This is a genomic window from Streptomyces sp. NPDC031225 (assembly GCF_055570355.1).
Genome location: NZ_JBVIHJ010000030.1, coordinates 56330 through 112696 on the forward strand (window position 1 = coordinate 56330; position 56367 = coordinate 112696).

53 protein-coding genes and 2 pseudogenes (1 of these 55 running past the window's edge) are annotated in these 56367 nt (G+C 70.8%); 32 read left to right on the forward strand and 23 right to left on the reverse strand.

The features are described from left to right. The 3 genes and pseudogenes from ACZ48Z_RS38005 to ACZ48Z_RS38015 form a co-directional block, all read left to right on the forward strand. Positions 1–36: the 3' portion of a PadR family transcriptional regulator gene (locus ACZ48Z_RS38005; protein WP_468740468.1), read on the forward strand. It extends 606 nt beyond the left edge of the window; 36 of the gene's 642 nt are visible here — the last part of the coding sequence; the start codon falls outside the window, past its left edge; it ends in the stop codon at positions 34–36. A gap of 82 nt (positions 37–118) precedes the next feature. Next, a pseudogene (locus ACZ48Z_RS38010) lies at positions 119–244 on the forward strand (daunorubicin/doxorubicin resistance ABC transporter ATP-binding protein DrrA); the annotation flags it as partial. Beyond that, a pseudogene (locus ACZ48Z_RS38015) lies at positions 241–861 on the forward strand (ABC transporter permease); the annotation flags it as partial. The pseudogenes ACZ48Z_RS38010 and ACZ48Z_RS38015, both read left to right, overlap by 4 nt. Positions 862–950: 89 nt before the next feature. Here ACZ48Z_RS38015 and ACZ48Z_RS38020 read toward each other — a convergent pair. Further along, a complete protein-coding gene (locus ACZ48Z_RS38020) occupies positions 951–2357 on the reverse strand; it encodes a glutamate decarboxylase (protein WP_468740469.1) in 1407 nt (468 codons plus the stop codon). A 331-nt stretch (positions 2358–2688) separates the two neighbouring features. Between ACZ48Z_RS38020 and ACZ48Z_RS38025 the strand changes: the two genes are divergently transcribed. Further along, complete coding sequence (locus tag ACZ48Z_RS38025; protein WP_468740470.1) at positions 2689–3450, forward strand: MerR family transcriptional regulator; 762 nt, start codon at positions 2689–2691, stop codon at positions 3448–3450. A gap of 18 nt (positions 3451–3468) precedes the next feature. On the opposite strand, the gene ACZ48Z_RS38030 is transcribed toward ACZ48Z_RS38025, so the two are convergent. Next, positions 3469–3834, reverse strand: coding sequence for a YbjQ family protein (locus tag ACZ48Z_RS38030; protein WP_468740471.1), 366 nt, complete (start codon positions 3832–3834; stop codon positions 3469–3471). Positions 3835–3964: 130 nt separating this feature from the next. On the opposite strand from ACZ48Z_RS38030, the gene ACZ48Z_RS38035 reads away from it, so the two are divergent. Then, on the forward strand, positions 3965–4921 hold the full coding sequence (locus ACZ48Z_RS38035) for a DedA family protein (protein WP_468740472.1): 957 nt from the start codon (positions 3965–3967) through the stop codon (positions 4919–4921). Between the two features lie 28 nt (positions 4922–4949). Here ACZ48Z_RS38035 and ACZ48Z_RS38040 read toward each other — a convergent pair whose 3' ends face one another. Then, complete coding sequence (locus tag ACZ48Z_RS38040; RefSeq protein ID WP_468740473.1) at positions 4950–6617, reverse strand: threonine/serine exporter family protein; 1668 nt, start codon at positions 6615–6617, stop codon at positions 4950–4952. A gap of 101 nt (positions 6618–6718) precedes the next feature. Then, positions 6719–7210, reverse strand: coding sequence for an inorganic diphosphatase (locus ACZ48Z_RS38045; RefSeq protein WP_389102919.1), 492 nt, complete (start codon positions 7208–7210; stop codon positions 6719–6721). A 79-nt stretch (positions 7211–7289) separates the two neighbouring features. Between ACZ48Z_RS38045 and dacB the strand changes: the two genes are divergently transcribed. From dacB to folE, 6 genes are all read left to right on the forward strand, one after another. Then, positions 7290–8927: a D-alanyl-D-alanine carboxypeptidase/D-alanyl-D-alanine endopeptidase gene (dacB, locus tag ACZ48Z_RS38050; protein ID WP_468740474.1), complete on the forward strand. Its 1638-nt coding sequence runs from the start codon at positions 7290–7292 to the stop codon at positions 8925–8927. Between the two features lie 86 nt (positions 8928–9013). Next, complete coding sequence (locus tag ACZ48Z_RS38055) at positions 9014–10138, forward strand: zinc-dependent metalloprotease (protein WP_468740475.1); 1125 nt, start codon at positions 9014–9016, stop codon at positions 10136–10138. A 193-nt stretch (positions 10139–10331) separates the two neighbouring features. Beyond that, a complete protein-coding gene (tilS, locus tag ACZ48Z_RS38060) occupies positions 10332–11426 on the forward strand; it encodes a tRNA lysidine(34) synthetase TilS (RefSeq protein ID WP_468740476.1) in 1095 nt (364 codons plus the stop codon). A gap of 53 nt (positions 11427–11479) precedes the next feature. After that, the gene (gene hpt, locus ACZ48Z_RS38065) at positions 11480–12040 is read left to right on the forward strand and encodes a hypoxanthine phosphoribosyltransferase (RefSeq protein ID WP_328753349.1); all 561 of its coding nucleotides are present in this window, start codon (positions 11480–11482) and stop codon (positions 12038–12040) included. Positions 12041–12246: 206 nt separating this feature from the next. Then, positions 12247–14280 carry an ATP-dependent zinc metalloprotease FtsH gene (gene ftsH / locus ACZ48Z_RS38070; protein WP_468740477.1) on the forward strand — a complete coding sequence of 678 codons (2034 nt, stop codon included), beginning with the start codon at positions 12247–12249 and terminating at the stop codon, positions 14278–14280. A 122-nt stretch (positions 14281–14402) separates the two neighbouring features. Then, the gene (gene folE, locus ACZ48Z_RS38075; protein ID WP_468740478.1) at positions 14403–15008 is read left to right on the forward strand and encodes a GTP cyclohydrolase I FolE; all 606 of its coding nucleotides are present in this window, start codon (positions 14403–14405) and stop codon (positions 15006–15008) included. A 43-nt stretch (positions 15009–15051) separates the two neighbouring features. Here folE and ACZ48Z_RS38080 read toward each other — a convergent pair whose 3' ends face one another. The 6 genes from ACZ48Z_RS38080 to ACZ48Z_RS38105 form a co-directional block, all read right to left on the reverse strand. Further along, complete coding sequence (locus tag ACZ48Z_RS38080; RefSeq protein WP_468740479.1) at positions 15052–15537, reverse strand: DUF3180 domain-containing protein; 486 nt, start codon at positions 15535–15537, stop codon at positions 15052–15054. Positions 15538–15594: 57 nt separating this feature from the next. Then, positions 15595–16206: a 2-amino-4-hydroxy-6-hydroxymethyldihydropteridine diphosphokinase gene (gene folK / locus ACZ48Z_RS38085; protein WP_468740480.1), complete on the reverse strand. Its 612-nt coding sequence runs from the start codon at positions 16204–16206 to the stop codon at positions 15595–15597. Then, the gene (gene folB / locus ACZ48Z_RS38090; protein ID WP_328749232.1) at positions 16203–16562 is read right to left on the reverse strand and encodes a dihydroneopterin aldolase; all 360 of its coding nucleotides are present in this window, start codon (positions 16560–16562) and stop codon (positions 16203–16205) included. Before folB ends, folK begins: the two co-directional genes overlap by 4 nt. A 237-nt stretch (positions 16563–16799) precedes the next feature. Beyond that, positions 16800–17306 (reverse strand): nuclear transport factor 2 family protein, encoded by a 507-nt coding sequence (locus ACZ48Z_RS38095; protein ID WP_468740481.1) that lies wholly within the window; start codon positions 17304–17306, stop codon positions 16800–16802. Beyond that, entirely contained in the window at positions 17303–18163 is an 861-nt protein-coding gene (gene folP / locus ACZ48Z_RS38100) for a dihydropteroate synthase (protein WP_468740482.1), read from the reverse strand. The genes ACZ48Z_RS38095 and folP overlap by 4 nt, the downstream gene beginning before the upstream one ends. Before the next feature lie 50 nt (positions 18164–18213). Continuing rightward, on the reverse strand, positions 18214–20025 hold the full coding sequence (locus ACZ48Z_RS38105) for a phosphatidylglycerol lysyltransferase domain-containing protein (protein WP_468740483.1): 1812 nt from the start codon (positions 20023–20025) through the stop codon (positions 18214–18216). A 174-nt stretch (positions 20026–20199) separates the two neighbouring features. Between ACZ48Z_RS38105 and ACZ48Z_RS38110 the strand changes: the two genes are divergently transcribed. Together ACZ48Z_RS38110 and ACZ48Z_RS38115 are read left to right on the forward strand one after the other, a co-directional pair. Continuing rightward, complete coding sequence (locus ACZ48Z_RS38110; protein ID WP_468740484.1) at positions 20200–21327, forward strand: alpha/beta hydrolase; 1128 nt, start codon at positions 20200–20202, stop codon at positions 21325–21327. A gap of 122 nt (positions 21328–21449) precedes the next feature. Continuing rightward, entirely contained in the window at positions 21450–22832 is a 1383-nt protein-coding gene (locus ACZ48Z_RS38115; RefSeq protein ID WP_468740485.1) for a hypothetical protein, read from the forward strand. Positions 22833–22870: 38 nt separating this feature from the next. Here ACZ48Z_RS38115 and ACZ48Z_RS38120 read toward each other — a convergent pair whose 3' ends face one another. Both ACZ48Z_RS38120 and ACZ48Z_RS38125 read right to left on the reverse strand, forming a co-directional pair. Further along, entirely contained in the window at positions 22871–24211 is a 1341-nt protein-coding gene (locus tag ACZ48Z_RS38120) for a PH domain-containing protein (RefSeq protein ID WP_468740486.1), read from the reverse strand. Further along, positions 24208–24711 carry a PH domain-containing protein gene (locus tag ACZ48Z_RS38125; RefSeq protein WP_468740487.1) on the reverse strand — a complete coding sequence of 168 codons (504 nt, stop codon included), beginning with the start codon at positions 24709–24711 and terminating at the stop codon, positions 24208–24210. Before ACZ48Z_RS38125 ends, ACZ48Z_RS38120 begins: the two co-directional genes overlap by 4 nt. Positions 24712–24742: 31 nt before the next feature. Between ACZ48Z_RS38125 and ACZ48Z_RS38130 the strand changes: the two genes are divergently transcribed. Beyond that, entirely contained in the window at positions 24743–25894 is a 1152-nt protein-coding gene (locus ACZ48Z_RS38130; protein WP_468740488.1) for an NADH-quinone oxidoreductase subunit D, read from the forward strand. Here ACZ48Z_RS38130 and ACZ48Z_RS38135 read toward each other — a convergent pair. Next, on the reverse strand, positions 25859–26923 hold the full coding sequence (locus ACZ48Z_RS38135; RefSeq protein ID WP_468740489.1) for an SAM-dependent methyltransferase: 1065 nt from the start codon (positions 26921–26923) through the stop codon (positions 25859–25861). The genes ACZ48Z_RS38130 and ACZ48Z_RS38135 overlap by 36 nt on opposite strands. Positions 26924–27041: 118 nt before the next feature. Here ACZ48Z_RS38135 and ACZ48Z_RS38140 point away from each other — a divergent pair, with 118 nt between their 5' ends. Continuing rightward, positions 27042–28244, forward strand: coding sequence for a sensor histidine kinase (locus tag ACZ48Z_RS38140; RefSeq protein WP_468740490.1), 1203 nt, complete (start codon positions 27042–27044; stop codon positions 28242–28244). Between the two features lie 92 nt (positions 28245–28336). Continuing rightward, complete coding sequence (locus ACZ48Z_RS38145) at positions 28337–29008, forward strand: response regulator transcription factor (RefSeq protein WP_468740491.1); 672 nt, start codon at positions 28337–28339, stop codon at positions 29006–29008. A gap of 219 nt (positions 29009–29227) precedes the next feature. Here the strand turns inward: ACZ48Z_RS38145 and ACZ48Z_RS38150 are convergent, their stop codons facing one another. Further along, positions 29228–30454, reverse strand: a complete 1227-nt coding sequence (locus ACZ48Z_RS38150; protein WP_468740492.1) for a threonine aldolase family protein — start codon at positions 30452–30454, stop codon at positions 29228–29230. 149 nt (positions 30455–30603) lie between these two features. Between ACZ48Z_RS38150 and ACZ48Z_RS38155 the strand changes: the two genes are divergently transcribed. The 10 genes from ACZ48Z_RS38155 to ACZ48Z_RS38200 all read left to right on the forward strand — a co-directional run bounded on the left by ACZ48Z_RS38155 (position 30604) and on the right by ACZ48Z_RS38200 (position 38825). After that, positions 30604–31551: a Rossmann-like and DUF2520 domain-containing protein gene (locus ACZ48Z_RS38155; protein ID WP_468740493.1), complete on the forward strand. Its 948-nt coding sequence runs from the start codon at positions 30604–30606 to the stop codon at positions 31549–31551. Further along, positions 31548–32540: a pantoate--beta-alanine ligase gene (panC, locus tag ACZ48Z_RS38160; RefSeq protein ID WP_468740494.1), complete on the forward strand. Its 993-nt coding sequence runs from the start codon at positions 31548–31550 to the stop codon at positions 32538–32540. Before ACZ48Z_RS38155 ends, panC begins: the two co-directional genes overlap by 4 nt. After that, complete coding sequence (locus ACZ48Z_RS38165; protein WP_468740495.1) at positions 32537–34315, forward strand: L-aspartate oxidase; 1779 nt, start codon at positions 32537–32539, stop codon at positions 34313–34315. The genes panC and ACZ48Z_RS38165 overlap by 4 nt, the downstream gene beginning before the upstream one ends. A 5-nt stretch (positions 34316–34320) precedes the next feature. Next, complete coding sequence (nadC, locus tag ACZ48Z_RS38170) at positions 34321–35298, forward strand: carboxylating nicotinate-nucleotide diphosphorylase (RefSeq protein ID WP_468740496.1); 978 nt, start codon at positions 34321–34323, stop codon at positions 35296–35298. Positions 35299–35303: 5 nt separating this feature from the next. Beyond that, the gene (locus tag ACZ48Z_RS38175) at positions 35304–36101 is read left to right on the forward strand and encodes a type III pantothenate kinase (protein ID WP_069764657.1); all 798 of its coding nucleotides are present in this window, start codon (positions 35304–35306) and stop codon (positions 36099–36101) included. A 174-nt stretch (positions 36102–36275) separates the two neighbouring features. Continuing rightward, positions 36276–36944 (forward strand): hypothetical protein, encoded by a 669-nt coding sequence (locus ACZ48Z_RS38180; RefSeq protein WP_468740533.1) that lies wholly within the window; start codon positions 36276–36278, stop codon positions 36942–36944. 58 nt (positions 36945–37002) lie between these two features. Beyond that, positions 37003–37179: a hypothetical protein gene (locus ACZ48Z_RS38185; RefSeq protein WP_468740497.1), complete on the forward strand. Its 177-nt coding sequence runs from the start codon at positions 37003–37005 to the stop codon at positions 37177–37179. Positions 37180–37317: 138 nt separating this feature from the next. Then, positions 37318–37710 (forward strand): BlaI/MecI/CopY family transcriptional regulator, encoded by a 393-nt coding sequence (locus tag ACZ48Z_RS38190; protein WP_468740498.1) that lies wholly within the window; start codon positions 37318–37320, stop codon positions 37708–37710. Positions 37711–37719: 9 nt separating this feature from the next. Next, positions 37720–38268, forward strand: coding sequence for an amino-acid N-acetyltransferase (locus ACZ48Z_RS38195; protein WP_468740499.1), 549 nt, complete (start codon positions 37720–37722; stop codon positions 38266–38268). 221 nt (positions 38269–38489) lie between these two features. Beyond that, positions 38490–38825, forward strand: coding sequence for a histone-like nucleoid-structuring protein Lsr2 (locus tag ACZ48Z_RS38200; protein ID WP_468740500.1), 336 nt, complete (start codon positions 38490–38492; stop codon positions 38823–38825). Positions 38826–38860: 35 nt separating this feature from the next. Here ACZ48Z_RS38200 and ACZ48Z_RS38205 read toward each other — a convergent pair whose 3' ends face one another. After that, a complete protein-coding gene (locus ACZ48Z_RS38205) occupies positions 38861–39547 on the reverse strand; it encodes an SCO3374 family protein (protein ID WP_468740501.1) in 687 nt (228 codons plus the stop codon). 430 nt (positions 39548–39977) lie between these two features. Between ACZ48Z_RS38205 and ACZ48Z_RS38210 the strand changes: the two genes are divergently transcribed. Next, positions 39978–42506 carry an ATP-dependent Clp protease ATP-binding subunit gene (locus ACZ48Z_RS38210; RefSeq protein WP_468740502.1) on the forward strand — a complete coding sequence of 843 codons (2529 nt, stop codon included), beginning with the start codon at positions 39978–39980 and terminating at the stop codon, positions 42504–42506. 63 nt (positions 42507–42569) lie between these two features. Here ACZ48Z_RS38210 and ACZ48Z_RS38215 read toward each other — a convergent pair whose 3' ends face one another. Next, complete coding sequence (locus ACZ48Z_RS38215; RefSeq protein WP_468740503.1) at positions 42570–45611, reverse strand: NACHT domain-containing protein; 3042 nt, start codon at positions 45609–45611, stop codon at positions 42570–42572. A gap of 46 nt (positions 45612–45657) precedes the next feature. Beyond that, on the reverse strand, positions 45658–46290 hold the full coding sequence (locus tag ACZ48Z_RS38220; RefSeq protein WP_468740504.1) for an HAD family acid phosphatase: 633 nt from the start codon (positions 46288–46290) through the stop codon (positions 45658–45660). A 365-nt stretch (positions 46291–46655) separates the two neighbouring features. On the opposite strand from ACZ48Z_RS38220, the gene ACZ48Z_RS38225 reads away from it, so the two are divergent. Then, positions 46656–47204, forward strand: a complete 549-nt coding sequence (locus tag ACZ48Z_RS38225) for a M23 family metallopeptidase (protein WP_468740505.1) — start codon at positions 46656–46658, stop codon at positions 47202–47204. Between the two features lie 169 nt (positions 47205–47373). On the opposite strand, the gene ACZ48Z_RS38230 is transcribed toward ACZ48Z_RS38225, so the two are convergent. After that, positions 47374–47970 carry a TetR/AcrR family transcriptional regulator gene (locus ACZ48Z_RS38230; RefSeq protein ID WP_468740506.1) on the reverse strand — a complete coding sequence of 199 codons (597 nt, stop codon included), beginning with the start codon at positions 47968–47970 and terminating at the stop codon, positions 47374–47376. Positions 47971–48113: 143 nt separating this feature from the next. Between ACZ48Z_RS38230 and ACZ48Z_RS38235 the strand changes: the two genes are divergently transcribed. The 4 genes from ACZ48Z_RS38235 to ACZ48Z_RS38250 all read left to right on the forward strand — a co-directional run bounded on the left by ACZ48Z_RS38235 (position 48114) and on the right by ACZ48Z_RS38250 (position 51585). Then, positions 48114–49679, forward strand: a complete 1566-nt coding sequence (locus tag ACZ48Z_RS38235; protein WP_468740507.1) for an MDR family MFS transporter — start codon at positions 48114–48116, stop codon at positions 49677–49679. Between the two features lie 141 nt (positions 49680–49820). After that, positions 49821–50312 (forward strand): helix-turn-helix transcriptional regulator, encoded by a 492-nt coding sequence (locus ACZ48Z_RS38240; RefSeq protein ID WP_468740508.1) that lies wholly within the window; start codon positions 49821–49823, stop codon positions 50310–50312. Next, on the forward strand, positions 50309–50743 hold the full coding sequence (locus ACZ48Z_RS38245) for a VOC family protein (RefSeq protein ID WP_468740509.1): 435 nt from the start codon (positions 50309–50311) through the stop codon (positions 50741–50743). Before ACZ48Z_RS38240 ends, ACZ48Z_RS38245 begins: the two co-directional genes overlap by 4 nt. Beyond that, positions 50734–51585: a class I SAM-dependent methyltransferase gene (locus tag ACZ48Z_RS38250; RefSeq protein WP_468740534.1), complete on the forward strand. Its 852-nt coding sequence runs from the start codon at positions 50734–50736 to the stop codon at positions 51583–51585. The genes ACZ48Z_RS38245 and ACZ48Z_RS38250 overlap by 10 nt, the downstream gene beginning before the upstream one ends. Positions 51586–51833: 248 nt before the next feature. Here the strand turns inward: ACZ48Z_RS38250 and cseC are convergent, their stop codons facing one another. The 5 genes from cseC to ACZ48Z_RS38275 form a co-directional block, all read right to left on the reverse strand. Next, positions 51834–53168, reverse strand: coding sequence for a two-component system sensor histidine kinase CseC (gene cseC, locus ACZ48Z_RS38255; RefSeq protein WP_468740510.1), 1335 nt, complete (start codon positions 53166–53168; stop codon positions 51834–51836). A gap of 18 nt (positions 53169–53186) precedes the next feature. Next, positions 53187–53891, reverse strand: a complete 705-nt coding sequence (gene cseB, locus ACZ48Z_RS38260; protein ID WP_468740511.1) for a two-component system response regulator CseB — start codon at positions 53889–53891, stop codon at positions 53187–53189. Positions 53892–53977: 86 nt separating this feature from the next. Next, positions 53978–54655, reverse strand: coding sequence for a hypothetical protein (locus ACZ48Z_RS38265; RefSeq protein WP_468740512.1), 678 nt, complete (start codon positions 54653–54655; stop codon positions 53978–53980). Further along, positions 54640–55182 carry a SigE family RNA polymerase sigma factor gene (locus ACZ48Z_RS38270; protein WP_328749417.1) on the reverse strand — a complete coding sequence of 181 codons (543 nt, stop codon included), beginning with the start codon at positions 55180–55182 and terminating at the stop codon, positions 54640–54642. The genes ACZ48Z_RS38265 and ACZ48Z_RS38270 overlap by 16 nt, the downstream gene beginning before the upstream one ends. A gap of 237 nt (positions 55183–55419) precedes the next feature. Continuing rightward, positions 55420–56355 (reverse strand): HhH-GPD family protein, encoded by a 936-nt coding sequence (locus ACZ48Z_RS38275; RefSeq protein WP_468740513.1) that lies wholly within the window; start codon positions 56353–56355, stop codon positions 55420–55422. Positions 56356–56367: the final 12 nt, after the last annotated feature.

Here is a 56367-nt window from a genome sequence, read left to right on the forward strand (position 1 = left end):
GCGACGGGGGAGCGGCATCCGGGGGATGCCGGCTAATCAAGTTTGACGAGAGGGTTGGGTGGCGCTGCTTTGGTCAGGTAGTCAAGTTTGATTACAGGCTGATTCCGGAGGGCGCCCCATGGTTGACGTGATCGTCGCGGAAGGTCTGCACAAGCGGTACGGCGACAAAGCCGCCCTGGACGGGCTCGACCTGAGGGTCGCGCACGGCAGCGTCCACGGCGTCCTCGGCCCCAACGGCGCGGGCGGGGCGTCGCGGGGGAGTACGTCGACTACCTGGTCCCCGGGATGCTCGCGCTGACCATGGCGTTCGGCCTGGAGGCGACCATGATCGCCGTCACCCGGGACCTCGACAAGGGCGTGATCGACCGCTTCCGGTCGATGCCGATGACCAACGGGGCCGTCCTGGTGGGCCGTTCGGCCGCCGACATGCTCCAGTCCGTGCTGAGCCTGGCCGCGATGTTCGGCGTCGGGTACGCCATCGGCTGGCGCCCGCACGGAGGTGCAGGCGGACTGCTGGGAGCCGTGGGGCTGCTCCTGCTCTTCCGGTTCGCCATGCTCTGGATCGGCATCCAGCTGGCGATGGTCGCCGGAAAGCCGGAACTGGTGCAGGCGGTACAGATCCTGGTCTGGCCGGTGGGCTTCCTGTCCAACGCCTTCGCGACCCCCGGCTCCATGCCCGGCTGGCTGGGCACGGCCGTCGAGTGGAACCCCATGTCCCGGACCGCGACGGCCGTCCGGGACCTGCTGGGCGGCCCCGGCGGCGAACCGGGACACATCTGGGCCGCCGTCGCCTGGCCCCTGGGCCTCCTCGCGGTGTTCTTCCCGCTGGCCGTACGGAGGTTCGGCCGACTGAGCCGCTAGAACCCGCCCTCTCACGCGGCTCGGCCACCACGCCGCGCCCCAGGGCCTGCCGTCACGTCCCGCCTGCCTCGACAAGTCCCAGGACCGCCCTAGTGGTGGAACGCCGTCGCCGCGCCCTTATCCCTCGTCAACGGGTGCGGCTGGCGGCGCAGTTCGGGCAGCAGGCGCTCCAGGTCCTCCACGAACAGGTCGGCGAGGTCGGCCGTGAAGCCGTTGCGGCACACCACCCGCAGCACCGACAGGTCCTCCCGGTTCGGCGGGAAGGTGTACGCGGGCACCAGCCAGCCACGCTCGCGCATCCGCCGGGACACGTCGAAGACGTCGTACGCCTCGATGTCCGGCGCCGTGGTGAACGCGAACACCGGGAGCTCGTCACCCCGGGTCAGCAACCGGAAGTCGCCGAGCTCCTCCACGCGTTCGGCGACGCCCCGGGCCACATCACGCGTGGACTGCTGCACGGCCCGGTAGCCCTCGCGGCCCAGCCGCAGGAAGGTGTAGTACTGCGCGACGACCTGGGCGCCGGGGCGGGAGAAGTTGAGCGCGAAGGTCGGCATGTCGCCGCCCAGGTAGTTGACGCGGAACACGAGCTCCTCGGGCAGCGCCTCCTTGTCCCGCCACAGCGCCCAGCCGACACCCGGGTACACCAGCCCGTACTTGTGCCCGGAGGTGTTGATGGAGGCGACCCTCGGCAGCCGGAAGTCCCACGTCAGGTCCTCATCGAGGAACGGCGCGACCATGGCGCCGGACGCCCCGTCGACGTGCACGGGGATGTCCAGGCCCGTGCGCTCCTGGAGCTGGTCCAGGGCCGCGCACAGCTCGGCGACGGGCTCGTAGGAGCCGTCGAAGGTGGAGCCGAGGATGCCCACGACCCCGATGGTGTTCTCATCGCACAGCTCGGCGGCGGCCTGCGGGTCGAGGTGGAAGCGGTCACCCTCCATGGGCACCTGGCGGGCCTCCACCTCCCAGAAGGTGCAGAACTTCTCCCAGCACACCTGGACGTTGACGCCCATCACGAGGTTCGGCCGCGCCCCCGGGTACCGGTCGGCGTTCCGCTGGGCCCAGCGCCGCTTGAGCGCCATGCCGGCGAGCATGCACGCCTCACTGGAGCCGGTCGTCGAACACCCCACGGCCACCGAGGGATCCGGCGCGTTCCACAGGTCGGCAAGGATCGCCACACAGCGCCGCTCCAGCTCGGCGGTGCGCGGATACTCGTCCTTGTCGATCATGTTCTTGTCGCGGCACTCCGCCATCAGGGCCCCGGCCTGGGGTTCCATCCAGGTGGTGACGAAGGTGGCGAGGTTCAGCCGGGAGTTGCCGTCCAGCATCAGCTCGTCGCGGACCAGCTGATGGGCGGTGTCCGGGGGCATGGGCGCGGTGGGGAGCCGGTGCTTGGGCAGGGCCTCGGTCATCCCGCCGACCGGATTGGCCACGCCGTAGAAGGGATTGACGGACAACGGGCGCTCGTCGGGCTTCTCAGGACCTTGGTGCAGTGGCATGGGCTTGCCTCCTGAAGAGATCAACGTCGGTCGGCGGGCCGGGGTTCCGAGTGCCCGCGACAGCCTCCGCGGACGCCGGCCCGTCGGCGACCGGCCCGGCAGCCGGTGACCATGGCGGGGCCCCGGAACCAGGTCCTGGTGGATCGACGGCGACAGGGCGCACGACAGCGCGCGCAGGGGCGGAGGGCACCTGCCGGGCGGAGTCCTCGGCCACGGGTTCACCATAAACGGACAAAACGGGCCTGACATCCGGAGGTGCTCCCGCCCGGCTTGCACCTCACGTGGCGTGAGGACGCACCGTGGAGCACGTACCGAGAAGGGAGCGGACGAAGTGAGCTATTCCGTGGGACAGGTCGCGGACTTCGCCGGCGTGACGGTGCGCACCCTGCACCACTACGACGACATCGGCCTGCTCGCCCCCGGCGCACGCAGCCACGCGGGCCACCGGCGCTACAACGACGCCGACCTCGACCGGCTGCAGCAGATCCTGTTCTACCGGGAGCTCGGCTTCCCGCTCGACGAGGTCGCCGCCCTGCTCGACGACCCGGCCGCGGACCCGCGCGCGCACCTGCGCCGCCAGCACGAACTGCTGACCGCCCGGATCGAGAAACTGCAGAAGATGGCGGCGGCCGTCGAACACGCCATGGAGGCACGCACGATGGGTATCGATCTCACCCCCGAGGAACGCTTCGAGGTCTTCGGCGACAAGGACCCCGAGCAGTACGCCGAGGAGGCCGAACAGCGCTGGGGCGGCACCGAGACCTACGCCGAGTCACAGCGCCGCGCCGCCCGCTACACCAAGGACGACTGGAAACGCCTGCAGGCCGAGGTCGACGCCTGGAGCGAGCGCTACGCCGCCCTGATGGCCGCCGGAGAGCCGCCGTCCGGCGAGGCGGCGACGGCCATGGCCGAGGAACACCGGCAGCACATCTGCACCTGGTACTACGACTGCCCGTACGAGATGCACCAGTGCCTGGGCGAGATGTACGTATCGGACGAACGTTTCAAGGCGTTCTACGACAGCATGCGCCCAGGACTGGCCGAGCACCTCAGGGACGCGATCACGGCCAACGCGGCCCGTCACGCCTCCTGACGGTCCTGACCCGGGCCGTCATTCCCGGGTCAGGACCACCGCCGTGCCGTAGGCGCACACCTCCGTGCCCACGTCCGCCGCCTCGGTCACGTCGAAGCGGAACGTCAGCACGGCGTTCGCGCCACGCGCGCGTGCCTGCTCCACGAGCCGCTCCATGGCCTGGTTGCGGGTCTGCACCAGCGTCTTGGTGAGCCCCTTGAGTTCACCGCCGATCATCGACTTCAGCCCGGCCCCGATCTGGCTGCCGAGGTGCCGGGAACGCACCGTCAACCCGAAGACCTCACCCAGCACCTCGTCGACCCGGTAGCCGGGTACGTCGTTCGTGGTCACCACGAGAACGTCGGGCTGAGGCCCCTGTCCACCGCCGTATTCATCGATACCCATGGCTCACAGCTTTGCCCCAGCCGGGCCACAGTGCATCCTGGGGAACCCCATGGAACCTGGGCCCCCACGGCTGCGTTGATAGTTTGGGCAGCCAGCCCCGCCCGACCCACCCCGCAGGAGCCACAATCCCGTGACCACGCTCGCGCTCGGCCCCGAGTGGATCAGTCCCGACTATCTGATCCAGACCTTCAGCCTGCCCGGCATCCTGCTGATCGTCTTCGCCGAGTCGGGGCTGTTCGCGTTCCTGCCCGGCGACTCCCTGCTGTTCACGGCTGGTCTGTTCGTCGCGCAGGGGCAGTACATCAGCCAGCCCCTGTGGCTCGTGTGCACGCTCATCGTGCTGGCCGCCGTCCTCGGTGACCAAGTCGGTTACATGATCGGCAAGTTCTTCGGTCCGAGGCTCTTCAGCCGCCCCAACTCCAAGCTCTTCAAACAGGAGAACCTGGAGAAGGCCCACGAGTTCATGGAGAAGTTCGGCCCCAAGGCCATCGTGCTGGCCCGCTTCGTCCCGATCGTGCGCACCTTCGCCCCCATCGTGGCGGGCGCGGGCCGGATGAAGTACCGCACCTTCCTCACGTACAACGTCATCGGCGGCGTGGCCTGGGGCACCGGCATCACCCTGGCCGGCTACTGGCTCGGCCAGATCGACGCCATCAAGAACAACGTCGAGGCCATCCTCGTCCTGATCGTCCTGGTCTCGGTGGTCCCGATCCTCATCGAGTACCTCCGCGAGCGCGGAAAGAAGAATCGGGCGGCGGCGCAGGGCCCGGCCCAGCAGCCGTACCAGCCCATGGACGACGCGACGACGCAGCTCCGCCGCATCCCGTCCGACGACCAGCAGCAGCCGTACCCCCAGCAGCCGCAGCCCCCCCAGCAGCAGAACGGCTACGACCAGTACTACGGCCAGCAGAACCAGCAACAGCAGCCCTACACGCAGCAGCCCCAGCGACAGCCGTACGGGCAGCAGCCCCAGCAACAGCAGCCGTACCCCCAGCAACAGCAGCCTCAGCAGCCGTACGCGCAGCAGTACCCGCAGAACTACGGCCAGCAGAACGAGCAGAACCCTTACAACAACCAGGGGTACTGAACCGCCCCAGGGGCGCGGGGCCTGCCGGTCAGAACCCGCGCGTCCTCTTGGCGGCCCGGCGCTTCCCCGCGGAGCCCACCGTCAGGAACAGCCGGGAGATCTCCGACCCCAGGTTGACCCCGATGGCGATCGCCATGGCCAGTGCCGCCGCCTTCGACAGCGAGACCAGCCCCTCGTCGACGTGGCTCTGGGCGATCGACAACAGCCCGAAGTACGTGGCGGAGCCCGGCAGCAGCGGCCCGATCGCCGCCGTCGTGTACGGCAGGGCGGACGCGAACCGGTACCGGGACAGCAACTGTCCGAACAGCCCCACCAGGCCCGCCGCGACGGCCGTGGAGGCGACCGGTGAGAACTCGCCGGTGTAGTGCATCGCGCCGTACACACACCAGGCGACGCCACCGTTCAGGGTGACGGCCAGCACGGTGGATCGTTCCTGCTGGAGCAGCACCGCGAACGTCAACGACAGCAGCATCGAGGCCGCGATCTGCCACAGCGGCCGCGATTCCGTCGACAGCGCCTCGTCCGGGTTGAGATGCGCCCCCAGCTGCACTCCCACGTAGAGCATCACCAGCACGCCCACGACGATGCCCACGAAGAAGTACATGACCTCCAGCAGCCGGGCCGACGCGGTGATGTAGAACCCGGTCAGCCCGTCCTGGACGCCCGCCACCAGCGCCCGCCCCGGCAGCAGCGCGAACAGCCCACCGGTGACGACCGCGGACGCCTTCACGTCGACGTGGGCCAGCGTCAGCGCGATCCCGATCGCGGCGGGCGGCATCGCGGCGACCGTGAACTGGTAGAACTCCGGCAGCCCCCGCCCCGCGCACAGCCACGCCAGCCGGTCACCGAGCATGGCGCCCAGCATCGCCGCGACGAACACCACCAGGTCACCGCCGACGAGCACGGACGCGGCGGCCGCCAGCAGCCCGCTCGCCGCGGTCAGCACCCAGGTCGGATACGGGTGCCGGTTGCGCCGGATCTCGGCGAGCCGCCGGTAGGCCTCCTCCAGGGAGATGGCCGCCTCGGGGTCGCTGAGGTCGTCCACCAGCTGGAAGACGGCCGCCAGACGCGTGTAGTCGGTGCCGCGCCGCCGCACCGTCCTGGACGCCGTGACCGGGTCCTCCACCAGCGACGGCTGGTACGAGATCGACAGCAGGGTGAACGTGACGTTCGGCTCGCAGCGGTCCAGCCCGAAGGACCGGCACACGGCGAACATCGCCGCCTCGACGTCCTCCGCGCCCTCACCGCCCGCAAGGAGCAGCTCGCCGATACGCAGGGTCATGTCGAGCACGCGCGGCACGGCAGGACCGGTCTCGTCCTCCGTCTTGGCGACCGGCTCCGGTGCGGGCCGCTCGGCCACCGGCATCCGCAGCATCGTGCGCATCCGGTCCTGCCAGGGCAGGTCCTTGGTGAGACTCACCACAGGGATGCCGGTCGGCGGGGTGAACGCGGGCGGCGCGTCCTTCGCGCTGTACGTCCGCGGCACGCTGAACGCCGACCCCTCCGACTCCGCAGCCGGCGCCTGTGGGACACCCAGCCCCTTCGGCACCGCGAACTCGGACGTGGTCTCCGGCTCACCGCCGACGGCTCTCGGCACGGCGAGCCCTTCGGGAAGGGCGAACTCGGACGTGATCTCGGAGTCGTACAGACCCCTGACCTCGTCCGACTGCGGCTTGCGGTACTCCGCCTCCGTCACTCCGTAACGCTCCCTGAACGACACATTCCGTTGACCTCAGTATGCGCGGGCATGCCGACGGGCCGCACGCGTGCGCGTGCGGCCCGTCAGGAGCAGAGTGCTCAGTGGCCGCCCGTGTCCTTGAAGCGCTTGTAGGACCGCTCGATCTCGGCCTCGGCGTCGGTACGGCCGACCCAGTCGGCGCCCTCGACGGACTTGCCGGGCTCCAGGTCCTTGTAGACCTCGAAGAAGTGCTGGATCTCCAGGCGGTCGAACTCGGAGACGTGGTGGATGTCGCGCAGGTGCTCCTGGCGCGGGTCCGTCGCCGGCACGCACAGCAGCTTGTCGTCGCCGCCCGCCTCGTCCGTCATCCGGAACATGCCGATCGCACGGCACTTGATGAGGCAGCCCGGGAACGTCGGCTCGTCGAGGATGACCAGCGCGTCCAGCGGGTCGCCGTCCTCGCCGAGGGTGTTCTCGACGAAGCCGTAGTCGGTCGGGTAGGCGGTCGAGGTGAAGAGTCGACGGTCCAGACGGATACGACCGGTCTCGTGGTCCACCTCGTACTTGTTCCGCGAACCCTTCGGGATCTCGATCGTGACGTCGAACTCCACCGGTGACTCCTCCATGATCAGCACATAGTTCTGGTGGTTAAGTGTCCCTCACGCCGGAGTGTGATCGCGAAAGGGGCTGTTGGTCGTGCCTGAACTGAGGCCTTGGCGGGCCGCGAGACCGCATGTGACGCGGGCCGCGAACGCCGTACGACCGCGTCTGGCACGCGCCGCGGGCGCCGTACGTCCAGGACTCACCCGGGCCACGGACGCCGTGCGGCCGCAGCTCGCGCGGACCGTGGCCGCCGTGAAACCGCAGGTCACACGGCTTACCAGGATCTCCGGACCGAAGACCGTCAGGACCTGGCGCTACACCGCGGGCGCCGCCACCGCCGGACTGGCGCTGGCCGCCACCGTGGCGACCGTCGCCGGTCCCTGGGACTCCTCGGGTCAGCGTACGGCCGAGCGGGACCGGGCCGCCGCACTGGAGCAGACGGGTGGCGCAGATCACGGAGATGATCCCGGTACGGCCGCAGACACGCCTCGCCCCGCCCCCAGCGCCGCATCCGTACTCGTCGGACTCGGCGCCGCCGGCAACTACGTGAAGTCCGCCCCCACCGGAAATGCCCTCGCCGACGTCCTCGGCCCGCTCCTCGGCAACACGGCCCTCGGCGCCCGCCACACCGCGGCCGTCGTCGACGTCGCCACCGGCCGGCAGCTCTATGGCACGGGCGCCGGCACAGCCCTCACCCCCGCCTCCACCACGAAGATCGCCACCGCCGTCGCCGTCCTCTCCGCCCTCGGCGCCGACCACCGCCTCACCACACGCGCGGCCCTGGAACCCGACACCCGGGAACTCGTCCTCGTCGGCGGCGGCGACCCCACCCTCACCGCCCGCGACGACACCGACGGCTGGGCGAGCCTGCGCGCACTCGCCCGGGACACCGCCGCGGCCCTGAAGAAGCGGCACATCACGACGGTCACGCTCTCCTACGACAAGACCCTCTACGCGGGCTCCGAAATCCACCCGATCGGGGTCAACGACAACCTCGCCCCCGTCAGCGCCCTGATGGCGGACGAGGCCCGCACCGACGACACCGCCAGCGGTCCGGCCCCGCGCACGACGGACCCCGCCAAGGACGCGACCCGCACCTTCGCCCGGCTCCTGTCGGACGACGGCATCAGAACGACCGCCCCCGGCCCCTCCAAGGCCACCGGCCGCGCCGAGACCCTCGCCGAGGTCTCCTCGCCGCCCCTGTCCGCCCTGGTCGAACGCATGCTGACCAACAGCGACAACGACATCGCCGAAGCCCTCGCCCGCCAGACCGCCGTCGCCGCCGGGCAGCGCGCCGACTTCCAGGGCGGCGGCAACGCCATCCGCGCCCAGCTGAAAAAGCTCGGACTCCCGCTGTCCGGCGCCGACTTCCACGACGGCAGCGGCCTCGACCGGGACGACCGGCTCACCGCGAACCTGCTGACCTCCCTGCTCGTGAAGGCCGGCGACCCCGCCCACCCCGAACTCCGCCCCGTCCTCACCGGCCTGCCCGTCGCCGGCTTCACCGGCACCCTCACCAGCCGGTACACCGACGGCGCGGCAGGCGTCGTACGCGCCAAGACCGGCACCCTGACCGGGGTCAACACCCTTGCGGGAACCGTCGTCGACCAGGACGGCCGGCTGCTCGCCTTCGCGTTCCTCGCCTCCGACACGACGAACCCCGCCGCCGCACAGAGCGCCCTGGACCGCACCGCGACGGCGCTGGCGGCCTGCGGCTGCGGCTGACCCCGCTCCGGGCCGCGCGGCCGGAGCCCGGCTTTGCCCACCCGAGCGGCCTGCCCGAAGCGGGGCCGCTCACGTACGGTTGACGCATGACGAGCATCGGTGGTGCCGAGATGGTCGACTGGAATCTCGCGGTGGCGACCGCGACCCGACTCGCACGGCCGGGCCCAGAGGTGAGTCGCGACGAGGCCCGGGCCGTCGTCGCGGAACTGCGCCGGCACGCCAAGGCGGCGGAGGAACACGTCCGCGGCTTCACCCGGATGGGCACGGAAGACATCCACGACACTCCCGTACTCGTCGTCGACCGCCCCGGCTGGGTCCGGGCGAACGTCGCGGGGTTCCGGGAGATCCTCAAGCCGCTCCTGGAGAAGATGCAGGAACGGCGTGGCAGCACCCCCGGCGGCGCGGTCCTCGGCGCCGTCGGCGGCAAGGTCACAGGCGTCGAACTGGGCATGCTCCTGTCGTTCCTGTCGTCCCGCGTGCTCGGCCAGTACGAGACCTTCGCCCCCGCCACCCGCGAACTCCCGGCAGGCGAGAACGGCGGCGGCCGACTCCTCCTGGTCGCCCCCAACATCGTCCACGTGGAACGCGAACTCGACGTCCAGCCCCACGACTTCCGCCTCTGGGTCTGCCTCCACGAAGAGACCCACCGCACCCAGTTCACCGCCGTGCCCTGGCTGCGTGATCACCTTGAGGGCGAAATCCAGTCGTTCCTGGGGGAGACCGAGGTCGACCCCATGACCGTCCTGGAACGCATCCGGGAAGCCGCCCAGTCGCTCGCAGGCGGACGCCCCGAGGGCGAGGAGGACGACGGCGGACGCTCCCTCGTCGAGATCGTCCAGACCCCCGCCCAGCGGGAGATCCTCGGCCGCCTCACCGCCGTGATGTCCCTCCTGGAGGGCCACGCCGACTTCGTCATGGACGGGGTGGGCCCGGCCGTCGTCCCGAGCGTCGCCGAGATCCGCGAGAAGTTCCAGCAACGCCGGGCCAAGGGCGCCTCCCGCCTCGACATGGCCCTGCGCAAACTCCTCGGCCTGGACGCCAAACTCCGGCAGTACCGCGACGGCGAGCGCTTCGTGCGAGCCGTCGTCGACCAGGTCGGCATGGACGGCTTCAACCGCGTGTGGACCTCCCCCAACACCCTCCCGACCAAGTCGGAGATCGCCAAACCCGCGGACTGGGTCACACGGGTGCACCGCAGGACCGAGTCGTGAACCCCGCGCGGAAAGGCGTGAGAGGAATCCGGCCGACGGCAGGCGAACGCCCCTTCAATCACCCGTCCGAGGGACCGTGAGCCCTGGGTAGGCGTGCAATGCTCGGGGAACGGCCCGTCTCTGTCACCATCTACACACTCTGAGTGACCGAGCTCGGATTCACCCCCCGAAAACTTCATGAAGGGAACCGGACATGGGTCCCCATCCTGCGGTCGCGGCGATACGCCTGGCGGTCCGCCGCGTCCTCCACGACCTCCTCAACGAAGCCAGCCGCACCGGCAGTTACGCGAGCAGCGGCACCGCCGCGCACGGTCGCACAGCCGAACAGCCCCCCGCGCCGGGCAACACCCCGCACGAGCGCCCGCCCTCGCCGCTCGTGCTCGTGGCCTGCTCCGGCGGCGCCGACTCCATGGCCCTCGCCTCCGCCCTCGCCTTCGAGGCCCCCAAACTCGGCATCCGCGCCGGCGGCATCACCGTCGACCACGGTCTCCAGCCCGGCTCCGACCTCCGCGCCCAGGAAGTCGTCCTGCGACTGCGCGAACTCGGCCTGGACCCCGTCGAAGCCGCCACCGTCACCGTCGGCCGCGAAGGCGGCCCCGAAGCCGCCGCCCGCGACGCCCGCTACACCGCCCTCGACGCCGCCGCCGAACGCCACGGCGCGCGCGCCGTCCTCCTCGGCCACACCCGCGACGACCAGGCCGAGACCGTCCTCCTCGGCCTCGCCCGCGGCTCCGGCATCCGCTCCCTGTCCGGCATGGCCGCCGTGTCCGGCGGACCCGGCGCCGCCCGCCGCTACCGCCGCCCCTTCCTCGAACTCGACCGGCAGACCGCCCGCAAGGCCTGCATGGTCCAGTCCCTGCCCGTCTGGGACGACCCGCACAACGCCGACCCGGCGTACACCCGCTCCCGACTGCGCCAAGAGGGCCTGCCCGCCCTGGAGAAGGCGCTCGGCAAAGGAGTCGTGGAAGCGCTCGCCCGCACCGCCCAGCTCTCCCGCGACGACGCCGACGCCCTCGACACCTGGGCCCGCCAGGCCGAGGCCTCCGTACGCGACACCGCCGGCCTCCTGGAGTGCGCCAAGCTCTACGCCCTGCCGCCCGCCGTACGCCGCCGCATCCTGCGCCAGGCGGCCATCGAGGCGGGCGCCCCGGCCGGCTCGCTGTTCGCTCGCCACATCGAGGAAATCGACCGCCTGATCACCGGCTGGCGCGGCCAGGGGGCCATCAATCTCCCCGGCAAGGTCGTCGCCCAGCGGCAGGGTGGCAGACTGGTGATTCGGCAAGGCTGACTCCTCGGCCTCCCTCCCCGGGAGCGGGACAGCTGGTGGGACGACCGAAAGTGATGCGGGTGGACGCGAAAGACATGGGTGCCGACCTCAAAGAGGTACTCATCACCAAGGAAGAGATCGACGCGAAGCTCATCGAGCTCGCCGCGAAGATCGACGCGGAGTACGCGGGCAAGGACCTGCTGATCGTCGGCGTCCTCAAGGGCGCGGTGATGGTCATGGCGGACCTCGCCCGGGCACTGTCCACCCCCGTCACCATGGACTGGATGGCCGTGTCCTCCTACGGCGCGGGCACCCAGTCCTCCGGCGTGGTGCGGATCCTCAAGGACCTCGACACCGACATCAAGGGCAAGCACGTCCTGATCGTCGAGGACATCATCGACTCAGGCCTGACGCTGTCCTGGCTGCTGTCCAACCTGGGCTCCCGGGAACCCGAGACGCTCAAGGTGTGCACCCTGCTGCGCAAGCCCGACGCGGCCAAGGTCGCCATCGACGTGGAGTGGGTCGGTTTCGACATCCCCAACGAGTTCGTCGTGGGCTACGGCCTCGACTACGCCGAGAAGTACCGCAACCTCCCGTTCGTCGGTACGCTCGCGCCCCACGTCTACGGCGGCTGAGCGTGGCTGCAGCGACCGCTGAGCCAACAGAGCCGTCTTAGTAGGACGATCGGGAACCCCAGCGGCCCTCGCGCCGTTGGAGCAAGCAGACGGGCCTGCCAGCCCTCCCGTGCGGCTTCGCGCGACAATGCTGGGGTACCGTCAGAAGAACTGTCTTATCAAACTCACTATGGCAGGAGGGACGGGGCGGGCTCCGCTCCGTATGGATGGACGTGAAGCGATACTTCCGTGGGCCGGTCATGTGGATCGTGCTGGCCGTCCTTGCCGTGGTCGTGTTGATGCAGGTCGTCGGCTCGTCCGGCGGCTACAAGACGGTGGACACCGGCCAGGTCGTCCAGGCGATCAATGACAACAAGGTCGAACAAGCCAAGCTGACCACCGGCGACGAGCAGACCATCAAGGTCGAGCTCAAGGACGGCGAAAAGGTCGACGGCAGCTCGAAGATCCAGGCGAGCTACATCGGCGACCAAGGCGTGACCATCGCCGGCATTCTCCAGAACAAGTTCCAGGACAAGCAGATCCCCGACGGGTACACCGTCTCGCCGACGAAGCAGAACGCCTTCGTCGGGATCCTGCTCTCCCTTCTCCCCTTCGTCCTCATCGTGGTCGTCTTCCTGTTCCTGATGAACCAGATGCAGGGCGGCGGCTCCCGGGTCATGAACTTCGGGAAGTCCAAGGCGAAACTCATCACCAAGGACACCCCGAAGACGACGTTCTCGGACGTCGCCGGCTCGGACGAGGCCGTCGAGGAGCTCCAGGAGATCAAGGAGTTCCTCCAGGAACCCGCCAAGTTCCAGGCGGTCGGGGCCAAGATCCCCAAGGGCGTACTGCTGTACGGCCCTCCCGGCACCGGTAAGACCCTGCTCGCGCGCGCTGTCGCGGGCGAGGCCGGTGTCCCCTTCTACTCGATCTCCGGATCCGACTTCGTCGAGATGTTCGTCGGTGTCGGTGCCTCCCGAGTGCGTGACCTCTTCGAGCAGGCCAAGGCGAACGCCCCGGCGATCGTCTTCGTCGACGAGATCGACGCGGTCGGACGCCACCGCGGCGCCGGCCTCGGCGGCGGCCACGACGAGCGCGAGCAGACCCTCAACCAGCTGCTCGTCGAGATGGACGGCTTCGACGTCAAGGGCGGCGTGATCCTCATCGCCGCGACGAACCGGCCCGACATCCTCGACCCGGCCCTCCTGCGCCCCGGCCGCTTCGACCGCCAGATCGCGGTCGACCGCCCGGACATGCAGGGCCGTCTGGAGATCCTCAAGGTCCACCAGAAGGGCAAGCCGGTCGCTCCGGACGTCGACCTCTCGGCCGTCGCCCGCCGCACCCCGGGCTTCACCGGCGCGGACCTGTCGAACGTGCTGAACGAAGCGGCGCTCCTCACGGCGCGCAGCAACAAGAAGCTCATCGACAACCACATGCTGGACGAGGCGATCGACCGCGTCGTGGCGGGCCCGCAGAAGCGGACCCGGATCATGTCGGACAAGGAAAAGAAGATCACCGCGTACCACGAGGGCGGACACGCCCTGGTCGCGGCGGCCTCCCCGAACTCCGACCCGGTGCACAAGATCACGATCCTCTCCCGAGGCCGTGCCCTTGGCTACACCATGGTCCTGCCGGACGAGGACAAGTACTCGACCACGCGCAACGAGATGCTCGACCAGCTCGCCTACATGCTGGGCGGCCGCGCTGCCGAGGAACTGGTCTTCCACGACCCGACCACCGGCGCCGCGAACGACATCGAGAAGGCCACGGCAACGGCCCGCGCGATGGTCACCCAGTACGGCATGACCGAGCGTCTCGGGGCCATCAAGTTCGGTGGCGACAACACCGAGCCGTTCCTGGGCCGCGAGATGTCGCACCCGCGTGACTACTCGGAAGAGGTCGCCGCGCTGGTCGACGAAGAGGTCAAGAAGCTGATCGAGACCGCGCACAACGAGGCCTGGGAGATCCTGGTCGAGAACCGCGACGTCCTCGACCAGCTGGTCCTCCAGCTGCTGGAGAAGGAGACGCTGAACAAGGAGCAGATCGCCGAGGTCTTCGCTCCCATCGTGAAGCGTCCCCCGCGGCCGGCCTGGACCGGCTCCTCCCGCCGCACCCCCTCGACCCGTCCGCCGGTGCTCTCTCCCAAGGAGCTCGCACTGACGAACGGCGCCAACGGCGCGACCCCGGCGATCACCACCGCCAAGGCCACCGCGTCCGAGCCGGCCACCGAAGCGGTTCCCGAGGACCGTCCCGAGAGCTGACGCTCACCCGTCCCGCCCCGGTGACCTCACCGGGTCCGGAATGGATGCCCCGCCCCCCAGGTTTTAGCCTGGGGGGCGCGGCGTTTTTCGGCCGTGAGGGACTTCTAGGAACGAGGCACCAGATGACCGACCCCGTGACGCTGGACGGCGAGGGCTCCATCGGCGAGTTCGACGAGAAGCGCGCCGAGAGCGCCGTGCGTGAGCTGCTGATCGCGGTCGGGGAGGACCCGGACCGAGAGGGGCTGAGGGACACGCCGGCCCGGGTGGCGCGGGCGTACCGGGAGATTCTGGCCGGACTCCGGCAGCAGCCCGAGGACGTCCTGACGACCACGTTCGATCTGGGGCACGACGAGATGGTGCTGGTGAAGGACATTGAGATCATGTCTTTGTGCGAGCACCATCTGCTGCCCTTTCATGGCGTAGCTCACGTCGGGTACATCCCGGCTGAGACGGGCAAGATCACGGGCTTGTCGAAGCTCGCGCGCCTCGTCGACGTGTTCGCCCGTCGGCCGCAGGTGCAGGAACGACTCACCACGCAGATCGCGGACTCCCTGATGCGGATCCTGGAGGCCCGTGGCGCGATCGTCGTCATCGAGGCCGAGCACATGTGCATGTCCGTGCGTGGCATTCGCAAGCCCGGTGCCAAGACCACGACATCGGCGGTGCGGGGTCAGCTTCGGGACGCCACGACCCGGGCCGAGGCGATGAGCCTGATACTGGCGCGCTGACCTGATCGCCGACGGCCACCGGGCCTGTCGGTCCGGGTGAGCGTCAGGCCGTTGACGGGGCTCCGGTGTTCCGGTCGTCGTCCTCCGGGAGCTTGCACACGCGCTCCAGGAAGATGGCCGCCGCTATCACCGCGATGCCGGCGAGGACCGAGAAGCCGGCGTAGATGGCCTGGTCGCGGCGGGCGGGGATGTCGAGGGATTCCAGGAGGAAGACGCCGGCGCCGCCGTACATGCCGGAGACGAGGGCGGCGACCAGCGCGCTGGCCTGGCCGAAGACGACGGCGCGGGCCGCCATCAGGGGGTCGACGCCCTTCGCCTCGGGATCGCGATCACGCTGCGCCTTGAGGCGGCCGCGGATGGAGAGCGCCGTGGCCGTGAGGACCACGGCGATCAGGGCGAGGACGATGGGGGCGGCCAGCGGGACGCTGGGCAGGGTCCCGATCGCGTTCCACAGGCGGGCGCCCGCCCAGGACAGGGCCCCGGCCACGGCGAACACGCCGGCCAGCAGCCTGATGCGCAGCTCTCTCACGGTGCCCCTTCAGCTCCCCCGTCGTCCCACTAACTGTGGCCGTCTTGACCTTAACGGCTATTCGGGCAGCCGGAGTTCCAGGTCCTTGCGTGCTTCGACACCGTCCTGGGTGACAGTGTCGAGGAGTTCGGTGACCGGACCGCGGCCGGGCAGCTGGGCCTCGGGCTCCAGATCGCGCCAGGGCGCGAGGACGAAGGCGCGCTCGTGGGCGCGGGGGTGGGGCAGGGTGAGGACCGGGTCGTCGGAGACCACGTCGGCGTACGTGACGATGTCGACGTCGAGGGTGCGCGGGCCCCAGCGCTCGTCCCGCACCCGGTTGAAGGCCTCTTCGACGGCGTGGGCCCGCTCCAGCAGGGAGGCGGGGGGAAGTGTGGTCTTCAGGACCACGACCGCGTTGAAGTACGAGGGCTGGCTGTCGGCCGGCACGCCCCATGGCTCCGTCTCGTAGACCGGGGAGACCGCCTTGACGCGGACGCCGGGCGTGTCCTCCAGGGCGTCGATGGCGCCCTGGAGGGTCTCCAGGCGGTTGCCGAGGTTGGAGCCCAGGGAGATCACGGCCCGCTGCGGGTTGTGGAGGGTGGTGTCGGCGGCGTCCACCTGCTGCACGACGGCGGCGGGTACCGGCTGTACGGTCGGGTCGCTGTGACCCGCGGTGAAGGACGCGGTCATACTCGGCTCCGGGTGATGGTGACGGTCACGTCGTCGAACGGCACGGTGATCGGTGCGTCGGGTTTGTGGACCCGGACCTCGACTTCCTCTACCCCGTGGTGTTTCAGACAGGCTTGGGCGATGCGCTCGGCGAGCGTCTCGATGAGGTTGACGGGCTCGCCCTCGACGACGGCCACGACCTCTTCCGCCACGATGCCGTAGTGCACGGTCTTCGTCAGATCGTCGGTGGCGGCGGCGGGCCGGGTGTCCAGCCCCAGGACGATGTCCACGATGAAGGTCTGGCCCTCCTCGCGCTCCTTGGGGAACACACCGTGGTGCCCGCGGGCCTTCAGGCCGCGCAGCGCGACACGATCCACGCGAATCACTCCTGCAGTCGTCGGTGACGGCCGGTTCGTGCCACGTGCGGGCGGCACACCGGCCTCGATCGAATCTACCTGCGAGCACTGACAGAACCGGGCCACGGGGGCGCCGGGCCGTGCCGGGGCCAGGGGGTTTCATCATGTGTTTCCCCTGGGGAACCCGGCGGCTCACGGGTTGGTAGCGGCCCATACCCGGGGGTTCGTGATCCCAACCACTTCTTGGTCCTGACGGGTTCAGGAGGGGGTTTCCTCGTCCTCCCCGTCCTCGTCGTTCTCGGCCAGTACCGGGGAGGCGTGGTGGGACCACATCTTCCAGCCCTCGGGAGTGCGGCGGAACACGTTCGTGGCGACCACCAGCTGGCCGACGAGGGGGCCGAGTTCCTCGTCGCCCTCAGGGGCGGGGCCGCCGCTGAGGATGTTCTCCGTGCAGGTCACCAGGGCGGTGTCGCCGGTGACGGAGACGTGGACGTCGGTGAGGAAGAACTGGATGTAGTCGGTGTTGGCCATGATCAGCGCGTACGACCTGAGGACCTCGCCGCGGCCGGTCAGCACGGGCCAGCCGGGGTGGACGCAGGAGACCACGCCGGTGTCGGCCGGGTCGTGGTACTCCTCGTCGACGCCCAGGTCGGCCGGGGTGAGCCAGAACGAGGACAGTTCGTCGAAGTCGCCGCGTTCCAGTGCCTCGTAGAAGGCCGTGTTGGCGGCTTCGACCTGTTCCACGTCGGTGTGGGGGGCGCTCACCGGGCTCCTTCCACGGCGCGGGCGACCCGCACGGCGTCCGCGGTCGCGCGGACCTCGTGCACACGTACGGCCCATGCGCCGGCGTGCGCTGCGAGGGCGGAGACGGCGGCTGTGGCGGCGTCCCGCTCGCGTGCGGGCGGTGGGGCGGCCCCAGGGCCGGCGAGGACGCGGCCGAGGAAGCGCTTGCGGGAGGCGGCGACGAGGAGGGGGTGGCCGAGGCCCAGGAGGCGGTCGAGGTGGGAGAGGAGGACCAGGTCGTGTTCGGCGTCCTTGGAGAAGCCGAGACCCGGGTCGACGATCACGCGGTCGGGGGCGATGCCGCCCGCGAGGACGGCGTCCACACGTGCGTGGAGTTCGTCGACGACCTCGGCGACGACGTCGGCGTAGACGCCCTTGGCGTTGCCGCCGGTCAGGAAGCCGCGCCAGTGCATGACGACGAAGGGGGCGCCCGCGTCGGCGACGACCGGGATCATCGCGGGGTCGGCGAGGCCGCCGCTGACGTCGTTGACGAGGGCGGCGCCCGCGGCGAGGGCCTGTGCGGCGACGGAGGCGCGCATGGTGTCGACGGAGACGGTGACGCCTTCGGCGGCGAGGCCGCGGACGACGGGGACGACGCGCCGGAGCTCCTCGGCCTCGTCGACGCGGGTGGCGCCGGGGCGGGTGGACTCGCCGCCGACGTCGACGAGGTCGGCGCCCTCCTCGACGAGGGCGAGGCCGTGTTTGACGGCGGCGGTGGTGTCGAACCAGCGGCCGCCGTCGGAGAAGGAGTCGGGGGTGACGTTCACGACTCCCATGACCGCGCAGCGGTCCCATTCCGGAAGGCCGGCGACGCGCCCGCGTCCGCTCTGCTTGCTCATGCGTTCAGCCTAGGCCCAGCGTGGCGCGCTGGGCCCGAGCGGCCTGTGGGTCAGGCCGCTCTGACGTCCCGCTCCGCGACCGCATGGGCACACGTGCGTGCCGTGTGCGTGCGGCGGCGCAGGAAGCGCGGCAGGGGCAGGGCGAGGGTGACGAAACCCTCCGCCTGCATGGCGGCGAAGCCGATGCGCGGGAGGTCGCCCGAGGCGCGGTAGACGACGAAGCGGGGCTCCCAGCGGGGCTGGAACTTCGCGTTGAACTTGTACAGGGATTCGATCTGGAACCAGCGGGACAGGAAGACCAGCAGGCCGCGCCAGGCGCGCAGGACGGGTCCTGCGCCGATCTTCTCGCCGCGGGCGAGTGCCGAGCGGAACATCGCGAAGTTCAGTGAGACGCGGGTGATGTCGAACTTCGGGGCCGCCTGGAGGGCGGCGACGATGAGCAGTTCGTTCATGCCGGGGTCGGCCGAGCGGTCGCGTCGCATGAGGTCGAGGGAGGCTCCGTCGGTGCCCCAGGGCACGAAGTGCAGGATCGCCTTGAGGTCGCCGTAGGGGCCGGGCTGGTCGTCCGCCTTGTGGGCGGTGGCGATGAGGCAGTCGCCGTCGGAGAGGTCGCCGATGCGGCCCAGGGCCATCGAGAAGCCGCGTTCGGTGTCGGTGCCGCGCCAGTCGTCGGCGGCCTGCCGGATGCGCTCCAGCTCGGTCTCGCCGACGTCACGGACGCGCCGTACCCGGGTCTCGTAACCGGCGCGCTCGATGCGCTTGACCATCTGGCGCACGTTGCGCATCGCGCGGCCGGCGAGGGAGAAATCCGCGACGTCCACCACCGCCTCGTCGCCCAGTTCGAGGGCGTCCAGTCCGGTCTCCCGTGTCCACACCTCGCCCCCGGTCTCCGAGCAGCCCATGACGGCGGGGGTCCAGGAGTGGGCCTGGGCCTCGTCCATGAAGCGTTCGATGGCACCCGGCCAGGCCTCGACGTCACCGATGGGGTCGCCGCTGGCGAGCATCACGCCGGAGACGACGCGGTAGGTGACGGCCGCCTTGCCGCTGGGGGAGAAGACGACGGCCTTGTCGCGGCGCAGCGCGAAGTGGCCGAGGGAGTCGCGGCCGCCGTGCTTGACCAGGAGGGCCCTGAGGCGGGACTCGTCCTCCTCGGTGAGGCGGGCGGCGGGATGTTCGGGGCGGAAGGCGAGGTAGATCGTCGTGATGGCGGTGAGCAGGCCCAGGGCGCCCAGGGAGACGCCGACGGTCCATGAGGTGTCGCCCTGGTAGTCGACGGGCCCCTCGAAGCCGAAGAGGCCGTACAGGACGTGCGTGATCCGATCGGCCAGGCTCGGGTCGCCGACCATGCGGTTCGGGTGGACGCTGACGATGACCAGTCCGAGGACGAGGGAACCGGCGCCCATGAGAACGAAGTTGGCGAGTGCGCGCCAGCGGCTGCGCGGGTCGGGCAGTGCCTTGAACTGGTCGCGGTGGCGCAGCAGCGGGGCGAGCAGGGCGAACGAGATGACCACTCCGAGGAGCGAGTGGCGGTACGTGAACTGTGCCAGTGCGCCCGCGGGCAGCAGTGCCACGGCGGCCCGCCATGCCCGGCGCTTGCGGCGCCTGAGGCCGTGGGCGAGCAGCAGCAGGAGGACGCCGGTGCTGAGGGAGAGCGCGGCCGCGAACGGGCCGAGCGCGCCGGGCAGTACCTCGGCCATGGTGTGCATACGGCTGTGCCGGAAGCGCGGGAAGACGCCGGCGGCGATGTCCAGAAGGCCTACGAGTGCGCAGGCTCTGGCGACGAGGACGGGGACGGCCTCGGGGCGCGGTCCGTGCAGTGCACGCGGTAGCCGTGTTGATCGGATCGGAACCCCGCCCGACATTTCCTCATCTGTCCTGACAGACATCGCATCCCATGGTTCTGCGAGTGACTCTGGATCCGGAGCCCCGATTCGGGCATCCGGCGACATTGCGCCCTCTAGGACGGTGTCTGGTGAGAAGAGGTTCACTCATCTTCTCAAAGCCGTTTCAAAGGCCGAGGAAAGCGAAAGCAAGCAATGGGTCTCACGAGCAACAACACGCTGCTGCTGGCGGTGCTGGCCGCTGTGGCGCTGTTCGCCGGCACGGTGTGGCTCTGGCCACGGCTGGCGCGGCGGGGCTGGCGGTCCGTCAGCGGCCGTATAGGGCTGCTGCTTGCGACGCAGTTCCTCCTGTTCGTGTCGCTGGGGCTCGCCGCCAACCACGCTTACGGGTTCTACGCCTCCTGGGCCGACCTGTTCGGTCAGGAGACGGACCAGGGCGTGGTGGTCGACCACACCATGGGCGGCGGTTCGGGCGGGCCTCTGCGGGTGACCGAGGTGGCGGACGTGCCGGGCAGGGGCGGCTTTCGGCCGTCGTCGGCCGGGCAGGTCCAGAAGGTCGACATCGTCGGCCGGACGTCACACATCGCCTCGCCCGCGTACGTCTATCTGCCGCCCGAGTATTTCCAGGCCCGCTATCGCGCGCGTACGTTCCCCGCGGCTGTCGTCCTGACCGGTTATCCGGGTACCGCGAGAGCGCTGGTGGACAAACTCCACTACCCCCGCACGGCTCTGGAACTCACCAAGGACGGCCGTATGCAGCCGATGATCCTGGTGATGATGCGGCCGACGGTGGCGCCGCCGCGGGACACCGAGTGCGCGGATGTTCCGGACGGCCCGCGGACCGAGTCGTTCTTCGCGAAGGACCTGCCGGAAGCGGTGACCGCGCACTACAGGGTGGGCAAGGAGCCGGGGAGCTGGGGGATCATCGGGGACTCCACGGGCGGCTACTGCGCGCTGAAGATCGCCATGCACCATCCCGGCGTGTACGCCGCCGGAGCGGGCCTGTCCCCGTACTACAAGGCGCCCGTCGACCCCACCACGGGCGATCTCTTCCACGGCGACAAGGCGCTGCGCAACCGCGCGAACCTGTGGTGGTGCCTCAAACACCTGCCCGCGCCCGAGACCTCACTGCTCGTCACCAGCAGCAAGGTGGGCGAGACGAACTACAAGGACACACTGCGGTTCATAGAGCGGGTGAAGGACACGGGAACGACCCGGATCTCGTCGATCATCCTGGAAAGCGGGGGGCACAACTTCAACACCTGGCGGCGGGAGATCCCGGCGACGTTGCAGTGGATCAGTGGGCGGTTGAGTGATCGATGAGTGATCAATGCGCCGAATTCGGCGGCCCTTCCGATTCCTGATGCCGGGTGAAGGCCACGGGGTGGCTGTGTTTTTACGGGGCGGGGCACCATGATTCGCCTACGCGCGGTAAGTTTCTGGCCATGCCACGTGGACGTCACCGCCATTCCCCGCCCTTGCACAGGCTGCTGCCTCCGTCGGCGATCGCAGGCGTCTCCCTCGTCTGCGCCTTCGGCCCCTGGGTTTTCTCGCAGCAGGCAGTGCTGCGCGTGATAGCCGCCGTCGCCGCCGCGGTCGCGATCGTGGGGGCGGCCGTCATGCGCCGCTGGGACGGACAGGCGGGCCGGCAGGTCGCCGACCTCACGCGCGCGCGGGCGAGCGACGAGTGGCGGCACGAGGAGCGGGTCGCCGAACTCGAGACCGATCTCGAGGAGTCGCGGGAACTGCGCGTCAAGCTGGAGCAGCGGCTGCGGGCCAAGCGTGCGGAGCTGGCGGGCCTGCGCAACGAACACGCGGCGCTGCTGCGGCGGTACGCCACGGCGGAGACCGAGCGGGCGAGCGCCCTGGAGGGCCGTCGGCTGCTGGAGATAGAGGCCGCCCCGGCGCGGGCGTTGCCGTCGGCGGAGCAGGCCGACGCGGAGGCCGTGGCGGTGGCTGCCGCGGCGGAGGACGGGACAGCGGACGGCACGGCTGCGGACGGCGCGACCGAGGCCGACGTGGCGGCCGGGACCGCGGCGGAGGGGCCGGAGCAGCGCACGATCTTCTCCCCTGAGGGTTCGCGGCTGTTCCTGCGGGCGAACGCGGCGCTGAAGCGGCTAGACGAGGACGGCGACGGGGGCACCGCGACGGAGCCCGAGGCCACGGAGGCGGAAGCCGGGGAGGCCGAGGCGGAGACCGGGGAAGAGGTCGGCACGGAGATCCTGACGGACTCCGAGCCCGCTTCCCCGACGGGTCACAGGGCCGACGCCGAGGGCGGCATGAAGGGCCGGGCCGGGGCCCGCCCCGAACGCTCCGAGGACGCCCCCAAGGGCGCCCCGGCCGACCCCGACGGGCAGCCGGTGAACGCGGGTCCCGGTGCGCCCGACGCGGGCGGCACCGAGGCGGAGGCCGCGCAGGAGGACGAAGCGCGGGGGAAGTCCGAGGCGGCCGACGGGCATGAGCGCGCGGCCGCCACCATCACGGCCAGAGCCGCCCAGCCGCCGCAGCAGCCCGCCGGGCACTTCATCGCGCCGACCGCGGTGGCGGTCGTGCCCGCGGCTCCCGAGCGGCGCCCGCGGGTCCAGGGCGGCTTCGACTTCTTCGGTACGAAGCCGGGCGCCTCGCGGGACGCCATGGAGGCCGTGCAGAACGAGGACCTCGCCGACGTCGTCGGCCAGGAGGCCCTGGCCCTGCACAAGGCCGAGTCGGAGGCGGCGTTCAAGCCGGCCGACGAGGAGGCGCGGGGCGTGGGCCAGGTCATCGACCTGACGGCCCACGACGAGACGGAACAGATCAACCTGCAGGGACTGCGCAGCGCGGTCTCCTGACGTCCTGACGGACGCACGGTTGCTCGCGAGGGGCACGGTCAGGCCATCCAGCGGTCGGGCCGTGCCCCTTTCCGTCCCGTCCGTGACCTCTCCGCCTGCGCCCCGAGCAGCTCCGCGGCCGCCTGAGCGTCCCTCAGGCGGGCCGTGACGGTCTTGTTCGCTCCCGTGTCCACGTGCACGTCGGCGAGGCGCCACAGCCGCTTCCAGGGTCCCTGGGTGAGCCGTACGCTCTGGACCTTCGCGTGCGGGACGAGTGCCAGGCTGCGCCGCAGCAGCCCCTGCCGGGCCGCGAACACCGCGTCGGTGACGGCGAGTCCGTGGCCGCGCCACCACACGGGCACACACCGCCCCGCCCGCCGTGGGGGCCGTGACAGCTCCGACAGCTGCGGCACGACGACTCCGGGCAGCACGCGCGCGACGACCGCCTCGGCGACCTCGCGCGGAGCGACCGGCACCAGCACCGAGTTGGACGACCCGGCCACGTCCAGCTCGACCCGCACCCAGCCGCGCCGCCGCCACAGCAGCGGCTCCACGATCCGCACGGTCTGCACCCGCCCCGGCGGCACCGTCTCGTGCGTGCGGTCCAGGAGGCCGTGGTCGATGCGCAGCCCGTCCGGGGACTCGCCGACCGTCCAGTCGTACTCGGTGACGAACCGTCCCACGCTGCTCGCGCCCGCCGCGCCGAGCAGCGGCAGGGCGGTCGCCAGGACCGTCCACACGCTGTGGGTGGCCAGCCACAGCAGGGTCGGTACGACGACGGCGCCGACCAGGGTGCCCCAGGTGGCGCCCGTCAGCACGAGGGAGAGCGCGAGGTCACGCGGGGGCGTGCGCATCAGTTCGCGCGCTGGCGCCTCACCCACCTCGTGCGCGGTCTCGGGGGCGAACCCGGCGGCGCGCGCCAGGAGTTCAGCGCGCAGAGCTCGCGCCTCGCGCTCCCCGAGGAAGGCCAGCTCGTCCTTCTTGTCCGTGCCGACGACGTCGAGCCGGAGCTTCGCCACGCCCGCCACGCGCGCGAGGAGCGGCTGCGTGATGTCGACCGCCTGGATGCGCTCCAGCCGGATGTGCGCGGTGCGCCGGAACAACAGGCCGGTCCGGATGCGCAGTTCGGATTCGGTCACCGCGAAGTGGGTGAACCACCAGGTGAGAAAGCCGTACAGGGCGGCGGCCGGGACGATGACGGCGAGCGCGATCAGCAGCGTGGTGGTCGTCATCCGGGTCAGCTGGCGCTGCGCCTGGTCGGGGTCGTGCACGGCCCACCCGATGATGACGGCGACCGGCGCCCAGGCTCGCCTGAGCGGCGTTATGGGATGCAGCCGCCGCTCGGCGACGGGTTCCCTCTCCCGCTCCTGTACGGCGTCGTCGACGCCCTGCGCCGTCACAGCCCCGCCGATCGGGCCTCGCCGAGTTCGGTGAGCCGGTCGCGCAGCCGCTCCGCCTCGGCCGGGACGAGGCCCGGGATGGTCGCGTCGGTCGCCGCGGCCGCCGTGTGCAGTTGCACGCTGGCCAGCCCGAAGTGCCGCTCCACGGGTCCGGAGGTGACCTCCACCAGCTGCATGCGGCCGTACGGCACCACGGTCTCCTCACGCCACAGCACGCCCCGGCTGATCAGCAGGTCGTCGGCGCGCTCGGCGTAGCGCCAGGAACGCCAGTTGCGGCCGAGCATCACCCAGCCCCACCCGACGAGGGCGAGGGGCAGCAGCGCGAAGGCCGCCCAGGCCGGACCGCAGAGCAGGCCGAGCAGCAGCCCCACGCCCACCGCGAGCAGCCCCAGCCACACCACCAGCAACAACCGCCGCATCCGAAGCAGTCCGGGCGGCAGCCCGGTCCACACCGGCTCGTGGCCGGTGACCTCTGTGTCCTGCCCGCTCCCCGTCTCCATGGAGCCAGCGTACGTAGGGGAGACTGTGTCCATGACTCCCACGACGGAGACCACGGTCGGCATCGGCGGCGCCGCGGAGAGCACCGACATGGTGCTCAACATCGGACCGCAGCACCCGTCCACCCATGGCGTGCTGCGCCTGAGGCTGGTCCTGGACGGTGAGCGCATCGTGAGCGCGGAGCCGGTGATCGGGTACATGCACCGGGGCGCGGAGAAGCTCTTCGAGGCGCGCGACTACCGCCAGATCATCATGCTCGCCAACCGCCACGACTGGCTGTCGGCCTTCTCCAACGAGCTGGGTGTGGTCCTCGCAGTGGAGCGCATGCTCGGCATGGAGGTCCCGCAGCGGGCGGTGTGGACGCGCACGCTGCTCGCCGAGCTGAACCGGGTGCTGAACCACCTGATGTTCCTCGGGTCGTACCCGCTGGAGCTCGGCGGCATCACCCCGGTCTTCTACGCGTTCCGGGAGCGGGAGGTGCTCCAGAACGTCATGGAGGAGGTCTCCGGCGGCCGCATGCACTACATGTTCAACCGCGTCGGCGGCCTCAAGGAGGACCTGCCGGCCGGCTGGACCACGCGTGCGCGTGCCGCGGTGTCCGCCGTGCGCTCGCGCATGGACCGCTTCGACGACCTGGTGCTCGGCAACGAGATCTTCCGGGGGCGCACCAGGGACGTGGGCGTCCTCGCACCGGAGACCGTGCACGCGTACGGCGTCAGCGGGCCCGTCGCGCGCGCCTCGGGCGTCGACTTCGACCTGCGCCGCGACGAGCCGTACCTGGCCTACGGCGAGCTCCAGGACACCCTGAAGGTGGTGACCCGCCAGGAGGGCGACTGCCTCGCCCGCTTCGAGGTCCTCCTGGAGCAGACCCACAACGCCCTCGACCTCGCCGACGCCTGTCTCGACCGGGTCGCGGAACTCCCGCCCGGGCCGATCAACCAGCGGCTCCCGAAGGTCCTGAAGGCGCCCGAGGGGCACACGTACGCGTGGACCGAGAACCCGCTCGGCATCAATGGCTACTACCTCGTCAGCAAGGGCGAGAAGACCCCGTACCGGCTGAAGCTGCGCTCGGCGTCGTACAACAACATCCAGGCCCTGGCCGAGCTGTTGCCGGGGACGTTGGTCGCGGACATGGTGGCGATCCTGGGGTCACTGTTCTTCGTGGTCGGGGACATCGACAAGTAGGCCCGCGGGCGGCTCGCCGAGGGGTCCGTCCGGGATTCCGAGGGACATGCCGACCGGCTGGAGCAGCCAGCCGAAGTCGCCGAGACCGCCCATCGCGGTGAGTTCGGCGGCCTCCGCGGCGCGTGCGAGGGCGCGTACGTACGCGGCGGGCTGGGTGGACGCCAGGGCGAGCGGGGGGCGTGCGCCCGCGATGCCCAGGGCGCGCAGCGCGTCGCGTTGTGCAAGCACGCGCCCGCCGGGCAGTGCGCACGCGTCCAGTGCCACATGGGCCGTGAGATCGCACGACCCGTCCGGCACGGGCGCCGTCTCGCGTCCCTCGCGGAAGCCGGTGAGCGTTCCGAACAGGGGGCGTGTGGACGCCGTGTGCGCGTAGTCGGCGGCGACCGCGAGTCCGCGTTCGACGGTCGCGACCGCCGAAGCCCACACCTCGTCGCGGGGCAGGCCGATCTCGGCCCGCAGGCCCTCCTCGGCCGGCAGTGGCCACCACCGGCTCAGCCACTCGGCCTCCGCACCAATGACCGGTTCCCCGAGGCGTTCGCGCCCGTCCCGTCGCACGAGAACCCGTCGCGGTACGCCCGAGGAGTCCGTCTCGGCGACCTCCACGGGTACGTTGTCCAGCCATTCGTTGGCGAACAGCAGCCCGGTGACGCCCTGCGGGCAGGCGGGCAGCCACTCGATCCGGTGATCGAGGCCGGAAGGCCGGGCGGCGAGTTCGACGGCGTACGCACGTGTGCGGGCGGCCACCTCGGCGGGCAGGGCGGCGAGGATGCCGGCGGCCAACTCGCCGCGCCCCGCGGCCATGTCGACGAAGTCGAGCCGTGCGGGACGGCCCAGCGCCTCGTCGACCCGGCACAGCAGGCGGGCCACGGCCTCGGCGAACAGCGCGGAGGCGTGCACGGAGGTACGGAAGTGCCCTGCGGGCCCCTCCGGCCTGCGGTAGAAGCCGTCCGGCCCGTACAGGGCGGCCTCGGCGGCGGCCCGCCACCCGCTCCAGTCGCCCGTCGCTCGGTCCGGGGTGTCATCGGTCACGCCGTCAGGCTAGGCGTACCGGTGAACGGGGCCTCCACCTTGGGGAGTACGCGCGGGCGGTACGGATCGGTCCTCCGGTTGACCCCTGCACGCATCACGCATCCCTACGCTGGGTTACGTGCAACGCCTCTATGACTTCCTCCGCAGACACCCGACAGGGGTCGACGCCTTCTGGGCCGTCTTCCTGTTCGGGATCTCGCTCGCGAGTGAATCCGCCCAGGGGGAGTCCCAGGGGACCGGGTCCGCGGCGGTGATCGTTCCGGTGATCCTGCTGCTGTGCCTGGTGATCGCGTTGCGACGGCGCATGCCGGAGAAGATGCTGCTGCTGGCCATCGGGCTCGGCGTGGCGCAGCTCGCCCTTGACGTCGAGGTCAAGGCGGCCGACTTCGCCTTCCTGGTGATCGCCTACACCGTGGCCGCGACCGGCACCCGCTGGGCCTCCTGGCTGGCACTCGCGAGCGGCCTCTGCGCCGCTCCGCTTGCGCAGCTGCGGTGGCCGAACGAGGAGTCGAGCGCGCTGGCCAACCTCGCCCAGATGATCTTCCTGACGATTCCGTTCGCCCTGGCCTGGGTGCTCGGCGACTCGATCCGCACCCGCCGCGCCTACTTCGCGCAGCTGGAGGAGCGGGCCGCGCGTCTGGAGAAGGAGCGCGAGGCGCAGTCCAAGGTCGCCGTCGCCGCCGAGCGCGCCCGGATCGCCCGCGAGCTGCACGACGTCGTCGCGCACAACGTGTCCGTCATGGTCGTCCAGGCCGACGGTGCCGCCTACGTCCTCGACGCCGCGCCCGACCAGGCGAAGAAGGCTCTGGAGACCATCTCCTCCACCGGCCGTCAGGCCCTCGCCGAGATGCGCCGCCTGCTGGGCGTGCTGCGTACCGGCGAGCACCAGGAGGGCGGTGAGTACGTACCGCAGCCGGACGTCGAGCAGATCGAGGACCTCGTCGAGCAGTGCCGTGGTTCCGGGCTCCCCGTGGACTTCAAGATCGAGGGCACCCCGCGTCAGCTGCCCAGCGGCGTCGAGCTCACCGCGTACCGCATCGTGCAGGAGGCCCTCACGAACACGCGCAAGCACGGCGGCCCCAACGCGGGCGCCAGCGTGCGCCTGGTCTACTTCGACGACGGACTCGGTCTGCTCGTCGAGGACGACGGCAAGGGCGCCCCGCACGAGCTGTACGAAGAGGGCGGCGCCGACGGAGCGGGCCACGGGCTGATCGGCATGCGCGAGCGGGTCGGTATGGTCGGCGGCACCCTGGACGCGGGACCCCGCCCCGGCGGAGGATTCCGCATCAGCGCTCTGCTGCCGCTCAAACCAGCGCATTGACGCCGCCGCACGCCCCTCGTTGACACCTGTCACGCCCCCTGATGACCGCGCCGTACGACCCCGAGCGACCCCGAGGAAACGGAAGAGGACCGATGACGATCCGCGTGATGCTCGTCGACGACCAGGTGCTGCTGCGCACCGGGTTCCGGATGGTGCTCGCAGCCCAGCCGGACATGGACGTCGTCGCGGAGGCGGGGGACGGGGTGGAGGCCCTCCAGGTGCTGCGCTCGACCTCCGTCGACGTCGTCCTGATGGACGTCCGCATGCCGAAGCTCGACGGCGTGGAGACCACCCGCCGCATCTGCTCGGAGCCCGACCCGCCGAAGGTGCTCATCCTGACCACCTTCGACCTCGACGAGTACGCCTTCTCCGGGCTCAAGGCGGGCGCCTCCGGCTTCATGCTCAAGGACGTGCCGCCGGGCGAACTGCTCACCGCGATCCGCTCGGTGCACAGCGGCGACGCCGTCGTCGCCCCCTCGACGACCCGGCGACTGCTCGACCGCTTCGCGCCGATGCTGCCCACCACCGGCAAGGAACCCCAGTACAAGGAGCTGGAGCGGCTCACCGACCGCGAACGCGAGGTGATGGTGCTGGTCGCCCAGGGGCTGTCCAACGGCGAGATCGCGGCCCGCCTGGTCCTGTCCGAGGCCACGGTGAAGACCCACGTGGGCCGCATCCTGACCAAGCTGGGCCTCCGGGACCGGGTGCAGGTGGTGGTCCTCGCCTACGAGACGGGGGTGGTGCGCGCGGGCGGGCAGGGATGAGCCACCGGGGCGTGCCTCGCGGGTGAGGCCGGCCCGGGGTCTCGGTCGGTCCCGCTCGGTCCCGCTCGACGAGGCCGCCGGGCGGATCGCGGTCGACAGCTCAGCGAGGGCCGTACGGCCCCGCAGGACGACGGCCGCCTCCTCGTACCGGTGAGCTCGGACCGGCGGCGTCGCCGACGTGATGCCACCGCCGGGGAGGTGCTGCCCGGGGCATGGGCCTCACCCGGCGCCGTCCCCGGCGGCCGTCTTCGTACCGGGGGCCTCTTCGGCCAGCAGTACCGCGAAGTCCGCCACGGCCGCTCGTACGTCCTCCGCCGTCCAGTCCAGCCCCTCGGCCCGGACGCTCACCTCGGTGCGCGACAGGCCAGGGCCCGCCTCGTCCCAGGGGTGGGCGAACAGCAGCGTCTTCGTCTCCTCGCCCTGCCGCAGGGAGGCCTCCGTGAGGACGTCGACGCCGTACGGCAGCCACACCTGGAAGTCGTTGGTGTGCGGCCGCTCGGGGTGGACCCGCGTCCACGGCAGCCCGGCCGCCTCGAACCCCTCGCGCAGCGCGTCCGCGACCACACGCGCGTGGCCGACGTAGGAGGGCAGCCGGGGCAGCTCCCGCTCCAGCCCGGCGAGCGCCGACAGCGCCGTGGGGAACTGCTGGAACACCGCGCCGCCGTAGCGGTGCCGCCAGACCTTGGCCTCCTCCACGAGCGTTCCCGGGCCGACGAGGGCCGCGCCGCCGTAGCCCTCGAGGGACTTGTAGTACGACACGTAGACGCTGTCGGCCAGGCCCGCGATCTCGTCCAGGGAACGGCCGAAGTGGACGGTGCTCTCCCACAGGCGCGCGCCGTCGAAGTGCACCACCGCGTCACGCTCGCGTGCCGCCGCCACGAGCTCGCCGAGCTCCTCCCAGGTGGGCAGCACGAAACCGGCGTCCCTGAGGGGGAGTTCGAGCATCAGCGCCCCGAAGGGCTCGGGGAAGTCGCGCACCTCGTCGGCGGTCGGCAGCCGCGGCTCGCTGGTGATCCGGACCGGCCGCAGGCCGCTGACCTGGCTGAACGCCTGGCGTTCGTGCACTTCGGGGTGGGCGAGCGCGTGCAGGGCGACCGTGGGGTTCCCGGTGCGGCCCGCCCAGCAGCGCAGGGCCACCTGCTGGGCCATCGTGCCGGTCGGGAAGAAGGCGGCAGCCTCCATGCCGAGCAGGGCGGCCGTCCGCTCCTCCAGCGCCTCGACGACGCCGTTGCCGTACACGTCGGCGTGCTCGTCCAGGTCGTACAGCGTGTGCGCGTCCTCCAGCACCGCCAGGCGCTCCCGGAGCGTGCCCTGGAAACCGGGGCGCGCCAGGACGCGTTCCGCGCTCCGGCGTACGCGCACGCGCCGTGCGAAGCGCTGCTTGAGCCGCTCGCCCTCCGTGAGGTGCTCGCTCTGCCCGGGGCTCTGCTCCGCTGAATCCGTCATGCCCGGATCATGCCTCGCGCCCCCTCGCGAGGGCACCCGCATTTCCCACAGCCTGTGGACAACCGGACGCCCCCGGAACCGATCGCGTTAACATGACGAGAAATCGTCCGGTACCCAGATGCGGACTGGAACGGGAAGGCCGTTGTCGCGTGAGTACAGTCCACCAGCCAGACAGCAAGGACCGCCCCGCGCGGCTCACCGTCGGCGTCGTCGGCGCCGGCCGGGTGGGCCCCGCGCTCGCCGCGTCCCTCCAGCTCGCCGGGCACCGTCCAGTGGCCGTCTCCGGGGTCTCCGACGCCTCCCGGCGGCGGGCCGAGCTGATGCTCCCGGACGTTCCCCTCGTCACTCCCGCGGACGTCCTGCAGAGCGCCGACCTGGTGCTGCTGACCGTCCCCGACGACACCCTGCCCGGGCTGGTCGAGGGCCTCGCCGAGACCGGCGCGGTGCGGCCGGGCCAGCTGCTCGTGCACACCTCCGGGCGGTACGGCACGAAGGTCCTGGACCCCGCCCTGCGCGCCGGCGCGCTGCCCCTCGCCCTGCACCCCGCGATGACCTTCACCGGCACCCCCGTGGACGTCCAGCGCCTCGCGGGCTGCTCCTTCGGCGTCACCGCCCCCGACCAGTTGCGGCTGGCCGCCGAGGCCCTCGTCATCGAGATGGGCGGCGAGCCCGAGTGGATCGACGAGGAGATGCGGCCGCTGTACCACGCGGCCCTCGCTCTCGGCGCCAACCACCTGGTCACCCTGGTCGCCCAGGCCATGGAACTGCTGCGCGCGGCCGGCGTGGAGGCCCCGGACAGGATGCTCGGCCCCCTGCTCGGCGCCGCCCTCGACAACGCCCTGCGCTCCGGCGACGCGGCCCTCACCGGACCCGTCGCGCGCGGTGACGCCGGCACGGTCGCCGCACACATCACGGAGCTGCGCAGACACGCACCCCAGACCGTCTCCGGCTACCTGGCCATGGCCCGCGCGACCGCCGACCGCGCGCTCGCCCACGGACTGCTGAAGCCGGAGCTCGCCGAGGACCTCCTCGGAGTGCTCGCGAGCGGGGCCGACGGCCCCGACGGCATCAACGGCTCCGAGGGAGACGCCCGATGACGACCGCTCTGCTGCGCACCGCCGACGAACTGCACGCACGCACGCGTGCGGGCCGCCGGGCCGTCGTGATGACCATGGGCGCCCTGCACGAGGGCCACGCCACCCTCGTCCGCACCGCGCGCGAGATCGCGGGTCCGGACGGCGAGGTCGTCGTCACCGTCTTCGTGAACCCTCTCCAGTTCGGCGCGGGCGAGGACCTCGACCGCTACCCGCGCACCCTGGAAGCCGACCTCAAGATCGCCGAGGACGCGGGCGCCGACGCCGTCTTCGCGCCCTCAGTCGACGAGGTCTACCCGGGCGGCGAACCCCAGGTCCGCGTCAGCGCGGGCCCGATGGGGGAGCGCCTGGAGGGTGCCTCGCGCCCCGGCCACTTCGACGGCATGCTCACCGTCGTCGCCAAGCTGCTGCACCTCACCCGCCCCGACATCGCCCTCTACGGCCAGAAGGACGCCCAGCAGCTCGCCCTGATCCGCCGGATGACGCGCGACCTGAACTTCGGCGTCGAGATCGTCGGCGTGCCCACCGTGCGCGAGGACGACGGCCTGGCCCTCTCCAGCCGCAACCGCTATCTGAAGCCGCAGGAGCGGCGCACCGCGCTCGCCCTGTCCCGCGCCCTGTTCGCGGGCCGCGACCGGCACGCGGCGCAGGAGGCGCTGCGCGCGCGGGCCCGTGAAGTGCCCGCCACGCACGCGCGTGCCGAGGCCCTGAGCGCCCTCGGCGAGTCCCGCGCGGCCGCCGACACCCACGCGGTCGCCCAGGCGTCCCCGGGCGGCCCCGCGGCCGTCCGCGCGGCCGCCCGCACGGTCCTGGACGACGCCGCCCGCCAGGACCCCCCGCTCGTCCTGGACTACCTCGCGCTCGTCGACCCCCGCGACTTCGGCGAGATCGAGAACGACTTCACCGGCGAGGCCGTCCTCGCCGTCGCCGCCCGGGTGGGGACGACCCGGCTGATCGACAACATCCCGCTGACCTTCGGAGCCGCCTCGTGACCAGCACAGGCATACGCCCGCCCGTCGCCCACCACCACCCTCAAACGAGAGCGCTTCGCGCTCACCTCCACTTGCCTGCGCCCGCCCCCGGGTGGTCCATCGCCGCGGACGTCGTGGTCGTCGGCTCCGGCGTCGCCGGCCTCACCGCGGCCCTGCGCTGCGAGGCCGAGGGCCTCAGTACCGTCGTCGTCACCAAGGCCCGTCTCGACGACGGCTCCACCCGCTGGGCGCAGGGCGGCATCGCCGCGGCCCTCGGCGAGGGCGACACCCCCGAACAGCACCTCGACGACACCCTGGTCGCGGGCGTGGGCCTGTGCGACGAGGAGGCCGTGCGGATCCTCGTCACCGAGGGCCCGGACGCCGTACGCCGCCTGATCGCGACCGGAGCGCACTTCGACGAGTCCGAGGCGGGCGACCTGGAGCTCACCCGCGAGGGCGGCCACCACCGTCGCCGTATCGCCCACGCGGGCGGCGACGCCACCGGCGCCGAGATCTCCCGGGCGCTCGTCGAGGCCGTACGCGCGCGGGGGCTGCGCACGATCGAGAACGCGCTCGTCCTGGACCTGCTGATGGACGCCGACGGCCACACGGCGGGCGTCACCCTGCACGTCATGGGCGAGGGCCAGCACGACGGCGTGGGCGCCGTGCACGCCCCCACGGTCGTCCTCGCGACCGGCGGCATGGGCCAGGTGTTCTCCGCGACCACCAACCCCTCCGTGTCCACCGGCGACGGCGTGGCACTCGCTCTGCGCGCGGGCGCCGAGGTCAGCGACCTGGAGTTCGTGCAGTTCCACCCCACCGTGCTGTTCCTGGGCCCGGACGCGGAGGGCCAGCAGCCCCTTGTCTCCGAGGCCGTGCGCGGCGAAGGCGCCCACCTGGTCGACGCCGACGGCGTGCGCTTCATGGTCGGACAGCACGAACTGGCCGAACTCGCGCCGAGGGACATCGTCGCCAAGGGCATCACGCGCCGCATGCAGGAGAAGGACGCCGAGCACATGTTCCTCGACGCCCGGCACTTCGGCGCCGACATGTGGGAGCACCGCTTCCCGACGATCCTCGCCGCCTGCCGCGCCCACGGCATCGACCCGGTCACCGAGCCCATCCCGATCGCACCGGCCGCCCACTACGCCTCCGGAGGCGTCCGCACCGACTCCCGGGGCCGTACGACCGTCCCCGGCCTGTACGCCTGCGGTGAGGTGGCCTGCACGGGCGTGCACGGCGCGAACCGGCTCGCCTCCAACTCCCTCCTGGAGGGCCTGGTCTACGCCGAGCGCATCGCCGCCGACATCATGGCGAGCCACGCGGGCGACGGCCTCCACGCGCGCGTGCCCGCACCCGTCGAGCACCCCGAACACCCCGCGAAGCCCGCCCACCCCCTGCTCGCACCGGAGGCCCGGTTCGCGATCCAGCGGACCATGACCCTGGGCGCGGGCGTGTTGCGCTCCGCCCGGTCCCTGGCCGGCGCGGCGGACACCCTGCACCAACTGCACGCCGACGCCCGCGACGCCCTCGAGGAGAACGGCAAGACGGCCGAACCCGGCGTCGACACCTGGGAGGCCACCAACCTCCTGTGCGTGGCCCGCGTCCTGGTGGCCGCGGCCCGGCTGCGCGAGGAGACGCGTGGCTGCCACTGGCGCGAGGACGCGCCCGACCGGGACGACACGGCGTGGCGGCGCCACATCGTCGTACGACTGAATCCCGACCGGACCCTCGCCGTACACACCACCGATACCGCAGACTTCCCCCCGACCCGGCAGCCCCTTCAGGAGCAGTGACAGTAGTGAGCACCGACGACCTTCCCCTCGCCTCCTCCGGAGGCTGCGGCGACGGCTGTGCCTGCGGCGCGGACGGCGACGCGGAGTACCTGGAGTGCGGGCTCGACCCCGCGCTCGCGCAACTCCTCGCCGACGCCGGGCTCGACCCGGTGGAGGTCGAGGACATCGCCAACGTCGCGATCCAGGAGGACCTCGACCACGGCGTGGACGTGACGACCGTCGCGACCATCTCCGAGGACGCCGTCGCCACCGCCGACTTCGTCGCGCGGGAGGCGGGCGTCGTGGCCGGCCTCAGGGTCGCCGAGGCGGTCGTCTCGGTGGTCTGCGAGGCCGAGTTCGAGGTCGAGCGGCACGTGGAGGACGGCGACCGGGTGGCGGCCGGGCAGAAGCTCCTGTCGGTCACCACGCGCACGCGCGACCTGCTCACCGCCGAGCGCAGCGCACTGAACCTGCTGTGCAGGCTCTCGGGCATCGCGACCGCCACGCGCGCGTGGGCGGACGCACTGGAGGGCACCAAGGCACGCGTGCGTGACACGCGGAAGACGACTCCGGGACTCAGGTCTCTGGAGAAGTTCGCGGTGCGCTGCGGGGGCGGGGTCAACCACCGGATGTCGCTGTCCGATGCGGCGCTGGTCAAGGACAACCACGTGGTCGCCGCCGGTGGCGTCGCCCAGGCCTTCAAGGCTGTCCGGGAGGCATTCCCGGACGTGCCGATCGAGGTCGAGGTCGACAACCTGTACCAGCTGAAGGACGTCGTGGACGCGGGCGCCGACTTGATCCTGCTGGACAACTTCACGCCGGGCGAGTGCGAGGCGGCCGTCGCGCTCGTGCGCGGCCAAGCCGTGCTGGAGGCCTCCGGACGGCTGACGCTGGCCACCGCGCGCGCGTACGCCGACACGGGCGTCGACTACCTCGCCGTGGGGGCGCTCACCCACTCCTCGCCGATCCTCGACATCGGCCTCGATCTGCGCGCGGCGGAGTAGCCGCGATGCTCCTCACGATCGACGTGGGCAACACCCACACCGTTCTCGGGCTGTTCGACGGCGAGGACATCGTCGAGCACTGGCGGATCTCCACGGACGCGCGCCGCACGGCCGACGAACTGGCGGTGCTGCTCCAGGGGCTCATGGGCATGCACCCGCTCCTCGGGGACGAGCTGGGCGACGGCATCGACGGGATCGCGATCTGCGCGACCGTCCCGTCCGTGCTGCACGAGCTGCGTGAGGTGACGCGGCGGTACTACGGCGACGTGCCGGCCGTGCTCGTCGAGCCCGGCGTGAAGACGGGGGTGCCGATCCTCACCGACAACCCCAAGGAGGTCGGCGCGGACCGGATCATCAACGCGGTGGCGGCCGTCGAGCTGTTCGGCGGCCCGGCGATCGTCGTGGACTTCGGTACGGCCACGACGTTCGACGCGGTGTCCGCGCGCGGGGAGTACGTCGGCGGGGTCATCGCGCCCGGCATCGAGATCTCCGTGGAGGCCCTCGGGGTGAAGGGGGCCCAGCTGCGGAAGATCGAGGTGGCCCGGCCGCGGAGCGTGATCGGGAAGAACACGGTCGAGGCCATGCAGTCCGGCATCGTGTACGGCTTCGCGGGCCAGGTCGACGGGGTCGTCGGCCGGATGGCCCGGGAACTCGCGGACGATCCCGAGGAGGTGACGGTGATCGCCACGGGCGGGCTGGCGCCGATGGTGCTGGGGGAGTCGTCGGTGATCGACGAGCACGAGCCGTGGCTGACGCTGGTGGGGCTGCGGCTGGTGTACGAGCGGAACGTGTCGCGGATGTGATGCGCGGGTCGGACCGGCGTGGGATGTCTCCCGCCCCCGCCGCCCCTTCCCGTCCCTGGGGGCTGTGCCCCCGGACGGGCTGAAGACGCGCGCCACACCCGTCCCTTATGGCGAATTTGTCTGATTAGCGCGTATTGTCGCCGCATGCCCACGCCATACGGATCCCGCGGCGGCATGGCGTTCGGCGTGGAGGAGCTGCGTGTGCTCCGCCGCGCTCTCGCCCTCGCCCTTCACCCCGCCCCCGCCTCGGCCGAGGACATCAAGGACTGCCATCGCCTCGCCGAGTCCTTCGACGAGGCGGTGCGTGAGGGTGCCCGGCTGCGCACCTTCCTGGTGGCCGACCTCGCCCGGTACCGCGCCGCGCTGCCCGGCACCGCCGCCGGCTATCTCGCACTCCTGGAGGAGGCGCTGGGTGCCGGTTACCTGCCCGGCCCCGACGATCTCGCCGGTCTCCGGGCGCTGCGCGGCAACCCCGTCGCGGCGGCGCTGCTGAACCGCTGCCAGGTGCTGGCGGAACGGGACGTACGGGCCCGGCTCGCGGGCGCCACGGCCGACCGGCGGGCGCCGCTGGCCCCGGTGGTCCCGGCTTCCCGCACGCGCCTCCTGGCGCTGCCCGGCGGCCTCTCCGGAGGTTTTTCGGGAGTCACCCGGGGTGCCCCGGCGGAGCAGGACGCCAAGGAGCCGGCGAAGAGTCCGGCCAAGCCCCCCGCGCGGCCCGCGGAGAAGCCCGCTCCCGCGGCGCCCAGGCCCTCCCGCCCCATTCCCACCCCGGGCGAGGTCTTCCCCCGCCGCAGGCCCGCCCCGCCGCCGGCGAACCCGCCGCAGCAGCTGGCCGCGGGCTGAACCGCCCTTGGCCGCACCCCGCCCGGGATGTCCCTCCGCCCGTGGCTACTCTGGACGCATGGACTATGTCTCCGCGCTCGTGCCCCCGGTCGTGATGGCCGTCTTCTTCATCGGTGTGATCCGGGTGATCGTGAAGACCCAGGGCGGGGCCAACAAGGCCAAGGAGGACGCGGTGGTCGACGCCGCGCTCGCCCGCGCGGAGGCGGCCAGGCAGGCCTCCGGCTCCGACGCCTGAACCCCGGCGGCGTACGACTCCCCGAGCCTCGCGCTTTCCGAGTCGTACGCCCTTTTTGTTGCTGTTTGGCGTTGAAAGGCACGTCCGTCACGCCGATAGCCGGATCTCCCACTATTGTGCTGAGCTGTGCCTCGCCCATTGGGAGAACTCGAAGACGCGGTCATGACGCGGGTGTGGAAGTGGAACCGCCCGGTCACGGTTCGAGAAGTCCTGGAAGACCTTCGGCAGGAACGGTCCATCGCGTACACCACCGTGATGACCGTTTTGGACAATCTCCATCAGAAGGGCTGGGTGCGCCGTGAGGCGGAAGGCCGGGCCTATCGATATGAGGCGGTCTCCACACGGGCCGCCTACGCCGCCGCACTGATGAACGACGCCTGGTCGCAGAGCGACAACCCGGCCGCCGCTCTCGTCGCCTTCTTCGGGATGATGAGTGAGGAACAGCGGCACGCACTCCAGGACGCCGTACGCATCGTCGAGGGACCGTCGATGGAGAACCCCGACTCGGCAACGCGGGGCGGCGGGCGATAGCGTCCGCTCATGTCCGCGAAGAGCCCCTCGTCCGAGAACCCCGAAGTCACCGCAAAAGCCATCACCGTGCGGCGGGCCCGTACCAGCGATGTCGCCGGCATCCGTGGTCTCCTCGACACCTACGTCCGTGACCGCATCCTGCTCGACAAAGCGACGGTGACGCTTTACGAGGACCTCCAGGAGTTCTGGGTCGCCGAGCGCGACGACAACGCCGAGCTGGTCGGCTTCGGCGCCCTGCACGTGATGTGGGAAGACCTCGCGGAAGTGCGCAGTCTCGCGGTGAAGCCGGGCCTGAGGGGCGCCGGTGTGGGCCATCAGTTGCTGGAGAAGTTGTTGCAGACAGCGCGCTGGCTCGGTGTTCGCCGCGTTTTCTGCCTCACCTTCGAAGTGGACTTCTTCGGCAAGCACGGCTTCGTCGAGATCGGTGAGACACCCGTCGACACCGATGTCTACGCGGAGCTGCTGCGTTCCTATGACGAAGGCGTGGCGGAGTTCCTCGGTCTCGAACGAGTGAAACCGAACACCTTGGGCAACAGCCGGATGCTTCTGCATCTGTGATCGCCGGGGATTCGGGCGCTCAGCCCTGCCCAGGTTCCCTATGTCCGAAACGCGCATGTTTCCGGACGAGGAGACCACTGTCGGTCTCTCCCAGGGGTTTGTGTTTTTCCGGCAAAAGCGGTTTGCTTTCCGACGTACTGCAGTACTGCATATAACAGGGGACGGCGAAACGGCGAACGCCGCAGACCCCGGCCCTCACGTATTGGATGAAAGGAAATCCGGTGGCACAGAAGGTTCAGGTCCTTCTTGTCGATGACCTCGACGGCGGCGAGGCGGACGAGACCGTCACGTTCGCGTTGGACGGCAAGACGTACGAGATCGATCTCACGACAGCCAATGCGGACAAGCTCCGTGGCCTTCTCGACCCGTACGTGAAGGGCGGTCGCCGTACCGGAGGCCGTGCCGCGGGCGGGCGCGGAAAGGCGCGAGTCGCTTCCGGTGGCAGCCAGGACACCGCGCAGATTCGCGCGTGGGCCAAGGAGAACGGCTACGAGGTCAATGACCGCGGCCGTGTTCCGGCGACCATTCGCGAGGCTTACGAGAAGTCCAACGCCTGATTTAAAGGTCCACGGGGGCCAGGGCCTGCGAAGGTTTATGGCCGCGCACGCCGCCGCAGCAGCCGTAGTCGGTGGCATTGTGTGGCCACCGTGTCCACGACGCGCACCAGATCGGGGGCGCACCCACCGCCCCCCAGCGCCGACACCGTCGGCAGCGAGGCCTCGACCTCGCACCCGGGCTCGGGGGGCCGCAGCCATACGGCGGCCCCCTGCGGGGCGCCCGGGCGGCCCAGGACGAGAGGCCGCCGCGTCCCTTCCTCCCGGCCCGCTTCCGCAGCCGGCGACCCGTCGACGAGCCCCGCCCCGGCCCCGCGCTCCGGCGGCAGCGGCGCCTCCAGCTCGCCGCCCGCACCGATCGCCCGCAGATCGAGCGCCAGCGTGCCCCACTCCAGCCAGTCCAGCAGCCCCGGCAACTCCTCCGCGCTGCCCGCGGCCACCAGGAGTTCCACCCGGTCGCCCCGCAGCGCCACCGGAGAACCCCCGGTGAGATGGCGCAGGGCCGCCCGCCCCGCCTCGGCCGGGACGTCCAGGACGTCGAAGCGCAGGCCCAGGCGAAGTCGTAGGGGAGATTCCTGGGTGCTCGCGGGCACTGTCGGCCAGCCCAGCACGTTCTCGTACCAGCGGCGCACCGGATCGCCGCCGGAGGCGGTCGCGTCGAGCGGCCGTCGAGGGAGCGGAAGCGCGGTGAGATCCGCGGCGGACGGAGGGAGGCTGCCGACCATGACAAGTGCAACCGTCGGAGAAGCGTGCGAGTTACGCTGGGTGTAACGGCGTGTGCGAAGAGTGTCCAAAAAAGGGGCGCACGGAGGTGCCGGACGGCGCGAGGTTGTTCGCCCATAGCGGAGGGACGGGGGGCGTGCGGCATGGAGTGTCAGTCCGTGCGGGTAAGACATCCCTAGTGGGAGGGGGCGACACGCAGGAAAGGCCGTCTCACGTTCGCCATCGGCGTACTGGCGAGTGGGGTAACTGCCTGGCCTGCGGGAACATCGTCTCGCACCATCGGGTTGGAGCAGATGTCGGCGTTCGGGGTCAGGAGGCCAAGGACGGTGTCGGCAGTTGGAATGAGCGGTCCCCGCTTGCGGGACTAAGCTGCGGAAGGACAGGGAGGGGAAGTTCCCCCCACTGCCTGACCGCTCTGAGGAGCGATTAACGATGTTCGAGAGGTTCACCGACCGCGCGCGGCGGGTTGTCGTCCTGGCTCAGGAAGAAGCCCGGATGCTCAACCACAACTACATCGGCACCGAGCACATCCTCCTGGGCCTGATCCACGAGGGTGAGGGTGTCGCCGCCAAGGCCCTTGAGAGCCTCGGGATTTCGCTCGAGGCGGTCCGCCAGCAGGTGGAGGAGATCATCGGGCAGGGGCAGCAGGCCCCGTCCGGGCACATCCCCTTCACCCCCCGTGCCAAGAAGGTCCTGGAGCTGTCGCTCCGCGAGGCCCTTCAGCTGGGCCACAACTACATCGGCACGGAACACATCCTGCTCGGCCTGATCCGCGAGGGCGAGGGCGTCGCCGCCCAGGTCCTCGTCAAGCTGGGCGCAGACCTCAACCGGGTGCGGCAGCAGGTCATCCAGCTGCTCTCCGGTTACCAGGGCAAGGAGACCGCCGGCGCCAGTGGCGGTCCTGCCGAGGGCACCCCCTCGACGTCCCTGGTCCTCGACCAGTTCGGCCGGAACCTCACCCAGGCCGCTCGTGAGTCCAAGCTCGACCCGGTCATCGGGCGCGAGAAGGAGATCGAGCGGGTCATGCAGGTGCTGTCCCGCCGCACCAAGAACAACCCGGTCCTGATCGGTGAGCCCGGCGTCGGCAAGACCGCCGTCGTCGAGGGCCTCGCCCAGGCCATCGTCAAGGGCGAGGTGCCCGAGACCCTCAAGGACAAGCACCTCTACACCCTGGACCTCGGCGCGCTGGTCGCCGGCTCCCGCTACCGCGGTGACTTCGAGGAGCGCCTGAAGAAGGTCCTCAAGGAGATCCGCACCCGCGGCGACATCATCCTGTTCATCGACGAGCTGCACACGCTCGTCGGCGCGGGTGCCGCCGAGGGCGCCATCGACGCCGCTTCGATCCTGAAGCCGATGCTGGCCCGCGGTGAGCTGCAGACCATCGGTGCGACCACGCTGGACGAGTACCGCAAGCACCTGGAGAAGGACGCGGCCCTCGAGCGCCGCTTCCAGCCCATCCAGGTCGCGGAGCCGTCGCTGCCGCACACGATCGAGATCCTCAAGGGTCTGCGCGACCGGTACGAGGCCCACCACCGCGTCTCCATCACCGACGAGGCGCTGGTCCAGGCCGCCACCCTGGCCGACCGGTACATCTCGGACCGCTTCCTGCCGGACAAGGCGATCGACCTGATCGACGAGGCCGGTTCCCGGATGCGCATCCGCCGGATGACCGCGCCGCCGGACCTGCGCGAGTTCGACGAGAAGATCGCGGGCGTGCGCCGCGACAAGGAGTCCGCGATCGACTCGCAGGACTTCGAGAAGGCCGCCTCCCTCCGCGACAAGGAGAAGCAGCTCCTGGCCGCCAAGGCCAAGCGGGAGAAGGAGTGGAAGGCCGGCGACATGGACGTCGTCGCCGAGGTGGACGGCGAGCTGATCGCCGAGGTCCTCGCGACCGCCACCGGCATCCCGGTCTTCAAGCTGACCGAGGAGGAGTCCTCGCGTCTGCTGCGCATGGAGGACGAGCTCCACAAGCGGGTCATCGGCCAGACCGACGCCGTCAAGGCGCTGTCGAAGGCGATCCGTCGTACGCGTGCGGGCCTCAAGGACCCGAAGCGTCCCGGTGGTTCGTTCATCTTCGCCGGCCCGTCCGGTGTCGGTAAGACCGAGCTGTCCAAGGCGCTCGCCGAGTTCCTCTTCGGTGACGAGGACGCGCTGATCTCCCTCGACATGTCGGAGTTCAGCGAGAAGCACACGGTGTCGCGGCTCTTCGGTTCGCCCCCCGGATACGTGGGCTACGAAGAGGGCGGCCAGCTGACCGAGAAGGTGCGGCGCAAGCCGTTCTCGGTGGTTCTCTTCGACGAGGTCGAGAAGGCCCACCCGGACATCTTCAACTCGCTGCTGCAGATCCTGGAGGACGGTCGTCTGACCGACTCCCAGGGCCGGGTCGTGGACTTCAAGAACACGGTCATCATCATGACGACCAACCTCGGCACCCGGGACATCTCCAAGGGCTTCAACCTGGGCTTCGCGGCCTCCGGTGACAAGAAGTCCAACTACGAGCGCATGAAGAACAAGGTCTCGGACGAGCTCAAGCAGCACTTCCGTCCCGAGTTCCTCAACCGCGTCGACGACGTGGTCGTCTTCCCGCAGCTGACGCAGGCGGACATCCTCCAGATCGTCGACCTGATGATCGCCAAGGTGGACGAGCGCCTCAAGGACCGGGACATGGGCATCGAGCTCTCCCAGTCCGCCAAGGAGCTGCTGTCCACGAAGGGTTACGACCAGGTGCTGGGTGCGCGTCCGCTGCGTCGCACCATCCAGCGTGAGGTCGAGGACACGCTGTCGGAGAAGATCCTCTTCGGCGAGCTGCGTCCCGGTCACATCGTGGTCGTCGACACGGAGGGCGAGGGTGAGGCCAAGACCTTCACCTTCCGCGGCGAGGAGAAGTCGGCGCTGCCGGACGTTCCGCCGATCGAGCAGGCGGCCGGCGGAGCCGGGCCGAATCTGAGCAAGGACGCCTAACCCTTCGGGGAGACGTCGAGTGAGGGGCCGGTGCTTTTCGGAGCACCGGCCCCTTTCGCTGTCTCAGGACCGGACCACGTCGACGACGGCGCCGGGGAAGACGTCGGCGTACCGGATGGCGGGGAAGTCCCGGGAGCGGGCGGCCTGAAGGGTGACCCGGCGCAGCCCCGGCAGCCGGGCGGCCAGGACGGAGAGATCCTCCGCGCCGTGCATGGCGGGGATGTGCAGGGACTCGATCTCCGGCAGTTCGGGCATGGCCTCGATGGCGTCCGGGTGGTCCGTGACGAACCGGCCGTTGACGTGGAGATCCCTCAGATGCGGGAGGGCGGCGACGGAGCGCCAGTCGGCGGCGGTCAGGGTGGCCGACAGCGGGCCGAGGCTGAGTGCGGTGAGCCCGGCCCAGTGCTCCAGTCCGCGCAGACCGGTGCGGTTCGTGGTGCTGCGGCCCAGGAAGAGGTACTCCAGCGCCGAGTCGACCGGCAGGACGTCGGTGAGGCTGTCGCAGCGCAGGTCCTGGGTCAGGGAGAGCCGCCGGAGCGAGCGCATCGACCGCAGGCCGGAGGGATCGGCGACCTGCTGGAGCGTGAGCTCGGAGAGGGAGAGCAGGTCGAGGTTCTCCAGGCCGTGGGCCGCCGGGCAGCCCGTCAGCCACAGGCCGCGAAGGGACATGAACGGCAGGAGCATGGTCAGGTCGGTCACCCGCATGTTCTTGCGCAGTTCGAGGACGGAGACGTCATCGGCCCTCCGGACGGCCGTCAGGATGTCCTCCACGGGATGGTCCCCGTGAAAGGCCAGGCCACGCCAGGGACGCATCCGGGCCAGGGCCGCCCGCTGCTCGGCCGACTCACAGACGGCGATGAGGTTCCGCCGGTCCAGGTGGTCCAGTACCTCCGCCGCGTACTCCTCGGTGTCGAAACGACCCCAGGTGCCGGAGAGTTGCCGCCTCACGTCGAGGTCCGGGTGCGACCGGAACCGGCGCAGCACTCCGAGCGCCCCCTCCGGTTCCTCCGAACCGAGCAGGGACGCGGTGATCGTGACGCCCAGTGCCTCCTCGTCCGTCAGGCCCTCGGGTCCGGGCAGCAGCTCCACGACCAGCGGTCCCGCGTCGGCCAGCGCTCTCGCGTGCGTCTTCGACCGTGGCGGAATGAGCGCCCCCGCTCGTCTCTCCACCGCCGCCCGCACCTCCGGATCCACCGCCACCGCGTGCTCCAGACAGGCCAGCGCCAGCAGGGTCAGCCGCGCGTTGTCCCGGCCGAGCAGCTTCCGTAGCAGAAAGGCTCGTTCCCGAGGTCTGGCGTAGGCCACCGCCATGCGGATCACGTCCTCCCACTGCGTGTTGTCCGCGTGGCTGATCAGGACGTCGAGGTGCCCCTCCTCGACGGCGTACCGGGCGCCCAGGCAGTCCTGGAAGGTGCGGTGGACGAAGTCGACGACGCCGTCGGAGGGGTGGCGGACGAGGCCGCTGCGCAGCACGAGGGAGCGCATGACGGAGGGCGCGTCGGCCGTCCCGCCGATCGCCGGCAGGCACCGCTCCACGATGCCCTCGGCCGTCTCGGCGTCCATCTCGGTGCGGCCGCTCAACACCAGTGCGTAGGCGAGGCGCTGGAGCAGCTCCAGCTGGGCTTCCTCACCCAGCTCCACCTCGTCTGCCGCGCCCAGCCCCCGCTCCCGGTCCCGTCGCGTGAGCAGCATCGTCAGGGCGGCGTCGTACAACTCCTTGCGGCCGGTGGGGAGGTAGCCCCGCCGCTCCCGGTGCAGGGCGCAGATCAGGCCGCACATGAGGGGGTTGGTGGCGAGGCGGGCGAGGTCGCGTTTGGTGCGCAGGGAGTCCAGGAGCGGGGCCTCGTACGCCGGGGCCCGGGCCGCCGTGTGCCAGCGGTGGACGAAGGTCGCGATCTCGGTGCGGCGCATCGGGACCAGGAGCAGTTCGTGGAAGCTCTCCTGCGCCAGCCAGTCGGGGCGTACGGCGGTGGGACGGGAGGTCAGGAGCCAGCGGTTGCCCGGGAAGGCCTGGATGAGGGAGCGGAGCCAGTCGCGTGTGCGGTTGCGGTCGGCGGCGGGGATCTCGTCGAGGCCGTCGACGAGGATGAGACCGCGGCGGGCCGTCAGGACGCGCTCCGCCCAGCCCTCGGGCGGGGTGAGCGGGCAGCTCACCGCCTTCAGGAAGTCCTCCGGGGACGGGAGCGCGCCCGCGCGGATCAACGTACGCAGGGGGAGGACGTACGGGACACCGCTGCCGTCCTGGGTCGCCGTGACCGCCAGCCACTGCACCAGCGTCGTCTTGCCGGAGCCCGCGTCGCCGCGCAGCAGGATCCGGTCGTGGAGGAACAGGGCTTCCTCGGCGGGGAGTTGGACGGGGAGCGCGGTGGTACGCGGGTGCTCCTCCGGGAGTTCCTCCGCCGTCGTCGCCTCCAGGCTGAGGTAGGCGACCTCCAGGGGCCAGCGGTCCGGGGAGTCGTGCAGGTCGACGCCGTAGATGGTGATGTGGTTGTGGCGGTCGGCCACGTAGGGCAGGTAGCGGCGTTCGAAGGAGCGGTCCTGGGCGCCGGGGCGCGGGCTGCGGACGATCAACTCGTCGATCTTCGCGATGAGTTCGGCCTGCGTCCGGGTCTGCTCCACGAGGGTGCGGGCCACAAAGGTGGAACGGCGGGTGAAGAACTCCAGGATCTGCAGGCACGCCCACTCGGTCGCGGAGTCGAGGAAGTGGCAGGCGTCGGCCGAGAGTCCGTCGGGCTCGGGGGCCTCGTGGTGCAGCTTCCTGGCCAGTTCGCGATGGCCGAGGCGTACGGCCTGCACGTCGTCCATGTCCAGGTCGCCGAGGGCGAGGAGGCGGCGGGCCAGGGCGTCGGCGACGGCGGTCTGCTCACCGGTCCGGAACGGCGGTTCGCCGGGTGAGTCGACCGCCTGCCGGACCAGGTGGTCCGCGAGTTTGTGCACGTCCTTCTCGCCGAGGGTGTGCTTCTCGCCCCGGAAGGACACCAGGTCCTTCAGCCGGACGGGCTTGTCGACCAGGCCGGCGCCCGGGCCGTCCGGCCGGAACAGTCTCTTCACCAGCTGGCCCACCACGGCCGACGCCAGCTTGCTGCCCAGTACCGCGGGCTCCATCCGCCACCCCCGTGCATCGCGTGAACGGATGGAGCCTAACGGGCCGTTACGACAACTGGCCGTCGTAGTCCGGGAGCTTGAACGTCTTCTCGGCGTGGCCTCCCGACAGGTCGGTGGCGCTGTTGCCGATGTTCGCGATGATCGTGTAGCCCTTGTTCTCGATGGCGACGCGCTGTGCGGTCTTGTAGGCGGCGACGTCCTTGAACAGGTCGATGAAGTTGCGGACGTAGAGACCGCTGACCTGGTAGCCGACCTGCTTGAGGTTGTAGTTGGTCGCGGAGCCGATGATGTCGGGGCGGGCGGTCACGAAGAACAGGGACACCCCGTGCTCCTGGGCGTACTTCGCGACGTTCAGAACGGGCTTGTTGGCCGGCGAGGGGTAACTGAAGCCGAAGTCCGACTCCAGGGCGGTGTTGTCGATGTCGAGGACGATCGCCTGCTTCTCGCCTGAACCGGCGGCGGGGATACGGGACTTCAGGTAGGGGAGGGCCTGGTCCATCACGGCCTGGCAGTCGGTCTGCCAGGTGGCGTAGTCGACGGCCGCGGCGGCCGCGTTGGTCGTGGCGGTGGTGCTCGTCGCGGTTGTCGCGGCGTCCGCCGGGGCCGCCAGGGCGATCAGGGCGGCAGCGGAGACGGTGCTGACGACGATGCGGCGCGCCCAGGGGCGTCTGCTTGTCATGTTCGTGGGGGTCCTCTCACGTCCGATGCGGGGTGTCAGGTGCATGTTCGGGGACGAGGGTGGCGCGAGAGGAACCGTAGGGTTACTGGTTGGTAGGTCGCTAGAGGTGTGCGTCACAAAGCTTGGTCAGGGCGTCGGGGGTGCCGGTGATGTGCCGCACAGGCGATTTGTCCATTACTAGACGGAATAGTGGCGGAATTTAAGAAGGAATACGGACTTCTCGCCCGAAATGGTCGGGACTATTACTATGGTCCGTCGTAGATTGCCGGTTTTGGGCTATGCGGTGCTCGGGGGTACCAAGGGAGACCCATCCGGCAGCCGTCGTGCGCCGGGTGGTTTCCTGTCCCCGGCTCCATGAGGTTCTGATGTTCCTGCGTGTCTTCCGCCGCTCTTCCCGTACGTCCCTGCCGCGCACCCGGGTGGCCGTCGTGGCCGCCTCCGTGGGGGTGTCGGTGGTGCTGGGGGCCTCGGTCGCCTCGGCCGCGCCCGCCTCCGCCTCCTGGGTCGACCCGGTGAAGAAGTACACGCTCAGCGCGAGCTTCGCGCAGGCCGGCGGCATGTGGCAGTCCACCCACAGCGGGCAGGACTTCGCCGTGCCGAGCGGGACGAAGGTCGTCGCCGCGCACGGCGGCACCGTCGTCAAGGCGGGCCCGGGCGGCGCCGGCGACGGGGCCGCGTACGGCAACGCCATCGTGATCAAGCACGGCAGCGGGAGGTACTCGCAGTACGCCCACCTCTCCCGGATCAGCGTCAAGGTCGGCCAGGTCGTCAGGACCGGGCAGCGCATCGCCCTGTCCGGCAACACCGGTAACTCCAGCGGCCCGCACCTGCACTTCGAGATCCGTACGACCGCGAACTACGGCTCGGCCATAGACCCGGTCGCCTTCCTGCGGGCCAAGGGCGTCCGCGTCTGAGGCGTGGGCGTCCGAGGTGCTGGATGTCGGAGGGGGCGGCGTCCGAGGTGTCGGATGTCTGAGGCGTGGGCGTCCGAGGTGTCGGATGTCGGAGGGGGCGGCGTCCGAGGTGCTGGATGTCTGAGGCGTCGAGCGTCCGAGGTGCCGGTCGTTCGCGCCCGGCGGGCGGCTAGGCCTTCGCGCTGCCCATGTGGGCCTGGGTGACCAGGTCCATCGCCACTTCGAGGACCGCTTTGCGCTTGGCCTCCGGGTCGGCTTCGAGGTCCTGGAGGACGAACATCCCGGCGTGCAGGGTGAACATCGCGCTGACGCAGCGGACCTGGTCGACGAGGTCCGCCTCCGGATCGACGAGGATCTCGCGCAGTCCCTGCATGCGCTCCTTGAAGGTCTCACCGATGCGCAGTTCCCGGACCGTCGCCTGGTTCTCCTGCATGAAGCGGAACAGTGGCGCCGCACCGGCCAGCGTCTCGCTGTAGCGCCGGATGATCTCCTGTTTGGTCTGCAGGGTGTGCGGCTGTTTCCCGCCCCACTCGATCAGGTCGAGGATCGGCTGCGTCAGGTCGGCGAAGAGGCTGACGAGGATCTCTTCCTTGGTCTTGAAGTGGTAGTAGAGCGCGGCCTTGGTGACGTCCAGGCGCTCGGCGATCTCCCGCAGGGACGTCTTCTCGTACCCCTGCTCGGCGAAGAGTTCGATGGCCACGTCCTGGATGCGCTGGCGCGTGTTGCCGCGGCGCTGCTGCTTCGTGCGGTCCATCGTGCCGCCCATCCTCGTGCCTCTCGGCTTTCCGTAAAACTTACTTGACGCCCGGCTAGTTGGGCGTCTACCTTCCCCAGTGTAGACAACTAGCCGGGCGGCAAGTAAGTGCCCCGGCGAGGGAAGTACCGCAGCACCTCAGGGGAGTGGGAACGATGGCGGACACACAGACGGTCGAGACGGAACCGGACAAGCCACAGCGGAGCGTGCGGGTCGTCCTGCTCGCGCTGATGATCACCATGATGCTCGCGATGCTCGACAACATGATCGTGGGCACCGCGATGCCGACGATCGTGGGGGAGCTCGGCGGACTCGAACACCTCGCGTGGGTCGTGACGGCGTACACGCTGGCCACCGCGGCCTCGACCCCGATCTGGGGCAAGCTCGGCGACATGTACGGCCGCAAGGCCACCTTCATGACCTCGATCGTGATCTTCCTGATCGGGTCCGCGCTCAGCGGCATGGCCCAGGACATGGGCCAGCTCATCGGTTTCCGGGCCGTGCAGGGCCTCGGCGCCGGCGGTCTGATGGTCGGCGTCATGGCCATCATCGGCGACCTGATCCCGCCGCGGGAGCGCGGCAAGTACCAGGGCATGATGGCCGGCGTCATGGCGCTCGCGATGATCGGCGGCCCGCTGGTCGGCGGCACGATCACCGACAACTGGGGCTGGCGCTGGTCCTTCTACATCAACCTGCCGCTCGGCGTGGTCGCGCTCGGTCTGATCAGCGTCGTACTGCACCTGCCGAAGAAGCGGGCCAAGGCCGGTATCGACTACCTCGGTGTCGTGCTGCTGACCGTCGGCATCACCTCCATCGTGCTTGTCACCACCTGGGGCGGCACGCAGTACGCCTGGTCGTCCGCGCGGATCATGGAGCTGATCGGGATCGGCGTCGCCTCGCTGATCGGGTTCGTGTTCTGGCAGACCAAGGCGGCCGAGCCGATCGTGCCGCTGCACATCTTCCGCAGCCGCAACTTCACCCTGATGTCGATCATCGGCTTCATCACCGGCTTCGTGATGTTCGGCGCGACCCTCTTCCTGCCGCTGTACCAGCAGTCGGTGCAGGGCGCGTCCGCGACCAACTCCGGGCTGCTGCTCCTGCCGATGCTCGGCGCGATGCTGGTGACCTCGATGGTCGCGGGCCGGGTCACCACCAACACCGGCCGGTACTACGTCTTCCCGGTCGTCGGCAGCGTCCTGATGGTCATCGGCCTGTACCTGCTGTCCACGATGGACACGGGGACCACGCGGTTCACCTCCGGCGTGTTCATGGCCGTCGTCGGTCTCGGCATGGGCTGCCTGATGCAGATCACCATGCTGGTCGCGCAGAACAGCGTGGAGATGAAGGACATGGGCGTCGCGTCCTCGTCCACCACCCTGTTCCGTACGCTCGGGTCCTCCTTCGGCGTCGCCATCATGGGCGCGCTCTTCAACAATCGGGTCCAGGACGTCATGACCGAGCGGGCCGGGGCGCTGGGCTCCAAGGTGACCGAGCAGTCCGCGCAGCTCGACGCGGCGAGCCTCGCGAAGCTGCCGGCGGCGGCGCGGGAGGCGTACCAGTACGCGGTGTCGTCGGGCACGCACTCGGCGTTCCTGCTCGGTTCGATCGTCGCCGTGCTCGCGCTGGTGGCGGCCGTGTTCGTCAAGGAGGTGCCGCTGAAGGGGGCGGGACCGCAGACGTCCGCCGACGAGGCGGCGCCGGCTCCCCTGGTCGAGGTCTGAGCCGGCCCTGAACCGAAGGCCCCCGGTCGGTGTCCGCCCCGGGGGCCTTCTTCATGCCCGGCCGAAGGTCCGTCGGCCCGGAGGATCTTGTCCTCGGCAGCCGGACCGCCGTTGTCAGTGCCGCGTGCCACCATCGGCCCTATGGACAAGGTGCGGCAGCTGCGGCTCGCCAAGGACGCCATGGACCGGGACTGGGCCGATCCAGGACTCGACCTGGGCGCTGTCGCCGCGCATGCCGGGTACTCGCGGTACCACTTCCTCCGGGCCTTCAGGGAGGCGTACGGCGAGACGCCCGGGCAGTACCTCACGCACCGGCGGATCGAGCGGGCCGAGGAGATGCTGCGGGGGGCCGATCTGAGCGTGACGGAGATCTGCAACCTGGTCGGGTTCAGCAGTCTCGGCACCTTCTCCACCCGCTTCAAGGCACGGACCGGGCTCAGTCCGAGCGAGTACCGGAGCAAGCACGTGGGCCGCGGGGCGTCCCTGATCCCCGGCTGCTACGCGATGCTCTGGGCCGGTGGCTTTTCCACCGCCGCGAGGAGGACCGCAACTTCGAAGAAGCGGCCCGGGCCCGGTCCTGCCTACGGTGACGAGCAGGAAGCGACCACCGCCGAGCGGAGAGCAGAACCATGATCCAGGGCCTGGGCATCACCACCGTGTGGACCTTCGACCAGCAGCGCACGAAGGCCTTCTTCACCGAGAAGCTGGACTTCGAGGTGCGCAGCGAGGTCGCGATGGGCGAGATGACCTGGGTCACCGTCGGCGCCAAGAAGCAGCAGGGCGTCGACCTGGCCCTGATGAGCCTCGACGGCCCCGGCCTGGACCCCGAGTCGGCCGAGGCGTTGAAGAAGCTCGTCGGCAAGGGCGTGATGGGTGCGGCGGCGTTCCGTACGGACGACTGCCGCGGTGACTACGAGACGTTCCGGGCACGCGGAGTGGAGTTCGTCCAGGAGCCGCAGGAGCGGCCGTACGGCATCGAGGCGATCTTCCGCGACGACAACGGCAACTGGTACTCGCTGACCCAGCGCAACGAGGAGCTGGACTTCTCCAAGGACTGGGCGTGAGCGAGGACGTGGCCCGGGCCGACCACACCGCCGTACGGGTCGCCCTCTGGCGGGCCCTGCACGTCCGTGAGGATGCCCCGCCGCATGTCCTGGAGGACGAGATCGGGCTGCGGCTCGCCGATCCGGACGACGGCTGGCGTGAGCGGCCCGACATGGACGTGGAGGCCACGCGCCGCACCCGGGCGTCGATCGTGGCCCGGACCCGGTTCGTCGAGGACCTCGTGATCGAGCAGGGTGTCGACCAGTACGTCGTCCTCGGCGCCGGTCTCGACACGTTCGCCCAGCGCCGGCCGGACCTCGCCGTCGAGCGCGGACTGCGTGTCTTCGAGGTCGACCTGCCCGGCCCGCAGGCCTGGAAGCGGCAGCGGCTCGTGGACCTCGGGTTCGGTGTCCCCGAGTGGCTGCGGCTCGTGCCGGTCGACTTCGAGGGGGACTGGTGGGGGCGGCTGGCCGAGGCGGGGCTCGATCCCGCTCGGCCCGCGCTGGTGGCTTCCACGGGAGTCACCATGTACCTCACCCGGGAGGCCGTCGAGGCCACGTTCCGCCTGGTCGCGGGCCTCGCGCCGGGCTCGACGCTGGTCACGACCTTCATGCGGCCCCTGGAGGACGTCGAACCGGAGCAGCGCCCGCAGTTGGAGGCGGCCCTCGCGGGAGCGCGAGCCGCGGGGACGCCGTTCCTGAGTTTCTTCCGGCCCGTCGAGATCCTGGCCCTGGCCCGGGAGTCCGGCTTCCGGGAGACTCGGCACGTGCAGGCGGAGGAACTGGACCGGCGGTACTTCGCGGGCCGGACGGACGGTGTACGGCCGTCCCGGGGTGAGGAACTGATGGTGGCAGGCACCTGAGAACACGCCGCGCCCCGGACGCCGTGGGCTACGGCAGCATCGGGTGGCTTCCCGTGGCTGTGGGTGCGTGTTCGGGTGGCCACAGGACTGCCATCGCGCCCTCTGCCGGGACCCGCCTCGCAGTCCGGGCGCCGGAGGTTACGGCAGCATCGGGTAGCTTCCCGTGGCTGTGGGTGCGTGTTCGGGGAGCCACGGCACTGCCATCGCGCCCTCCGCCAGGACCCGCCTTGCAGTCCGGACGCCGTGGGCTACGGCAGCATCGGGTAGCTTCCCGTGGCCGTGGGTGCGTGTTCCGGTAGCCACAGGACCGCCACCGCGCCCTCTGCCGGGACCCCCTCCGGTGCCCCGGCGGGCCGCACGTTACGGAAGGTCAGCCGTGCCCCGAGCACCCGCGCCTGACCGGCCGCGATCGTCAGGCCGAGCCCGTGCCCCTGGCCCGCCCGGTCCGCGCTGCCCGTGCGGAAACGGCTCGGGCCGTCGGCGAGGAGGTCCTCGGGGAAGCCGGGGCCGTGGTCACGGACCCGGATGACGCGGCCCTCGACGGTGACCTGGACGGGGGGCTTGCCGTGCCGGGCGGCGTTGGCGAGAAGGTTGAACAGGACGCGTTCCAGGCGGCGCGGATCGGTCGTGACCTCCGACTCGTGCACCACGCGGACCTCGATGTCCGGGTCCTTCGCCGTCACCCGCCGGGCCACGAACTCGCCGAGCAGGATGTCCTGGAGCTCCGCCCGCTCGGAGGCACCGTCGAGACGGGCCACCTCCAGGACGTCCTCGACGAGGGTGCGCATGGCCTTCGCCCGGTCCAGGACCAGTTCGGTGGGCCGGCCGGGCGGCAGCAGTTCCGCCGCCGTCAGCAGCCCCGTCACCGGCGTCCGCAGCTCGTGTGCGATGTCCGCCGTGACCCGGCGTTCGGCCTCCAGCCGCTGCTGGAGCGCGTCCGCCATGGCGTCCACCGCGCTCGCGAGGTCGTCGGTCTCGTCCCGGACGACCCCGCCGATCGCGTCCCGCACCCGTACGTCGGTCTCGCCCCTGGCCATCTGGTTCGCCGCGGCCGCGGCCTTGCGCAGCCGCCGTGACAGCTGCCCGCCGATGAGCACCCCGAGCGCGCTGCCGCCGAGGACGACCGCGATGGAGCCGATCACCAGGGCCTGGTCGAGGTCCTTGAGGATGTCGGTGCTGCGGTCCGTGAACCCGGTGTGCAGGGACAGCACGTGCCCGCCCTTGACCGGGACGGCCGCCCAGATGTCGGGCCCGCCCACGTGCCGGTCGGAGACGTAGGTCGCCCGGCGCCCCTCCTCGACCTTCTCGCGCAGCGCCCGCGGCAGCCGGGAGTCGTCGACCACGATGCTCGGGAAGTTGGGCCGCCCGGTCAGTTCGTAGTTGCGCTGGGCGATCCGCACCCGCTCGTCCGCCAGGTCGCGCGCGTTGTCCAGCATCGAGACACGCGCCGCGTTGTGCACGACCAGGCTGAGCGCGACCGCCACGAGCGCGCCGACCAGCGCGATGGCCGCGCTGAGCTTCCACCTCAGCCCCGTCCGCACGGCCACGCGCTCCGCCACCGGGCCCCGAAGGATCCCCCGCATCACCCCAGGTCCCCCTGCTCAGGCCTTCAACTTGTAGCCGAAGCCGCGGACCGTCTCGATCCGGTCCTGGCCGATCTTCGTCCGCAGCCGCTGCACATGGACGTCCACGACCCGGGTGTCACCGCCCCAGCCGTAGTCCCACACCCGCTCCAGGAGTTTGTCGCGGGACAGGACCGTACCCGGCGTGGAGGAGAACTCCAGCAGCAGCCGCATCTCGGTCGGGGTGAGCGCCACCGGCTGCCCGGCCCTGCGCACCTCCATGCCCTCGGTGTCGATCTCCAGCTCCCCGAAGGTCAGCACGGCCTCGGCGGCGGCCCCGGCGCTCTCCTCGCCCCGGTCCCCGCCCCCCGCGTGCCCGAAGCGGCGCAGCACCGCGCGGATCCGGGCGACCAGGACGGCACCGTCGAACGGCTTGGTCACGTAGTCGTCGGCGCCGGCCTCCAGCCCGAGGACCACGTCGATGGAGTCGGCGCGCGCCGACAGCATGATCACCGGCACGGTGGAGTCGTCGCGGATACGGCGGCAGAGGCTGACCCCGTCCAGGCCCGGGACCATGACGTCCAGCAGGGCGATGTCGGGGCGGTTCGCCCGGAACGCCTCCAGGCCCGACAGTCCGTCGGGCATGGCGGTGACCGCGAAGCCGTCCCGCTCCAGGGCGAGTTGGGTGGCCTCGCGGATGACGTCGTCGTCCTCGACGAACAGCACGTGGGTCTGGTCTGCCATCCGGGTGCTCTCACTCTTCGATGTCGTTGGGGTCACTGAGGGAACGTTCCGGGCGGCCCGAACGGTTCACGCCGTACGACGTCGGTTCAGCCGTCGGTCGGCGGTGACGGGTCCGCGCCGAGGACGTCGCTGTAGTCGCTGTGGGTCCGGTACACCACGGTGAACTTCCCCGAGACCCAGCGGTAGGTGACCACGTTCTCACCGGACGGCTCCGACACCGGGTCGCCCTTCTCGTACACCTGCTTGGTCACCACCAGGTCGCCGCGGTCTATCTCGGCGTAGACCGGAGGTTCCTCGGTGTGAAAGACATTCTGGTACGAACCGCTCTCCTCGCGATACACGTACGAGCCGACGCCCACGAGATCCGCACAGGTCACGACGTTGACGACGACGTCGTCGGCCGAGCCTCCGGTGAGGTCGCCGTAGAACAGGTCGACCGGGTACTCGTCCGCCACGCAGGGCTTCAGGTCGCGCTTGACCGCCGCGGAGACCTTCGGGTCCGACCTGAGGAGAGCGACCGCGGCCGTGCGGTCCAGGTGCGGGGAGGACATCGCGGACGGCGCGGCCGCGGGCGAGGCGCCGGCCTCCGCGACCGCGTGCGCCGGGCCCTCGTCACGGGTTCCGGTGCCGCCGGTGGCGCAGGCGGAGACGAACAGGGCGAGGGCGGCGAGCACGACCGCCACCGTGCTTGCCGCCTGGAGGATCCCCCGGCCCGGGGCCTGGCCCGGCCGGGCGGGCCCTGGTTCGGTCAGGCCGCCGTGCAACGCTCCCGCTCCTCACGCTCCAGCGCGCGTGCGTCCAGGTCGCGGGCCTCCAGCTCCTCGCGGAGCCGGGCGAGCGCCCGGTGCAGCGTGCTCTTGACCGTTCCGGCCGACATGCCGAGGGCGGCAGCCGTCTCCTCCGTGGACATCTGCTCCCAGTGTCGCAGCACCACGACACTGCGCTGCTTGGGAGCGAGCACCTTCATGACGTCCATGAGCAGGGCGCGGTCCGCGTGCTGCTCGGTGGCGTCGTCGACGCAGGCGTCCGGGAGCTGCTCGGTCGGCACCTCCTCCAGCTTCCGCGCCCGCCACCACTCGGTCCGGGTGTTGATCATCACCCGGCGCAGATAGGCGTCGGCGAGCCGCTTGTCCTCGATGGTCTCCCAGCGGCCGTACGTCCTGACGAGCGCCGTCTGGAGCAGGTCCTGCGCGTCGACCGGGTCCGGGACCAGACGGCGTGCACTGCGCAGCAGTGCGTCCTGCCGGGTGCGGACGTACTCCTCGAACTCGAGCACCTCGCCCTGCGCCATGTCGACCGCCTCCTGATCCCCGTTCCGGCAGCCACTGCCGGTACTCATCGCGTCTGCGCCGCCTCGTGTGTGCGGCATGGCAATGAAGCTACGGATCGGTTGTCACGGGGTTGTCCGGTCCAGCACGCGGCTGGCAATCGGCTGTCCGTCGGTTGTGTAACGGAAACCGAAAAGGGGTAAACCGGAGCGGTTGATTGCGCCGGTTCCTGCTGATTTGTCGGCCTGTTGAAGGCTGGGCTACGTCAACGGCAGCCGATACAAACCACCCGACAGAGGTTCCACGAGTCCGTCCGCGACGAGTCCGTCGAGCGCTCGTGCCCGCTGCACCGGCTCGTGCCACACCCGGTCGAGGACCGCCTGCGGGACGGGTGCGTGCGCCTCCCGAAGGACGGCGAGCAGCCGGCCGCGGACCTGCCGGTCGGTACCGGCGTACGTCTGTCCGCGCCGCGGCGGTCCGTCGTGCGCGGGCTTGCCCGCGAGCCGCCAGGCGCACTGGGCGGCGATCGGACAGCTCGGGCAGCTCTCGTTCTTGGCCGTGCAGACGAGTGCGCCGAGCTCCATGGAGGCGGCGGCCCAGCGCGCGGCGGTCTCCTCGTCCTGAGGCAACAGGGCGCGGGCGAGCTTGCGCTCGGCGGCGGTGGTGGCGTTCGGCGGGTACTGCGTGCCGGTCACCGCCCGCGCGAACACCCGCCGGACGTTGGTGTCCAGCACCGCGTGCCGCTGCCCGTACGCGAACGAGGCGACGGCTGCAGCCGTGTACTCGCCGATCCCGGGCAGCGCGAGCAGTTGCGCGTGCTGCGTCGGTACGTCGCCGCCGTGCCGCTCCGTTATGGCGACCGCGGCACCGTGCAGCCGCAGGGCCCGGCGCGGATAGCCGAGCCGGCCCCAGGCGCGCACGGCCTCACCGGGGGCGTCCGCGGCCAGGTCGGCGGGGCGCGGCCACTGTGCGAGCCACTGCTCGTAGACCGGCAGCACCCGGCTCACGGGTGTCTGCTGGAGCATGAACTCACTGACCATCACCCCCCAGGGTCCGGCCTCGGGCCGCCGCCACGGCAGATCCCGGGCGTGCTCGTCGAACCAGTCGATGACGGGGGAGTGCAGGCCCGCTCCGAGCGGAGCATCGCTGCTGCCGTCGGCGGGGCTGCTGTGCGGGGGCTTCGTGGGCGCAGTCATGGCCTTCCGATC

Coding starts and splice junctions, on each gene's coding strand:
- ACZ48Z_RS38185 (WP_468740497.1), top strand. CDS start 37,003: ATGGACTATGTCTCCGCGCTCGTGCCCCCGGTCGTGATGGCCGTCTTC.
- ACZ48Z_RS38175 (WP_069764657.1), top strand. CDS start 35,304: ATGCTCCTCACGATCGACGTGGGCAACACCCACACCGTTCTCGGGCTG.
- hpt (WP_328753349.1), top strand. CDS start 11,480: ATGCGGGTGGACGCGAAAGACATGGGTGCCGACCTCAAAGAGGTACTC.
- folP (WP_468740482.1), bottom strand. CDS start 18,163: ATGAGCAAGCAGAGCGGACGCGGGCGCGTCGCCGGCCTTCCGGAATGG.
- ACZ48Z_RS38150 (WP_468740492.1), bottom strand. CDS start 30,454: ATGACGGATTCAGCGGAGCAGAGCCCCGGGCAGAGCGAGCACCTCACG.
- tilS (WP_468740476.1), top strand. CDS start 10,332: ATGGGTCCCCATCCTGCGGTCGCGGCGATACGCCTGGCGGTCCGCCGC.
- ACZ48Z_RS38145 (WP_468740491.1), top strand. CDS start 28,337: ATGACGATCCGCGTGATGCTCGTCGACGACCAGGTGCTGCTGCGCACC.
- ACZ48Z_RS38110 (WP_468740484.1), top strand. CDS start 20,200: ATGGGTCTCACGAGCAACAACACGCTGCTGCTGGCGGTGCTGGCCGCT.
- ACZ48Z_RS38275 (WP_468740513.1), bottom strand. CDS start 56,355: ATGACTGCGCCCACGAAGCCCCCGCACAGCAGCCCCGCCGACGGCAGC.
- panC (WP_468740494.1), top strand. CDS start 31,548: ATGACGACCGCTCTGCTGCGCACCGCCGACGAACTGCACGCACGCACG.
- ACZ48Z_RS38105 (WP_468740483.1), bottom strand. CDS start 20,025: ATGTCGGGCGGGGTTCCGATCCGATCAACACGGCTACCGCGTGCACTG.
- ACZ48Z_RS38205 (WP_468740501.1), bottom strand. CDS start 39,547: ATGGTCGGCAGCCTCCCTCCGTCCGCCGCGGATCTCACCGCGCTTCCG.
- ACZ48Z_RS38245 (WP_468740509.1), top strand. CDS start 50,309: ATGATCCAGGGCCTGGGCATCACCACCGTGTGGACCTTCGACCAGCAG.
- ACZ48Z_RS38030 (WP_468740471.1), bottom strand. CDS start 3,834: ATGGGTATCGATGAATACGGCGGTGGACAGGGGCCTCAGCCCGACGTT.
- ACZ48Z_RS38210 (WP_468740502.1), top strand. CDS start 39,978: ATGTTCGAGAGGTTCACCGACCGCGCGCGGCGGGTTGTCGTCCTGGCT.
- ACZ48Z_RS38130 (WP_468740488.1), top strand. CDS start 24,743: ATGACTCCCACGACGGAGACCACGGTCGGCATCGGCGGCGCCGCGGAG.
- ACZ48Z_RS38225 (WP_468740505.1), top strand. CDS start 46,656: ATGTTCCTGCGTGTCTTCCGCCGCTCTTCCCGTACGTCCCTGCCGCGC.
- folE (WP_468740478.1), top strand. CDS start 14,403: ATGACCGACCCCGTGACGCTGGACGGCGAGGGCTCCATCGGCGAGTTC.
- ftsH (WP_468740477.1), top strand. CDS start 12,247: ATGGACGTGAAGCGATACTTCCGTGGGCCGGTCATGTGGATCGTGCTG.
- ACZ48Z_RS38240 (WP_468740508.1), top strand. CDS start 49,821: ATGGACAAGGTGCGGCAGCTGCGGCTCGCCAAGGACGCCATGGACCGG.
- ACZ48Z_RS38220 (WP_468740504.1), bottom strand. CDS start 46,290: ATGACAAGCAGACGCCCCTGGGCGCGCCGCATCGTCGTCAGCACCGTC.
- ACZ48Z_RS38020 (WP_468740469.1), bottom strand. CDS start 2,357: ATGCCACTGCACCAAGGTCCTGAGAAGCCCGACGAGCGCCCGTTGTCC.
- folK (WP_468740480.1), bottom strand. CDS start 16,206: ATGACCGCGTCCTTCACCGCGGGTCACAGCGACCCGACCGTACAGCCG.
- ACZ48Z_RS38215 (WP_468740503.1), bottom strand. CDS start 45,611: ATGGAGCCCGCGGTACTGGGCAGCAAGCTGGCGTCGGCCGTGGTGGGC.
- ACZ48Z_RS38115 (WP_468740485.1), top strand. CDS start 21,450: ATGCCACGTGGACGTCACCGCCATTCCCCGCCCTTGCACAGGCTGCTG.
- ACZ48Z_RS38235 (WP_468740507.1), top strand. CDS start 48,114: ATGGCGGACACACAGACGGTCGAGACGGAACCGGACAAGCCACAGCGG.
- ACZ48Z_RS38195 (WP_468740499.1), top strand. CDS start 37,720: ATGTCCGCGAAGAGCCCCTCGTCCGAGAACCCCGAAGTCACCGCAAAA.
- ACZ48Z_RS38270 (WP_328749417.1), bottom strand. CDS start 55,182: ATGGCGCAGGGCGAGGTGCTCGAGTTCGAGGAGTACGTCCGCACCCGG.
- ACZ48Z_RS38055 (WP_468740475.1), top strand. CDS start 9,014: ATGACGAGCATCGGTGGTGCCGAGATGGTCGACTGGAATCTCGCGGTG.
- ACZ48Z_RS38180 (WP_468740533.1), top strand. CDS start 36,276: ATGGCGTTCGGCGTGGAGGAGCTGCGTGTGCTCCGCCGCGCTCTCGCC.
- cseC (WP_468740510.1), bottom strand. CDS start 53,168: ATGCGGGGGATCCTTCGGGGCCCGGTGGCGGAGCGCGTGGCCGTGCGG.
- ACZ48Z_RS38230 (WP_468740506.1), bottom strand. CDS start 47,970: ATGGGCGGCACGATGGACCGCACGAAGCAGCAGCGCCGCGGCAACACG.
- ACZ48Z_RS38125 (WP_468740487.1), bottom strand. CDS start 24,711: ATGGAGACGGGGAGCGGGCAGGACACAGAGGTCACCGGCCACGAGCCG.
- cseB (WP_468740511.1), bottom strand. CDS start 53,891: ATGGCAGACCAGACCCACGTGCTGTTCGTCGAGGACGACGACGTCATC.